Source organism: Rhizobium leguminosarum, from assembly GCF_019798305.1.
Lineage (GTDB): Bacteria > Pseudomonadota > Alphaproteobacteria > Rhizobiales > Rhizobiaceae > Rhizobium > Rhizobium leguminosarum_U.
In genome coordinates, this window is sequence record NZ_JAAXDD010000002.1 from 224,983 (window position 1) to 280,610 (window position 55,628).

At 60.9% G+C, this 55,628-nt stretch carries 54 protein-coding genes and 5 pseudogenes (1 of these 59 running past the window's edge); 18 read left to right on the forward strand and 41 right to left on the reverse strand.

Features of this window, described 5'->3' with window-relative positions; all coding sequences use genetic code 11:
- On the reverse strand, window positions 1-117 hold the 5' end (the start) of the coding sequence (locus HFO99_RS04495; protein WP_222359557.1) for a VOC family protein. The gene continues 270 nt to the left of window position 1, outside the view; the window shows 117 of its 387 coding nt (coding positions 1-117); it begins with the start codon at window positions 115-117; the stop codon falls past the left edge of the window.
- 190 nt (window positions 118-307) lie between these two features.
- Between HFO99_RS04495 and HFO99_RS04500 the strand changes: the two genes are divergently transcribed.
- Both HFO99_RS04500 and dapB read left to right on the forward strand, forming a co-directional pair.
- Window positions 308-523, forward strand: coding sequence for a hypothetical protein (locus tag HFO99_RS04500; RefSeq protein ID WP_222359559.1), 216 nt, complete (start codon window positions 308-310; stop codon window positions 521-523).
- A gap of 87 nt (window positions 524-610) precedes the next feature.
- Complete coding sequence (dapB, locus tag HFO99_RS04505; protein ID WP_222359562.1) at window positions 611-1,435, forward strand: 4-hydroxy-tetrahydrodipicolinate reductase; 825 nt, start codon at window positions 611-613, stop codon at window positions 1,433-1,435.
- A 16-nt stretch (window positions 1,436-1,451) separates the two neighbouring features.
- Here dapB and HFO99_RS04510 read toward each other — a convergent pair whose 3' ends face one another.
- The 3 genes from HFO99_RS04510 to HFO99_RS04520 all read right to left on the reverse strand — a co-directional run bounded on the left by HFO99_RS04510 (window position 1,452) and on the right by HFO99_RS04520 (window position 3,583).
- On the reverse strand, window positions 1,452-2,372 hold the full coding sequence (locus HFO99_RS04510) for an ornithine cyclodeaminase family protein (RefSeq protein ID WP_222359564.1): 921 nt from the start codon (window positions 2,370-2,372) through the stop codon (window positions 1,452-1,454).
- A 96-nt stretch (window positions 2,373-2,468) separates the two neighbouring features.
- On the reverse strand, window positions 2,469-2,975 hold the full coding sequence (locus HFO99_RS04515; RefSeq protein ID WP_222301211.1) for a GNAT family N-acetyltransferase: 507 nt from the start codon (window positions 2,973-2,975) through the stop codon (window positions 2,469-2,471).
- A gap of 134 nt (window positions 2,976-3,109) precedes the next feature.
- A complete protein-coding gene (locus HFO99_RS04520) occupies window positions 3,110-3,583 on the reverse strand; it encodes a hypothetical protein (protein WP_222359567.1) in 474 nt (157 codons plus the stop codon).
- 313 nt (window positions 3,584-3,896) lie between these two features.
- On the opposite strand from HFO99_RS04520, the gene HFO99_RS04525 reads away from it, so the two are divergent.
- Complete coding sequence (locus tag HFO99_RS04525; protein ID WP_222359568.1) at window positions 3,897-5,300, forward strand: pyridoxal phosphate-dependent decarboxylase family protein; 1,404 nt, start codon at window positions 3,897-3,899, stop codon at window positions 5,298-5,300.
- Window positions 5,301-5,377: 77 nt separating this feature from the next.
- Window positions 5,378-5,572 (forward strand): annotated as a pseudogene (locus tag HFO99_RS04530) (phosphotyrosine protein phosphatase); the annotation flags it as partial.
- 306 nt (window positions 5,573-5,878) lie between these two features.
- Here the strand turns inward: HFO99_RS04530 and HFO99_RS04535 are convergent.
- The gene (locus HFO99_RS04535) at window positions 5,879-6,472 is read right to left on the reverse strand and encodes a hypothetical protein (protein WP_222359572.1); all 594 of its coding nucleotides are present in this window, start codon (window positions 6,470-6,472) and stop codon (window positions 5,879-5,881) included.
- Window positions 6,473-6,534: 62 nt separating this feature from the next.
- On the opposite strand from HFO99_RS04535, the pseudogene HFO99_RS04540 reads away from it, so the two are divergent.
- Window positions 6,535-7,239, forward strand: a pseudogene (locus tag HFO99_RS04540) (class I SAM-dependent methyltransferase); the annotation flags it as partial.
- 239 nt (window positions 7,240-7,478) lie between these two features.
- Here the strand turns inward: HFO99_RS04540 and HFO99_RS04545 are convergent.
- The 3 genes and pseudogenes from HFO99_RS04545 to HFO99_RS04555 all read right to left on the reverse strand — a co-directional run bounded on the left by HFO99_RS04545 (window position 7,479) and on the right by HFO99_RS04555 (window position 10,138).
- Complete coding sequence (locus HFO99_RS04545) at window positions 7,479-7,901, reverse strand: TIGR02594 family protein (RefSeq protein WP_017964829.1); 423 nt, start codon at window positions 7,899-7,901, stop codon at window positions 7,479-7,481.
- A gap of 504 nt (window positions 7,902-8,405) precedes the next feature.
- A pseudogene (locus HFO99_RS04550) lies at window positions 8,406-8,915 on the reverse strand (MFS transporter); the annotation flags it as partial.
- 323 nt (window positions 8,916-9,238) lie between these two features.
- Window positions 9,239-10,138 carry a LysR family transcriptional regulator gene (locus HFO99_RS04555; RefSeq protein ID WP_222301204.1) on the reverse strand — a complete coding sequence of 300 codons (900 nt, stop codon included), beginning with the start codon at window positions 10,136-10,138 and terminating at the stop codon, window positions 9,239-9,241.
- 191 nt (window positions 10,139-10,329) lie between these two features.
- On the opposite strand from HFO99_RS04555, the gene HFO99_RS04560 reads away from it, so the two are divergent.
- Complete coding sequence (locus HFO99_RS04560) at window positions 10,330-11,646, forward strand: MFS transporter (protein WP_222359905.1); 1,317 nt, start codon at window positions 10,330-10,332, stop codon at window positions 11,644-11,646.
- A gap of 115 nt (window positions 11,647-11,761) precedes the next feature.
- Here HFO99_RS04560 and tyrS read toward each other — a convergent pair whose 3' ends face one another.
- Window positions 11,762-13,027, reverse strand: a complete 1,266-nt coding sequence (tyrS, locus tag HFO99_RS04565) for a tyrosine--tRNA ligase (protein ID WP_222359574.1) — start codon at window positions 13,025-13,027, stop codon at window positions 11,762-11,764.
- 349 nt (window positions 13,028-13,376) lie between these two features.
- Here tyrS and HFO99_RS04570 point away from each other — a divergent pair, with 349 nt between their 5' ends.
- Window positions 13,377-15,278, forward strand: coding sequence for a potassium transporter Kup (locus tag HFO99_RS04570; protein WP_222359576.1), 1,902 nt, complete (start codon window positions 13,377-13,379; stop codon window positions 15,276-15,278).
- Between the two features lie 84 nt (window positions 15,279-15,362).
- Here the strand turns inward: HFO99_RS04570 and HFO99_RS04575 are convergent, their stop codons facing one another.
- Window positions 15,363-16,946: a Na+/H+ antiporter gene (locus tag HFO99_RS04575; protein ID WP_222359578.1), complete on the reverse strand. Its 1,584-nt coding sequence runs from the start codon at window positions 16,944-16,946 to the stop codon at window positions 15,363-15,365.
- Between the two features lie 336 nt (window positions 16,947-17,282).
- On the opposite strand from HFO99_RS04575, the gene HFO99_RS04580 reads away from it, so the two are divergent.
- The 3 genes from HFO99_RS04580 (at window position 17,283) to HFO99_RS04590 (ending at window position 18,932) form a co-directional block, all read left to right on the forward strand.
- Window positions 17,283-18,059: a protocatechuate 3,4-dioxygenase gene (locus tag HFO99_RS04580; RefSeq protein WP_222359580.1), complete on the forward strand. Its 777-nt coding sequence runs from the start codon at window positions 17,283-17,285 to the stop codon at window positions 18,057-18,059.
- Window positions 18,060-18,217: 158 nt separating this feature from the next.
- Complete coding sequence (locus HFO99_RS04585) at window positions 18,218-18,775, forward strand: hypothetical protein (RefSeq protein ID WP_222359582.1); 558 nt, start codon at window positions 18,218-18,220, stop codon at window positions 18,773-18,775.
- 13 nt (window positions 18,776-18,788) lie between these two features.
- The gene (locus tag HFO99_RS04590; RefSeq protein WP_222359584.1) at window positions 18,789-18,932 is read left to right on the forward strand and encodes a hypothetical protein; all 144 of its coding nucleotides are present in this window, start codon (window positions 18,789-18,791) and stop codon (window positions 18,930-18,932) included.
- 30 nt (window positions 18,933-18,962) lie between these two features.
- On the opposite strand, the gene HFO99_RS04595 is transcribed toward HFO99_RS04590, so the two are convergent.
- From HFO99_RS04595 to HFO99_RS04605, 3 genes are all read right to left on the reverse strand, one after another.
- A complete protein-coding gene (locus HFO99_RS04595) occupies window positions 18,963-19,739 on the reverse strand; it encodes a molybdopterin-binding protein (protein WP_222359585.1) in 777 nt (258 codons plus the stop codon).
- Window positions 19,736-20,578 carry a cytochrome b/b6 domain-containing protein gene (locus HFO99_RS04600; protein ID WP_222359587.1) on the reverse strand — a complete coding sequence of 281 codons (843 nt, stop codon included), beginning with the start codon at window positions 20,576-20,578 and terminating at the stop codon, window positions 19,736-19,738. The genes HFO99_RS04595 and HFO99_RS04600 overlap by 4 nt, the downstream gene beginning before the upstream one ends.
- A gap of 85 nt (window positions 20,579-20,663) precedes the next feature.
- A complete protein-coding gene (locus tag HFO99_RS04605; RefSeq protein WP_222359589.1) occupies window positions 20,664-20,948 on the reverse strand; it encodes a pentapeptide MXKDX repeat protein in 285 nt (94 codons plus the stop codon).
- Window positions 20,949-21,181: 233 nt separating this feature from the next.
- Here HFO99_RS04605 and HFO99_RS04610 point away from each other — a divergent pair, with 233 nt between their 5' ends.
- The 3 genes from HFO99_RS04610 to HFO99_RS04620 all read left to right on the forward strand — a co-directional run bounded on the left by HFO99_RS04610 (window position 21,182) and on the right by HFO99_RS04620 (window position 22,836).
- The gene (locus tag HFO99_RS04610; RefSeq protein WP_222249614.1) at window positions 21,182-21,730 is read left to right on the forward strand and encodes a sigma-70 family RNA polymerase sigma factor; all 549 of its coding nucleotides are present in this window, start codon (window positions 21,182-21,184) and stop codon (window positions 21,728-21,730) included.
- Complete coding sequence (locus HFO99_RS04615; RefSeq protein ID WP_222359591.1) at window positions 21,727-22,371, forward strand: NrsF family protein; 645 nt, start codon at window positions 21,727-21,729, stop codon at window positions 22,369-22,371. The genes HFO99_RS04610 and HFO99_RS04615 overlap by 4 nt, the downstream gene beginning before the upstream one ends.
- A 183-nt stretch (window positions 22,372-22,554) precedes the next feature.
- Entirely contained in the window at window positions 22,555-22,836 is a 282-nt protein-coding gene (locus HFO99_RS04620) for a nodulation protein (protein WP_130785932.1), read from the forward strand.
- Window positions 22,837-22,902: 66 nt separating this feature from the next.
- Here HFO99_RS04620 and HFO99_RS04625 read toward each other — a convergent pair whose 3' ends face one another.
- From HFO99_RS04625 to HFO99_RS04665, 9 genes are all read right to left on the reverse strand, one after another.
- The gene (locus HFO99_RS04625) at window positions 22,903-24,396 is read right to left on the reverse strand and encodes a right-handed parallel beta-helix repeat-containing protein (RefSeq protein ID WP_222359593.1); all 1,494 of its coding nucleotides are present in this window, start codon (window positions 24,394-24,396) and stop codon (window positions 22,903-22,905) included.
- 456 nt (window positions 24,397-24,852) lie between these two features.
- Window positions 24,853-26,340, reverse strand: a complete 1,488-nt coding sequence (locus HFO99_RS04630) for a right-handed parallel beta-helix repeat-containing protein (protein ID WP_222359595.1) — start codon at window positions 26,338-26,340, stop codon at window positions 24,853-24,855.
- Between the two features lie 524 nt (window positions 26,341-26,864).
- Window positions 26,865-27,836 carry a DMT family transporter gene (locus HFO99_RS04635; protein WP_222359597.1) on the reverse strand — a complete coding sequence of 324 codons (972 nt, stop codon included), beginning with the start codon at window positions 27,834-27,836 and terminating at the stop codon, window positions 26,865-26,867.
- A 123-nt stretch (window positions 27,837-27,959) separates the two neighbouring features.
- A complete protein-coding gene (locus HFO99_RS04640; protein WP_222359599.1) occupies window positions 27,960-29,180 on the reverse strand; it encodes an ABC transporter permease in 1,221 nt (406 codons plus the stop codon).
- A gap of 4 nt (window positions 29,181-29,184) precedes the next feature.
- On the reverse strand, window positions 29,185-30,324 hold the full coding sequence (locus HFO99_RS04645; protein WP_222359601.1) for an ABC transporter permease: 1,140 nt from the start codon (window positions 30,322-30,324) through the stop codon (window positions 29,185-29,187).
- Window positions 30,321-31,025: an ABC transporter ATP-binding protein gene (locus HFO99_RS04650; protein WP_222359603.1), complete on the reverse strand. Its 705-nt coding sequence runs from the start codon at window positions 31,023-31,025 to the stop codon at window positions 30,321-30,323. Before HFO99_RS04650 ends, HFO99_RS04645 begins: the two co-directional genes overlap by 4 nt.
- On the reverse strand, window positions 31,022-32,161 hold the full coding sequence (locus HFO99_RS04655) for an efflux RND transporter periplasmic adaptor subunit (protein ID WP_261322994.1): 1,140 nt from the start codon (window positions 32,159-32,161) through the stop codon (window positions 31,022-31,024). Before HFO99_RS04655 ends, HFO99_RS04650 begins: the two co-directional genes overlap by 4 nt.
- Window positions 32,162-32,787: 626 nt before the next feature.
- A complete protein-coding gene (locus HFO99_RS04660) occupies window positions 32,788-33,840 on the reverse strand; it encodes a helix-turn-helix domain-containing protein (protein WP_222331676.1) in 1,053 nt (350 codons plus the stop codon).
- A 260-nt stretch (window positions 33,841-34,100) separates the two neighbouring features.
- The gene (locus HFO99_RS04665) at window positions 34,101-35,081 is read right to left on the reverse strand and encodes an SDR family oxidoreductase (RefSeq protein ID WP_222359605.1); all 981 of its coding nucleotides are present in this window, start codon (window positions 35,079-35,081) and stop codon (window positions 34,101-34,103) included.
- Window positions 35,082-35,346: 265 nt separating this feature from the next.
- Here HFO99_RS04665 and HFO99_RS04670 point away from each other — a divergent pair, with 265 nt between their 5' ends.
- Both HFO99_RS04670 and HFO99_RS04675 read left to right on the forward strand, forming a co-directional pair.
- Window positions 35,347-35,523, forward strand: a complete 177-nt coding sequence (locus tag HFO99_RS04670) for a hypothetical protein (protein ID WP_222331674.1) — start codon at window positions 35,347-35,349, stop codon at window positions 35,521-35,523.
- A gap of 8 nt (window positions 35,524-35,531) precedes the next feature.
- The gene (locus HFO99_RS04675) at window positions 35,532-35,906 is read left to right on the forward strand and encodes a VOC family protein (RefSeq protein WP_222359607.1); all 375 of its coding nucleotides are present in this window, start codon (window positions 35,532-35,534) and stop codon (window positions 35,904-35,906) included.
- 95 nt (window positions 35,907-36,001) lie between these two features.
- Here the strand turns inward: HFO99_RS04675 and HFO99_RS04680 are convergent, their stop codons facing one another.
- From HFO99_RS04680 to HFO99_RS04690, 3 genes are all read right to left on the reverse strand, one after another.
- Window positions 36,002-36,583 (reverse strand): dienelactone hydrolase family protein, encoded by a 582-nt coding sequence (locus tag HFO99_RS04680; RefSeq protein ID WP_222359609.1) that lies wholly within the window; start codon window positions 36,581-36,583, stop codon window positions 36,002-36,004.
- 202 nt (window positions 36,584-36,785) lie between these two features.
- Window positions 36,786-38,306 carry an FAD-dependent monooxygenase gene (locus HFO99_RS04685; protein WP_222359611.1) on the reverse strand — a complete coding sequence of 507 codons (1,521 nt, stop codon included), beginning with the start codon at window positions 38,304-38,306 and terminating at the stop codon, window positions 36,786-36,788.
- Window positions 38,307-38,585: 279 nt separating this feature from the next.
- Window positions 38,586-39,011: a pyridoxamine 5'-phosphate oxidase family protein gene (locus tag HFO99_RS04690; RefSeq protein ID WP_222359613.1), complete on the reverse strand. Its 426-nt coding sequence runs from the start codon at window positions 39,009-39,011 to the stop codon at window positions 38,586-38,588.
- Window positions 39,012-39,307: 296 nt separating this feature from the next.
- Here HFO99_RS04690 and HFO99_RS04695 point away from each other — a divergent pair, with 296 nt between their 5' ends.
- Entirely contained in the window at window positions 39,308-39,943 is a 636-nt protein-coding gene (locus HFO99_RS04695; RefSeq protein WP_222359615.1) for a cysteine hydrolase family protein, read from the forward strand.
- 171 nt (window positions 39,944-40,114) lie between these two features.
- Here the strand turns inward: HFO99_RS04695 and HFO99_RS04700 are convergent, their stop codons facing one another.
- From HFO99_RS04700 to HFO99_RS04710, 3 genes are all read right to left on the reverse strand, one after another.
- Window positions 40,115-42,103, reverse strand: a complete 1,989-nt coding sequence (locus HFO99_RS04700) for a primary-amine oxidase (protein WP_222359617.1) — start codon at window positions 42,101-42,103, stop codon at window positions 40,115-40,117.
- Window positions 42,104-42,179: 76 nt separating this feature from the next.
- Window positions 42,180-42,353: a hypothetical protein gene (locus HFO99_RS04705; protein ID WP_222309878.1), complete on the reverse strand. Its 174-nt coding sequence runs from the start codon at window positions 42,351-42,353 to the stop codon at window positions 42,180-42,182.
- Window positions 42,350-43,801 carry an APC family permease gene (locus HFO99_RS04710; protein ID WP_222359619.1) on the reverse strand — a complete coding sequence of 484 codons (1,452 nt, stop codon included), beginning with the start codon at window positions 43,799-43,801 and terminating at the stop codon, window positions 42,350-42,352. Before HFO99_RS04710 ends, HFO99_RS04705 begins: the two co-directional genes overlap by 4 nt.
- Before the next feature lie 121 nt (window positions 43,802-43,922).
- On the opposite strand from HFO99_RS04710, the gene HFO99_RS04715 reads away from it, so the two are divergent.
- Window positions 43,923-44,954, forward strand: a complete 1,032-nt coding sequence (locus HFO99_RS04715; RefSeq protein WP_222359621.1) for an AraC family transcriptional regulator — start codon at window positions 43,923-43,925, stop codon at window positions 44,952-44,954.
- Window positions 44,955-45,001: 47 nt separating this feature from the next.
- On the opposite strand, the gene HFO99_RS04720 is transcribed toward HFO99_RS04715, so the two are convergent.
- The 8 genes from HFO99_RS04720 to HFO99_RS04755 all read right to left on the reverse strand — a co-directional run bounded on the left by HFO99_RS04720 (window position 45,002) and on the right by HFO99_RS04755 (window position 51,871).
- Window positions 45,002-45,694 (reverse strand): molybdate ABC transporter substrate-binding protein, encoded by a 693-nt coding sequence (locus HFO99_RS04720; protein WP_222359623.1) that lies wholly within the window; start codon window positions 45,692-45,694, stop codon window positions 45,002-45,004.
- Window positions 45,695-45,737: 43 nt separating this feature from the next.
- Window positions 45,738-46,103, reverse strand: a complete 366-nt coding sequence (locus HFO99_RS04725) for a cytochrome C oxidase subunit IV family protein (protein WP_064247401.1) — start codon at window positions 46,101-46,103, stop codon at window positions 45,738-45,740.
- A gap of 7 nt (window positions 46,104-46,110) precedes the next feature.
- On the reverse strand, window positions 46,111-46,830 hold the full coding sequence (locus HFO99_RS04730) for a heme-copper oxidase subunit III family protein (protein WP_222359625.1): 720 nt from the start codon (window positions 46,828-46,830) through the stop codon (window positions 46,111-46,113).
- An 11-nt stretch (window positions 46,831-46,841) separates the two neighbouring features.
- The gene (locus HFO99_RS04735; protein WP_222359627.1) at window positions 46,842-47,555 is read right to left on the reverse strand and encodes a cytochrome c oxidase subunit 3; all 714 of its coding nucleotides are present in this window, start codon (window positions 47,553-47,555) and stop codon (window positions 46,842-46,844) included.
- Window positions 47,552-49,321 carry a cytochrome c oxidase subunit I gene (gene ctaD, locus HFO99_RS04740; RefSeq protein WP_222359629.1) on the reverse strand — a complete coding sequence of 590 codons (1,770 nt, stop codon included), beginning with the start codon at window positions 49,319-49,321 and terminating at the stop codon, window positions 47,552-47,554. The genes HFO99_RS04735 and ctaD overlap by 4 nt, the downstream gene beginning before the upstream one ends.
- Window positions 49,322-49,378: 57 nt before the next feature.
- Complete coding sequence (locus HFO99_RS04745; RefSeq protein WP_222359632.1) at window positions 49,379-50,197, reverse strand: cytochrome c oxidase subunit II; 819 nt, start codon at window positions 50,195-50,197, stop codon at window positions 49,379-49,381.
- A 162-nt stretch (window positions 50,198-50,359) separates the two neighbouring features.
- Window positions 50,360-50,749 carry a cytochrome c family protein gene (locus tag HFO99_RS04750; protein WP_315860468.1) on the reverse strand — a complete coding sequence of 130 codons (390 nt, stop codon included), beginning with the start codon at window positions 50,747-50,749 and terminating at the stop codon, window positions 50,360-50,362.
- Window positions 50,750-50,947: 198 nt separating this feature from the next.
- Window positions 50,948-51,871: an MYG1 family protein gene (locus HFO99_RS04755; protein ID WP_222359636.1), complete on the reverse strand. Its 924-nt coding sequence runs from the start codon at window positions 51,869-51,871 to the stop codon at window positions 50,948-50,950.
- A 225-nt stretch (window positions 51,872-52,096) separates the two neighbouring features.
- Between HFO99_RS04755 and HFO99_RS04760 the strand changes: the two genes are divergently transcribed.
- Window positions 52,097-52,594 (forward strand): HIT family protein, encoded by a 498-nt coding sequence (locus HFO99_RS04760; protein WP_222359638.1) that lies wholly within the window; start codon window positions 52,097-52,099, stop codon window positions 52,592-52,594.
- Here HFO99_RS04760 and HFO99_RS04765 read toward each other — a convergent pair.
- The 5 genes and pseudogenes from HFO99_RS04765 to HFO99_RS04785 all read right to left on the reverse strand — a co-directional run.
- Window positions 52,591-52,906, reverse strand: a pseudogene (locus HFO99_RS04765) (hypothetical protein); the annotation flags it as partial. The gene HFO99_RS04760 and the pseudogene HFO99_RS04765 sit on opposite strands and share 4 nt — an antisense overlap.
- 34 nt (window positions 52,907-52,940) lie before the next feature.
- Window positions 52,941-54,221, reverse strand: a complete 1,281-nt coding sequence (gene blh, locus HFO99_RS04770; protein ID WP_222359640.1) for a bifunctional sulfur transferase/dioxygenase Blh — start codon at window positions 54,219-54,221, stop codon at window positions 52,941-52,943.
- Window positions 54,222-54,401: 180 nt separating this feature from the next.
- A pseudogene (locus tag HFO99_RS04775) lies at window positions 54,402-54,617 on the reverse strand (DsrE family protein); the annotation flags it as partial.
- Window positions 54,593-55,075 (reverse strand): cupin domain-containing protein, encoded by a 483-nt coding sequence (locus tag HFO99_RS04780; protein ID WP_222359642.1) that lies wholly within the window; start codon window positions 55,073-55,075, stop codon window positions 54,593-54,595. The gene HFO99_RS04780 and the pseudogene HFO99_RS04775, both read right to left, overlap by 25 nt.
- Window positions 55,076-55,116: 41 nt before the next feature.
- Window positions 55,117-55,497 carry a VOC family protein gene (locus tag HFO99_RS04785; protein WP_222359644.1) on the reverse strand — a complete coding sequence of 127 codons (381 nt, stop codon included), beginning with the start codon at window positions 55,495-55,497 and terminating at the stop codon, window positions 55,117-55,119.
- Between the last annotated feature and the right edge of the window lie 131 nt (window positions 55,498-55,628).

Genomic DNA, 55,628 nt, shown 5'->3' on the forward strand with positions numbered 1-55,628 from the left:
GACGAAGCGCGCATAGCGAGGACGAGCGTCGACGACCGGAGTGAGACCGAGAGCGCAGTAGAAGTTCCAGCCCGCATCGAGGTCAGGCATCGTGACAGTTACTTGATTCAGGCGCATGAACTACCTCCTCGGCTGAGTTCGCCCAAAACTATCCGGCGGCCTGGCACCGCGACATTCATAAAAACAAAGGCCTGAAGCCATCGTATGAATCAAATCCTAAGCGAGCAGTTAGTGTCATCGACACAAAACTCGTGTCAGACTGTACAAGCCGCGCGCATGCTGGCGCGCCGATCGAAAGGCCGAAGCCATGCACAAATTCACCGTATCAATCACCCGAGAGATCGAGGCCGATACCGCCGAGGAGGCCGCCTTGCTCATGTACCAAGAACTATCAACGGGACCGATCCCTGACCGCTACTCGGTCGTCAACGAGACGAGCGCTGCCACGGAGGTGAAGCTGGACCGGGAAAAGGCCGACGAATTCGCCACCATCGATCACACCGCCGACCCCGGCAACTGGTAAGCGCCAGACGACCAGAGGGACCACAGGAAATACGGTTTTGCGCCGGGAGCGGAATGAGGTAGTTGCAGCTCGCCTTCTCCGGCGCGAATGCTGGATGCAAATAACCATTCAGCCGGAAACATCGCCAGCGAAGGAAACTCCGTGACCTCACCAATCAAAATAGCCATCGCCGGCGCGAATGGCCGCATGGGTCGCGCCATCCTGCCGCTGCTGGCGGGCGATTCGGGTTTTGCCTTTGTCGGCGGCATCGGCCGTGAGGGCTCCGCAGGCGCCGGGCTGATCGACCGTTCGGCTGCAATCGGAGCAGCCGACGTGATCCTGGATTTCACGACGGGACGTGCAGCCGCCGAACTTGCCGGCCTGTGCGCTTCGGCCGGCGGACCTGCCCTGGTGATCGGGGCGACGGGTTTCGAGCCGGATGAACTCGAACGGATCACAGAGGCCGCCCGCACGATTCCGATCCTGCGCTCCGGCAATTTCTCCATCGGCGTCAACATCCTGGTCGGCCTCGTCGCCCAGGCGGCGCGCGCCCTTCCCGCGCGTGGCTGGGATATCGAAATCCTCGAAGCCCATCACAACAGGAAGATCGACGCGCCGTCCGGCACGGCGCTGATGCTTGGCGAAGCCGCCGCCAAGGGCCGTGGAGTTTCCCTTGCATCCGTCGAGCGGCGCGGGCGTGACGGCATCACCGGTGAGCGCCCAACGGGCGAAATCGGCTTCGCCGTGTTGCGCGCCGGCGGGCTGGTCGGAGAACACAGCGTCCTGTTTGCCGCCGCCGAGGAGGTCGTGACGCTCTCCCATTCGGCTCTCGATCGCGGCATGTTCGCCCGCGGCGCGCTTGCCGCCGCCCGCTGGATCGCAGGGCGCGCGCCCGGCGAATACGCCATGGGGGATGTGCTGGGTCTGGCGTGAATAAAGGGAAACAGGATCACAGCATATCGAGGATTGCCGAGGCGACGACGACTTCGGTTCCAGCCAGGCCGACGGAGCAAAACAAGGTCGTATCGCCAGGCGATCCTCGCCCCGCCGCTTTCCCGGCCATGATATCGGCAAGGTCGGCCATGCGGTGCTCATTGCCGGAGCCGGCCAGGAAAAAGGGCGAAGCATAGGCGCGCGTCTGTTCGGGAGAGTCCGTTGCGATCACGGCTGCGACATCGGCGACATCCAGGCCGAGTTCGTATCCCTCACGCGTTTTCGGGCCGACGGTGCTGACGTGCACGCCGGGCTTCAAATCCCGCGCATGAATGACGGGCGTTCGGCTCGTCGTCGCGCAGATGACGATGTCGGCGTCATCGACGGCTTCAGAGGCGCTGCCGGCAGGCTCCACTTCAATACCCAAGGTGTGCTGCATCTCAGTTGCAAAGGCGGCGCGATTCCTCTCGTCTCGGCTATAGACGCGGGCGCGGTTCAGTTTTCGAACGGCGGCCGCTGCGGCAAGCTGAATTCGTGCTTGCGCTCCGCTTCCGAGGATCCCGACGATGCTGGCGTCAGGCGCGCTGAGATGCCGGATTGCGAGACCGCCGATCGCACCGGTTCTGAGGTTGCCAAGACGCTCTCCAACAACGATGCCTTTAAGCTTGGCGTCGTCCGCCGACCATACCGCGACAATCTGCGAATGCTCCGCCCCGTCGAATGTTTCATAGACCCGGAAGCCCGCGAGCGGTTTGTCGCCGAGGATGCCGCCGACGGTGAAGACGAGATCACCTCGATCGGGAAACGAGACATGGTGCCGGGGCGGAGAGATCAGTCGATCGCCGGCTCTCGCGAGAAAAGCGGTCTCGAGCGCATCGATCGCGACCGCCATCAGCGTGCTGCCGACCAGATCCTCGTCTTTCAGAATTTTTGTCACGGCCAAACCTCCAGCCCATGCCGGCATGCTGCAACCCCAACCCCGCTTGAGGTCAATAGGTCAGACGAACGGATATGGGTTGATATTCGGTGGGAGTTAGCCGACCAGACGGCGAGCCATCATGACGTCGTCGATCTCCCTGCCCTCTTCCAGAACCCCGCCGGGAATCCGGCCGATCTCTGAGAAGCCTTGCCGCTGATAGAAGCGTATTGCCGCCGGGTTCTCCGCGCTGACGAAAAGTTCGAGCTGCAGGATGCCGATACCGCGCGCATGGTCGGCCACCGCGCTGAGCAGCTTGCCCGCAACGCCCGTTCCGCGCAGGCTCCTTCTGACGTAAACCATGATGATCGTCGCGCGATGGGCCATCTTGCTCGACCGCTGCCGAAGCAGGCCCGTTATGCCAACGGGTTCGCCATCCTGAAAGGCGATGAAAACCGGCTCGTTCAGGCGATTGCGCCACTCCTCGAGAGAAAGAGCCGCCCAGTCTTCGTAGCGGCTTGCAAAGAGGGAAGGTTCGGTGCGAAGCGCTTCCAGGCGGATGCGTCGGAAAGCCTCCACTTCGTCTGCCTGGATATGTCTGATCGTCGCGCCGCTTCCATCCATCGGGACCTCCTGCAAAATGACAGGTACTCTCAATACAGATGGCCCCAGCCGTCAACCGGTGTCAGCAAGCCTCGTACTTCGGCCTATGCTTAGAGTTATGAGATCGAATAGAAATCCATCATCTCAAGCGCCGATTACTGCGCCGGACTACCCAGCCGGCCGCCCTTCCGGACGACCGGTTCATCGCTCGGGCCGACCACCGATTGATCGGTCGGCCTCGCAGCCGGTTCGCCGGTTGGCCCGACCATCGGTTCACGGGCTGGCCCGTCGACCGGTTGGCCAGTGGATCGGACGACCAAGGGATCGACTGGTTGGACGGCGGATTGATCGGCTGTTGGCCCGGGCACCGGCTCGCCGGTTGCCCCCGGCACCGGCTTGCCGGTTGCTGCGTTCAACGGCTCACCGGTTGGTCCGGCCGCTGATTGCTCGGTTTGCCCGGCAACTGGCTCATCAGTTGGTCCGGCCACCGATTGATCGGTCGGCTTGTCGATCTTGAACCGCACAACTTCGCCGATGGTGAAGACAAGAACTATCCCGACCAACGTGCATGTCAGCGCGTAGAGAAGGAAATATTTCAGTGCATATCCCTCGCTGATTGGCAGCACCAACTTGACAATGGTGCAAATGATATTTCCTCATTATTGAACGATACTTGCGACGAAGGCAATCATTTTCAACAAGAGCCCCGGATTTTGAAAAATGGACAGCACCGAATAAGGTAATTATTGTATATAGTTAGGAAGCCTCTCCCCGATGCTCAAATTGTCTTGAGGGTCTCGGCAAGGACGAGGTAGAGCCGCCGGACCCGGCCCGGATCTCCCGGGGAAAGACAGCGTCACCGATATGGGCTAGATTGCATGCCGCCAGCAGCCTGCTTTTTGAGGGCGGCCCTTCAGGATCGGCGGCGGCAGGGGGATTCGCATGTCGGCAATCGCATCTCTGTTTCAGGAGGCCGCCCGCCTTGCCGCCGCGTTCCGGCAGGCAGCACCCGCCCGCCATATGCCCACCCACGACTACGCAGCCTCGCTTGCCTGTTTCGACGAGCCGCTGCCGGCGGCCGGTTCCGATATGCTTGATGTCATCAGGCGCCTCTCGGATGGCGCAGAACCCGGGCTACATGCAACCACAGGGCCGCGCTTTTTCGGTTGGGTCATCGGCGGCTCCCATCCGGTCGGTGTCGCCGCCGATTTCCTCACCAGCGCCTGGGGCCAGAATGCCGGAAACCATGTCGTCGCACCGGCCGCGTCCGCCGTCGAGACCGTCGCGGCGAGATGGCTCCTCGATCTCCTGAAGCTGCCCGCCGAAAGCTCGGTCGGCTTCGTCACCGGTGCGACGGTGGCCAACTTCACCTGCCTTGCCGCCGCACGCGGCGAGGTGCTGCGCCAGGCGAGCTGGGATGCCGATGCAAAGGGCCTGTTCGGTGCGCCCGAGATTACCGTGCTGATCGGCGACGACGCCCACACCACCGTCTTCTCCGCGCTTCAGTTCCTTGGCCTCGGGCATGATCGCGTGCTGCGCCTGCCCACCGACGCAATGGGACGGATAGACCCGGCCACGCTGGTCGGCACGCTCGATACTGTCTCTGGACCGGTCATCGCTGTTCTCCAGGCGGGGCAGATCAATACCGGCGCCTTCGACGATTTTGCCGCCATCATCCCGCTGTTGAAGGCGAAAGGCGCCTGGGTGCATATCGATGGCGCCTTTGGCCTCTGGGCGCAGGCGTCAGCGAAGACCAGCCACCTCAGCCGCGGCATCGAAGCGGCCGACAGCTGGGCGACTGACGGCCACAAGTGGCTGCAGACGCCCTATGATTGCGGCTATGCGATCGTCCGCGACGAGCTCGCCCATCGCCGCGCCATGACGATCGCCGCGAGCTATCTGCCGCTCGCCGGCCAAGGCGAACGCGATCCCTCCCACTACGTGCCCGAGCTTTCGAGAAGGTCGCGCGGCTTTGCCACTTGGGCGATGCTGAAACATCTCGGCCGCGACGGCATCGCCACCCTCATCGACCAGTGCTGCACCTCAGCGCGGCTGATGGCCGATCTCCTGTCGCGGCAACCGGGCATCGCCATACTGAACGAAGTGGCGCTGAACCAACTCGTCATCCGCTTCGGAGCGGACCTCGCCTCCGACGAAGGCGACGCGTTGACCCGAAAGACGATCGGAAAGATCCAGGCGGACGGCATCATCTTCGCCGGCGGTGCCAAATGGCGCGGCCGCGACGTCCTGCGCCTCTCCGTCACCAATTTCCAAACGACGTCAGATGAGGCACAACTCGCTGCCCAGAGCATCATCACCGCGTTCAAGAGTGTCAGCCGAGGGTGACGCATAAACTCCCTTGGTTCGCTCGGACACGAAATTGTGCTATCGCCGGCCTCACTCGCTCCAAGAGAGATCGAAACGTGAAAAACGTCCTGTTCGTCTGCAGTCAGAACAAGCTTCGCAGCCCGACGGCCGAACAGGTCTTCGCGAACTGGCCTGATATCGAGGTCTCCTCGGCAGGCACGAACAAGGATGCCGAAAACTCGCTGTCGACAGAACTGTTCGAATGGGCCGATATCGTCTTCGTCATGGAGAAGGCACACCGTGCGAAAATCTAGGGCCTACTTTTTCGATCAGCGACCGATATCGTTCGATCTGGTAAGTCCACCCGATCCGAACAAAGAACCAAAGTCTGGCGTCATCTGGTCCTTCAGATCGGACGTTGACCACTCAATCGCCCAGGGGCGCCGGCGTCGGCAGGGGGCTCCAGTGAGGGGATTTCTCGCACCGCCGCCACGACGGGCGAATATGCCGTGAGAAGGGCAATGGCAAACATCGTGCCCCTATATAACATAAGCGCTGCCTGCGAACGTGGTGCCAACTGCCTCCATCAAACAGCCCGCCCCTTTATCATCCATTTCTCATGCCTCGCGATTAGAGAGAACGTGGCTTCTGATCATGTGAATCGAGATATTCAGCAATTTCACCCCGACGCGCCCCCGACCTTTGCCCTGACCAAATACACTTGCAAGTAAATGATCATAGGCTTCCAGTAGAGAGAGCCACAATTCGTCACCACCTACCTCTTGCTTCAGCTCTGCACCTTTCTGAAGTGCCTCCCAATACTCCATGACAAGATGAACGATCTTAGGATCACGCTCTGCCAGTTCAACCAATTGCCGTAACATCGCGGCAGTTCCCTGTTCAAAGCGCGTTTCACCGGACGCTTTGTCGCGATACGGGAGATCGACCACAAGTTCGTCGTCGGGCGCAACCTCATAATGGGCCAATTTTTCTGGCGCGCATTCGGGCGGCACATATATTGCCAAGCCGTTGTCTTGATTGCCGTTGAGCTTGAGAAACGTGTCGCGCATAAAACTTGGCAGTTTCTCCACTTCTTCGGGCGCGATTTCTTGCAGCCGGGCGAACCAGACTCGGAAGTCTCGACTGTGCCATAACGCTTTCAACTCGCTCTGTTGTTCATCTGAAAGAGCAGTCACAATCTTTCCCTCCATTTCTCCACGTGGCTCAAACTTGCATTACACCGTGCCTGGGAAAAGAGCTATGTCGAGGCGCATATCGCGACGCGCTGAACACGCCGGCCTTTCTTGAGATGCTGCCGCCGGTGGCAGGCCTTGCCGGGCTTGATCTCGGCTGCGGCGAAGGTTCCAACACCCGCGCCGTCGCCCGCCTCGGCGCCCGCATGAGGGGGCTCGACATCGCCCCGACCTTCATTCGCTATGCCCGCGAGACCGAGACGCAAGCGCCGCTCGGCATCAATTACGTGCTCGGCGACGGCCAGAGCATCGATTTCCCGGAAGCGAGCTTCGACTTCGTCACCGCCTTCATGTCGATGATGGACATGGCCGACCAGCGCCAGGTGCTGAAGGGCATCCACCGCGTCCTGAAGCCGGGCGGCTTCCTGCAGTTTTCGATGCTGCATCCCTGTTTCGTGCCGCCGACGCGCCGCAATATTCGCAGTGAGGCCGGCGAGCCTGTCGCGGTTGAGATCGCCGATTATTTAGACGAGCGCGACGGCCGGATTGATCGCTGGATTTTCTCCTCCATACCGCCAGCGGAACGGGCGACGCTGACGCCGTTCGCCATTCCGCGTTTTCACCGGACGCCATCGACCTGGGTGTCGATGATCGTCGAAGCGGGACTGACGATCGAAGCTTTCGGCGAGCCCATGGCGTCAGTCGAGGTGGCGCTCGCCGAGCCAGTGGTTGCCGATACCCGCATCGCGCCGATCTTCCTCCACGTCAGGGCCTGCAGGACCTGAAAGCCCACTTGCCGGCAGCAGCCGTCGAGGTTGGAACGATTTTCAAGAAGCCAAACTTTTTCTGGGAAAGCCCGAAACATCAGCGGCAAAAATTGCATGCCTGTTTACAGAAAATAACCTCCTTAAAAACCTCTCTGTTAACAACAAAACATTGAATTCAATGGTCTTCTTCAGCCAAGAGGTTTTCAAGGAGTGATACTTCGCCTTTTTCGGAAGCGATGCCTGTCCTTAGGCCGGCATCATCGTCGCACCGCGACGACCGAACTGGCGCGGTATCTGGACAGCTGGACCCGGTTGGATTGGTTGCCACCGAAAAGGTAGACGTACTGCCGGCCCGGGTCGATGTGGTCGAACAGGCTCACATGAAAGCGCCTGCCGGTGCGGATCACCACGACATCCCCTCGCCTGGCGGAGCGGACGCCGACCGGTTGGCCGAAACTCCTCCAGGACGCCGCCATGTTGGGGTTGGGCGGCGGCTGTCGCGAAGATCGCTTGGCGACAAAGGCTAGAAATGCGCCGCACCACGATACCCGGCGCGGATTGATGCCGAGGAAGGAGATGGAGCGTTCATGCATGCTTTTGTATCGGGACGCCGTGCCGAGCATGTCCGCCTCACAGGGCACGGCAAGCGCCGTGAGGACGATGACGAGAATAACCTTCATAGTTACCCACCATTGTTTGTATAATGTTGAAGATCCGAAATGTGGCGAAGAATAAAACAGGCGGGGCAACGTAGATGCGAATTATGGCGTGATTTAGAAACAACTAATACTGGCATTTTGGCGGCAGAAATTTGTCCGAAGCGAGGCGCGGAACTCCGTAGGCGAGCTTCACTTTGCGGCAGAAGGCGACGATCGAAAAACCCGCAAACATATGTTTTACAAGCACGAAAGGTGGAATTTCACCATCCGAACCAGTTTCATTCTGCGGAGATCGACGCGCCCGCAAGTGCTTGAACGACAAGACCATTCGTCCAGAGTTGACGGCTGCGCGTGAGCTTGGCTCGTCACCTATACGAGCTATATTTCCGGAGGTCGTTTGTAATACTTCGACCCGACGGGCAATACCTTGCGCTCGCTCCATTCCCCAGCGAGGGCCGGTGGTCGCGCCTGCCGGTTTCGAACATGCACGACCTTGGGATCCCGACGGGCGGCGCAGCGTCTCAACCCTACGGTTGCACTCGACACGAGGACGATGAATCTATGCAGTTCGATGGAGACTGCAGCCTGCCGCATGCCGGCGGCAACAAGGGCGGTGATGCAGAAGCCGAGGCTCCACATGCCGTGAGCCCGGCTCATGATGCGGTACCCAAGCAGCGCCTCATGGCGATCGGTTTCGATATTGGCGTTGATCTCGAATGCTCCGGTAAAAACGCCGGCAATGAAGAACAATGGCACCGCCAGAAGAGCTGATTGCATCCAGGGGATCAGCGCGAAAAACAGCGACGCACCGAAAACGGTGACGAAGGCGGTGGTGCGCGCACCGAGCCTCTCGATGAACCTCACCGAGAAAGTCAACCCGCAGAGAACCCCGGAGGACAGGACGGCGAGCAGAAGGCCAAGCTCCCCTTCGGTCAGGCTGAACTTGAGCTGAAGGTCGGGCAGCCGCGAAACAAACGCCCCCAGGGAAAGGGCCACGGCAAACTGAATGAAGAAAATGCGATGGTGCGGCTTCATCTCGGGGACTCTGCTCCCATTGGGGCGGGATTGAAGCCCAGACATCCGACGGTATAGCTGGACAGTCCGACGAAATGGCGACTGGCGCGGACACCCGCGATCTCAGGATTATCGACCACCGTTGCTGACAGCCTCTGTTAGCATTCGTGCAGCCGCCGGTAATTTCACCGTGGTTGGCAGCCGCTCACAATTGATGTCCGCTTATTGGCGCCATCAGCGATCATCATTCGGCGCTGCCGAGCAGCAATTCTCGCTCCCAGAACAAGATCGCTGATCACATCTGCGGAATGGGAACGAAGCGCTTGCTTTGGCGGGCCACGCACTCAGTTCATTGAGTGGAAGGTCTCAAAAATCAGCGCCCTCAGCCAGCGATGCACGGGATCTGCGTCCATGCGGGGGTGCCACGCCTGCACGATGTTGAAACCCGACACGGGAACGGGCAGGTCAAAGGTTTCGATATGGCTTATCGCGGCGGACTTGCAATATGACTTCGGAATCGAGCCGATCAAATCGGATGCCGCAGCAACTGCTATCACCGCCGGAAAGCTTGGCACGATCAGTCTGACATCACGGACATGGCCCAATTCGGCGAGCGCCCTGTCGATCGGACCGGCAAAATCCGCTTGTGTCGAGAAGAGCACATGGCCCCAGGCAGCATAACGCTCCGCCGTTATCCGATCTGCATCGAAGATCGGGTGCCCTAGCCTTGCGAGACCGACATACCGATCCTCGAAAAGGGTTTGGCAACGCAGTTCCCCGCTGTCTCGCGGGAGGACACCGATGTCCAAATCTATGGCTGCGTCCCTCAAAGCCTGAACATCCTTGTCCGATCTTGGGGCAAAGCGAAGCCTTATCCCCGGCGCAGCGTTCGTCACAGCGGCGCTCAGACCCGCGGCGTAGAGAAGCACGAATGCCTCATTGGCACGGATGGTGAAATGGCGGCGCACCTCCCGGATCTCCACGGTCGACGGCGGACTAAGCACGGCTTGCACAGCTTCTTTCAACAAATGTACCTCGGCGCCAATCGCCAGGGCATGGGGCGTCGCAACCATGCCGCGCCCGGCCGGCACAAGGATCGGATCACCTAGCGCAGTCCTCAACCGTGACAGCGTCCGGCTCATGGCGGACGTGCTGAGACCAAGCCGACGAGCGGCGGCCGATACGCTCTGCTCGCGCAGCAACGCATCCAGTGCCACCAAGAGGTTGAGATCGAGATCAGACATGGCTGAATTCTATTTCAGGTATGGCGCAATACGCAACGGTCAATTGATTTCGTTGCGTCTGGCGCGGGCAATCAGCAAAGCCTAAGTAGTCGACCATCCACCAACCACGAGGAGTTCTCATGTCCCTCACCTACGCCACACCAGTTTCTCAAGATGGCCTGACGTCGCCTCGACGGTACCTGGCCATTGCCATGCTGCTTCTTACGCTTGTTCTTGTCGTTTTAGACGGAGCCATTGCCAATGTCGCTCTACCTTCGATCGCGGTCTCGCTGCACGCGGAGGCGGGTGGCACCGTATGGGTCGTCTCGGCCTATCAGCTGGCCGTGCTCGTCGCGATTCTTCCATGTGGTGCGCTGGGTGAAATCTACGGCGCGCGGCGGGTCTTCCTGATCGGCGTCGCGCTGTTCACCGCGGCTTCCGCGGCCTGCGCCTTTGCGGGCGACCTTCCCTTACTGATCCTTGCTCGTTTCGCGCAGGGCTTGGGAGGTGGCGCGATCATGGCGCTTGCCATGATGAACCTGCGCTCGGCCGTGCCGCAGCACATGCTCGGTCCGATCATCGGCATCAATGCCATGGTCATCGCCATTTCTTCCGCTGCCGGCCCCGGCATTGCCGGCGCCATTCTTTCTGTCACCACCTGGCCCTGGCTGTTTGCAGTCAATATACCACTCGGCGCCATCGTTCTGCTCGGCGGCGGTCAGCTCGGGCAAATTCAGGCCGCGAAGCGAAAGCTGAACGCGAAGGCGATGCTGGCCAACACGCTGATGTTCATCCTATTCTTCTGCGGCGCCGACCGGATAGCGATCGCGCCGATAAGCGGTGCCGTCCTCATTACCGCCTCGCTAGCCTGCCTTTTCGTCCTGCTGCGCCTTGAACGGGACAGTGACGCACCAATCGTTCCCACGGACCTGCTGGCGGAACCGGCATTCCGCGTGGCGGTCATCGCCTCGGTATCCTGCTTCTGCGGCCAGATGCTGAGCTACATCGCGCTGCCCTTTTACCTTCAACACACGCTGCACATGACGCCTGTTCTGGCCGGTCTATACATGATGCCCTGGCCTGCGGCGACCGCGATCATCGCGCCCATTTCCGGACGTTTGGCAAACCGCGTCAAGACGGCATGGCTTTGCGCGATCGGCGGCGCGCTGCTCGCCTTGGGCCTCCTGATGGTCGGAATCACCCCGCCCGACCCGAGAGGTATCGCGTTTCTCGTCGGCACTGTGATCGCCGGCGTCGGTTTCGGACTGTTCCAAACGCCGAACAACCGAATTCTCCTTCTGTCGGCGCCGAAAGCCAGAAGCGGCGCCGCCGGCGCCATGCAAGGCACCGCGCGGCTTCTCGGCCAAACCCTGGGTGGGATCTGCATGTCGATCATCTTCGCAACATTGCCGTTGTCGAGCGCGCTCGAATTTGCGATCGTCGCTGCAGGCGGCTGCGCGGCAATAGCGAGCCTGGTCAGCCTGAGCCGGGCTCGCTACGAAGTGGCAAGACAGCCTGGGGCGACTTGAACAGGCGCTTCGTGGTCGTCCGGTGAAAGAGGGCGCTGCCGCACCCTCTGCCACACCAAACTTGTATCAATGGGGAGCGCGGCAGGTGTTCGAATTCCCCAATGAACAGACCACGCTAAACCGGCTGAAGGAGGACGTGTCGCTTCTTGCCGACCGAGAGCCGGATCACTCCGTCCTGGACGTCGGTGTCGCCAAGCCGCATTGTCTCGTCGTTCACGTTGCCGCCGTTCACCCGCACACCGCCGCCGACGATCAATCGACGTGCTTCGCTTTTCGACTTGGCGAGCCCGGCAACGACCATAGCGTCGACCAACGGAAAATCACCGCCAAGGCTATCCGGGAGATTGATCGTCGGAAGACCCGTCGGCACCTCGCCTGCTTCGAAAGTGCGCCGGGAAGTTTCGGAAGCTTGCGCTGCCGCATCTGCCCCATGACACAGGCTCGTGATTTGGTCGGCAAGGATCTTTTTCGCTTCGTTGATCTCGGAATCCCGGAGCACTTCGAGGCGTGCAATTTCACTTAAGGGCAATTCGGTGAACAGCCTAAGAAAACGACCCACGTCGGCATCCCCCGCATTTCTCCAGAATTGCCAGAACTCATAAGGCGACAAGCGATCGGCGTTCAGCCAAACCGCGCCCGAAACGCTCTTGCCCATCTTCGCACCCGACGACGTCGTCAGCAGCGGGGCAGTCAATCCAAACAGCGCTCGCCCGCCAATCCGCCGTCCAAATTCGACGCCGCTGACGATATTGCCCCACTGGTCGGAGCCACCCAGTTGAAGCAGGCAGCCGCGGCTCTCTGCGAGAACATGGAAGTCGTAAGCCTGCATGACCATGTAGTTGAATTCCAGCAATGACAGCGATTGGTCTCGTTCCAACCGTTGGCGCACGCTCTCCGCTGTGAGCATCCGGTTGACTGAAAAATGCGGCCCGGTATCGCGCAGGAAATCGAGATAATTGAGCCCGCCCAACCAGTCGGCATTATTGACCATGACAGCATCGGTCGGGCCGTCCCCGAAAGCGAGGAAGCGCTCGAAGACCTTCCGGATGCCGATCAAGTTTTTCATGATCTCCTCTTGGCTGAGAAAAGGACGCGACGTGTCGCGGAAACTCGGATCGCCCAAGCGGCTTGTCGCACCGCCGAGCAAAGCGATGGGTTTGTTACCGGTCTTCTGGAACCACCGCAGCATCATGATCGGAATGAGATGGCCGACATGCAAGCTGTCGGCGGTGAGATCAAAGCCGTTATAGGCCGTGCCGGCTCCTGAACAAAGCCAGCTGTCGAGCGCTTCCAAGTCGGTGCATTGATGCAGGAAGCCGCGCTCGCTCAGAATACGAAGAAAGTCGGATCTGGGTCCGGTGGGCTGAGAGGACAGTGTCACGAGGGTCTCCATTTGAGCCGATGAGGCCGGAGACCTTCTGTTGACACACGTGCCGCCGACCGTACGGCGTCTCGAGTGTCAGGAATATGACCTTGCGCCGCTCTATGGGAGCAGCGTGTAATAGAAGCTCGAAAGGTTCAGGACGCAGGTCATGCATCCTTATTACCATGCAACAGCGCGATCACAAGGGGATGTGAATTGACGACGTTGAACGGATCACAAGGCCACCCTCCCCATCCCGCATCCGCCTCCGCTCCACATAAAAAATTCGCACCCGCATCAATTTGCTTGCCGTTCTGCAATGCGGCATATGTTTGTGCTCATAGGCAAATGGCATGAGCGGGGAAGCATGACGTCGACGCATATGGATAAGACGGGAGATGGCGCCGGCCGGAAGGGCTTTGTCGGATTGGTCATCGGCGCGGTCGGCGTCGTCTATGGCGATATCGGCACCAGCCCGCTCTATGCCTTCCGCGAGGCGCTGAGGCCCTTTGCCGCCGATGGCATACACGAAACCGAGGTCATCGGTCTCATTTCGCTGATGGTCTGGACGCTGACCATCATCGTGACCTTCAAATATGTGCTCTTCCTTCTCAGGGCGGACAATGACGGCGAAGGCGGCGCGCTGTCGCTCCTCGCCCTCCTGATGAAGAAGATGGGGCGAAACGTGCCGGTGCTCTTCTTCGCCGGCCTGATCGGCGCCGCCCTCTTCATCGGCGATGCGATGATCACGCCTGCCTTGTCGGTCATGTCGGCGCTCGAAGGCCTGAAATTGATCACGCCCGCCTTTGCCGAATACGTCCCGCTTGCGTCGGCGGCGATCATGATCGTTCTCTTTGCCGTCCAGTCGAGGGGAACGGCCGCCGTTTCCAAGCTTTTCGGGCCGATCACGGTGTTGTGGTTTCTGGCCATGGCGGCGGGCGGCCTGATCCATATCGGCGACGATTGGGGGATCCTGGCGGCACTCAATCCGGCCAACGCATTCCTGTTCCTCACCCATGCCGGCAGCGTCGGCCTCATCGTGCTTGGCGCCGTTTTTCTGACGGTGACGGGTGCCGAGGCGCTCTACGCCGATCTCGGGCATTTCGGACGCCGCCCAATCCAGATGGCGTGGTTCGTGCTCGTCTTTCCCGCATTGTTGCTGAACTACCTCGGGCAAGGCGCGCTGGTTCTCGCCCATCCCGAAACGGCCGGCAACCCGTTCTTTCTGATGTATCCCGACTGGGCCTTGCCGCCGATGGTCCTCCTGGCGACGATGGCAACGATCATCGCCAGCCAGGCGGTGATAACAGGCGCATTTTCGCTGTCCCGCTCGGCGGTTCACCTCGGCTTCCTGCCGAGGCTCAGGATCAAGTTCACGTCGGAGACCAACACCGGCCAGATCTACGTGCCGGCCGTCAATCTTCTCTTGCTGGTCGGCGTGCTGATGCTGATCTTTTCCTTCGGCGACTCCGAGTCGCTGGCGACGGCCTATGGCATTTCCGTGACGGGAACCATGGTCATCTCGACGATGCTGGTCTTCCAGTTCCTTCGGGTCGTCTGGGGCTACTCCCTCGTGCACGCCGCCGCCTGGCTGCTGCCGCTCTTCACCATCGAAGTCATGTTCCTGGCGGCCAATCTCTTGAAGATCTACGATGGCGGCTGGGTTCCGGTCGCCCTTGCGCTGGCGATCATGATCCTGATGTGGACATGGACCCGAGGCCAGGCCTATCTGAAGAGACTGCGGGCCAACAACGAGATCCCGCTCGATTCCTTCATCAGGTCGATCGAGCGAAAGTCGGACCATTCCCCCGTCACCGTTCCTGGAACGGCAGTCTTCCTGACCAGCGTTCCGGACCGGACGCCGAACGTGCTGCTCCACAATCTCAAGCACAACCACGTGCTCCACGAACAGAATGTTATCCTGACCGTCTGGACCGAGGACGAACCCTATGTTTCCGACAGCCGCCGCATCAAGATCAGCCAGCTCTCACCGCGCTTCGTGCGCCTCGACATCACCTTTGGCTTCATGGACGACCCCGATGTCACCAGGGCATTGGCTCTCTGCCGCGAGGGCGGCTTCAAGTTCGAGATCATGAGGACCTCCTTCTATCTCGGCCGCCGGAACCTCGTCAGGACGCCGAACACCGGGCTGCCCGGCTGGCAAGAGCGCATATTCATGGCGCTGGAAGGCTTGGCGATCGATCCCTCCGACTATTTCAACCTGCCGTCCAACCGCGTCGTCGAACTCGGCGAACAGATCGCAATATAGCGCAGGACCTTCAGGCCGTGGCTTACATCAGCCTCGATATCGCAATGCGTTGAAGATGATGTCAAAGGCGCGAGGCGCTGAACCTCATGCCTTGGCCGAGATCGCGCTCAGCTCCTCGAGATCGAGATCCCGTTCCAGCTCCAGCAGTGTCTCGTCGTCGATCTCGCCGGCGCGATGGAGGCGTATGAGTTCCCGACGCCCGATGGCAACCGCTTCGAGAATGACGTCGAAATGCGCATGGAGCACCGGTATGTATTGCTCGGTTTTCTCGGCGTAGTCGATGATCGACGTGGCGCGGCGCTGGTAGCGCTCCAGCAATTGCGGGTGGATGAGTTTTCCTTCCACGTCATAGGCCAGGCTCTGGACGATGCCGAACTGCGCCTGCGCCATGGCGGCTTCGGCCTGGCTCATCGTCAGGCGCGCATGTTCCGACTCCGGCTCCACCAGCCGCGCCCAGGCAATCACCCGCCCCAATGTCGTGCCCTGAATGAGCACCGTCCCGAGAATGACCGCGAAGGAGGTAGCGAGGATGAAGTCGCGGCCCGGGAACCCCTCGGGCAAGCTCAGCGCCAAAGCGAGCGTCACCACGCCGCGCACGCCCGCCCAACTGAGCACGGCAGCGCCACCGACGCCGAGCGGTTGGGCCTGTGCGAAGCCCTGGGAAGCACAGACCCTGACGACGAAATCCCAGGCAAAGACCCAGGCAAAACGCGCCAGAACGAGTGCGACGAGGATCGCCAGCATCGGTAGCCCCATCGTCGCGATTACGGTGGTAAAGCCGCCGCCGCGTTCGACGACATCGCGGAGCGACAGCCCGATCAGGATGAAAACCGCCGCTTCCATCAGGAAGATCATCACCGTCCAGAAAGAAGTGCCGCGCACGCGCATTGCGGCTGACAGCACGGTGTGCTGGTGCCAGCTCATGATAAGACCCGCGGTCACGGTGGCGATGACGCCGGAAACATGCAACTGCTCTCCGGCGAGATAGGCAATCCAGCAAAGCAGCACCGAGGCCGCGATGACGAGATATTCGTCGTCGAGGCGCCGGACGAGCTTGAACCACGCCGTTCCCACCACGATGCCGATGACGGCGCCGCCGAGCGCCAGCACGAGGAAACTGCCGCCCGCCTCCGCCGCGCTGAAGGCGCCCGTTACGGCAGCGGCAACGGCAAAACGGAAGAGCACCAGGCCGCTCGCATCGTTGAGCAGGCTCTCGCCTTCCAGCAGAATCTGAAGCCGCCGCGGCAGCCTGACGCGCTGCAGCACGGCACGCGCTGCAACCGCATCCGGCGGCGCAATGATCGCGCCGAGTGCGGCGCAAGCTGCCCAGGGAATCGATGGAAAGATGAGATGGGCGACGACGGCGACGACCGCGCAGGTGAAGAACACCGCGCCGACGGCAAGCGAGGCGATGCCGATCACGTGCCGGCGCAACCGCGCCACCGCAATGGACCAGGCGCCGTCCATCAACAGCGGCGGCAGGAAGATGACGAGCACCAGTTCCGGATCGACTGATATCGCCGGCAACCCCGGTACAAAGGCCAGCAAGGCGCCCCCGGTCAGCAGCGCGACGGACGGCGGCAGTCCGAGCCGGTGGGCGGCATAGTGCAGCGCAATGATCGCCAGAAACATCGCGATGACGAGCTCGAATAAGTGGGTTGGTTCCATGTGCCTCTGCCCCGGATCAGCAACGAATTTCGGATACCTTCTGCATAATTCAAATCTGGAGTCGTTTCAAAGAATGTACAACAATTCAAAGCGTTACCCTGCATTTTTGCGACGAACCCCAGTGGATAGCTTAGAGCAACCCATCCGTGTGCTAGCATCGGCAGAATACGCTTTCTCGTCAATGCGCGGGACAGAATCGCCGCCTCTGGACAGCAGCCTACTGTCTCGGCAGACATCTGACGCCGATGATCGCGTTGCCATCGATCATTGCCTGGATTTAATTGGAGTTTCCCGCGCATCCTCCTTAAATCCTGCCTCTTCAGGAAAGGAAAATAGGTGAAAAGGCGAACCCTTGTGCTTGGAGGTACGGCTATTGTCGCATCATTCGTGGCTGCGGCGGCAATCTGGCCACGGCGGCCTATCACTGTTGCCGCCAGGACATTCGACTGGAGGGGAACCGATTTCGTAAGCGGCGGCACAAAGTCGATCGCCCTGGAAAAGCTGCCCGAGCCGCTCTTCCGCAGCCGTCCGAACTGCATCGTCACCGTCGCCCAGACCCTTGGCCCTTGCCATGTCAACAATATTCCCACCCGTCAGGACGTCTCGGAAGGAAAGACCGGGCTGCCTTTGCGGCTCGCGGTTCGTATTGTCCATGCCGCCGATTGCCGGCCGATCGAAAATGCCGATATCGAAATCTGGCATACCGATCACCGCGGCATCTATTCCGGCCGCGAGGCTGCGGAGATGTGTACGCTTGGCGATGCCGAGGCGATTAGCGGGCTCGCCTTTCGCGGCCGCCAGCTGACGGATGGAAACGGGCAGGCAAGCTTCCTGACGGCCTATCCCGGATGGTACCAGGGCCGTACGCCGCACGTTCATTGCCGCATCCCTGTCGACGGCAAGGAGCTTCTCGTAAGCCAGATCTATTTCGACGATGCGCTGAGCGACATCATTTATGGCGAGCATCCTGACTATCTCGGGCGCCCTGCCCGCGATACGCGCAATGACGAGGACGGCATCATGCCCGAAGACGCCGCCGATCACATCTTCGATTTCGAAAAGCTCGATGGCGGCGTGCTGTCCGCCAGCATCACGATCGGTCTCTCTGCCTGAGCGCAGGTAACGTGGGGAATGCATGGCCGGAGCTGTAGATCGCCATCCGCGAAGGCCCGTATTGCAACTTCGCTAAGACAAGATACAAAATCTTCGAGTCAATCGGGGTGTCGATGCTTCCCGGTTCAGACCAGGGTATTGAGCGATGGAGGATGAGGATGCGAGGCTTTGGGATTGTTGCGCTCTTCAATCTCGGAGCCATGCTGGCAGCCGGGCCGACCAGTGCCTGTATTGATATTGCCCCCATGGACCTACACGATGTTTCATATGCAGACGTCGTGGTCGTTGGTCGCGTGACGAAATACACGTTGGTTCTCGACCCCGAGGCGAGGAAACGACATCAGGAATTCCTCGCCCACAGTAGTGGCAAAGTCCGGGAACTTCTCGGGAAGGCGAACAGTTTTATGACTGACTATGCGCGCTTGGAGATCGTGGTCGAGGAAGTTCTGCGTGGCACGGCGCCTCATACCCTCACCGTGACTTGGGATAACACCGCATTCAGCGAGGCTATGCCGCCTACCTCCTACCTTATAGCCTTGCGCAGTTCAGGCTCACCGCTACCGCCACTTCGAGGTCCCACCGCCACTATTCTTCCGGACCCCGATCCGGCTTCCCTGTCTGTCCTGCGGGCGCCGTGTTCCGCTGCGTTCTTTTTCGAAAGCACCAGCGGCGAGGCAGATATTGTTCGGCAAATATTGAACTCAGGGTCCAAATGAATCTTTTGAGGCGATGACGACCTTGCTGGAACCCGGGATCGCCCTAGGTGGCGCCAACGTCAACGCCGCCGTCGTGCGCCGGCTGCCGCCCGCCTGCACCTCGGCGGCCATTTCGAGCACTGGCGGTGCGAGGCAGACGCTTTCGCTCTCGACCTGATAGAACTGGGACGGGCACTATGACCGCCGCCTATATGCCCGCATACCATTCATAACCGCGATCCTCCCAGAAGCCGCCATTGCCGCCGTAGAGCTGGCCGAGATCGGCGACGGCTTCGATGCCGGCCAGGTATTTTGCCTGCTTGTAGCCGAGCTGGCGCTCGACCCGTAGCCTGAGCGGCGCGCCGTGGGCGACTTCGAGATCGCGGCCGTTCATGGTGTGGGCAAGGATCGTCTGAGGGTGGAACGCATCGACAAGATCGATGCTTTCGTAATACCAGCCGCTGCCGTCGAGCGTCTTTTCGTATTCGTCGGCGCAGTGGAAGACGATGTAGCGGGCTTCGGGTTTGAGACCCGCCGCTTGCAGCAGCGCACTGAGCGGCACGCCGGTCCACTTGCCGATCGCGCTCCAGCCCTCGACGCAGTCATGCCTGGTAATCTGCGTGCGGGCCGGCAGGGCTTTCAGATCCGCCAGCGACAGCTGCATCGGCCTGTCGACCAGCCCGCCGACCTCGAGCTTCCAGCTCGAAAACCGCTGGTTCATCCAGTCGATATAGCGTGCATTGTCGGGCATGCTCGTGCCGTTGGCGCGGAAGGTCGGCGAGATATCGGCTTCGGTGAACTCCCGGGCGAGCGCGTCGTCGCCGAGCAGGAAGCGCTGCGTCTTCATGCTGAAGCCTTCGGCGATCTTCAGCACCGATTTCGTCCGATCGCTTTCAACGAGCGCGTCGCAGCCGGCAAGCCCCAGCGCCGATGCTGTCATGGTCGCGCCGATCAGGAAGCGACGCCTGGTAATGATACGGCTCATGACTTTCCTCCCTGCCCGATGTCGTAATAACCGGTGACCATTGAGCGCAGATTGTTGAACACGCCCGAGACCAGTACCATCGCCACATGCACGGCGACGAAGGCGACCAGCGAGAAGGCGGTCAGGAAATGCAGCGTGCGGGCCGATTGTCGGCCGCCGAACAGATCGAGCAGCCATGGGGCGACCGCATTGAAGCCCGGCGACATGGTAAGTCCCGTCCCGATCATCAGCGGCAGCAGCAGGAAGATCACGGCGACATAGGCGAGTTTCTGCAGCGTATTGTAGTGGCGGGCCTCGGCCCCCTTGGGAAAGCGCAGCCGGGCGTGACTGACGATCTCGTGACCGAGATGCGACGGCTTCAGCTCTTCGGCCGCCGGCAGCAGATCGCGGCGGAAATGCCGGCTGACGAAACCATAGATGAGATAAATGAAGCCGTTGATGACGAACAGCCAGGCAAAGAAGAAATGCAAGCGCCGGCCCGATGCCAGATCCTGATAGCTCGGCAAGGTCAGCCAGTTCGGAAAACCCCGCACTGCAGCCTCGCCGTCGACATTCGAAACCCCGAGAACGCCCGTCGTGTCGAAACTCAATCCGCCGATGCGCGTCACGCCCTTCAGCGCATCACCTTCCTGTTCCGCCTCCATCGAAATGAAGGACGGATCGTCGTTGGCGCCATACTGGCCCCAATAGAGCGCCGGATGTGCGTTGAATATCTGCAGGCCGCTGTACAACAGCACCGTCATGCACAGCACGTTTACCCAGTGCGACAGACGCACCAGTAAGCCATGGCGGTAGAAGAGCGTTCGCCCACTCGCCATGCCGGCATCGGTCGTGGCCATCGTAGTTCCTCCGGATCGACATGAAAGGTCTTCGCGAGAAAAGACGCGGCCGCCGACGATAAAGTTTCAGCGGCCGCGGCTAAACTTACTTCATCGCGTCGCAGGCCTTCATCATCGTGTCCTTCTTCATCGTGTCCTTCTCCATGCCGGCATTGTGCATGCAGTCGGCCTTGGTGCTGCCGGTCGCCATTGCGTCCTTCGACATTGCGTCCTTCGACATTGCATCCTTGGACATGGCGTCCTTCGACATCGCGTCGGTCTTCATGCTGTCGTTCTTCATGGCATCGCTGCTCTGGGCGCTGGCGGCGCCGGCAAGCGACAGACTGATGACGAAGCTGCAGGCGGCAAGGCTGGAAAGGATCTTGGTCATGAGGGTCTCCTCGGATCGATTGATATGCCCGCCGGCACCCGCCGACGGCTCACAGACCTGAATTCGATCTCCTTGCGAAGACGGTTACAGCCTCACGCTTATGTGATAGCGCTACAGCGCCGCGCGTCTTTTGGAGACGCGCAAAGGACGCTGTACACTTTGAATTGCCGCCGGAACATTTTTGAACCGCGTGTAACCAAAGCTTCATCCACCCGAATGATATTGCAGACGACATGACGAGCACCCATTCGGAACAAGCACTGAAGATGCTGATGCTTCTTTCTCTCGATGGGGACGAGGCAGCCTATCGACGTCTGCTCGTGACGTTGCGGACGCTGCTCGTCGGTTATTACGGCGGGCGGATCGGCACGACCGCGAAATCCGACACGGAGGATCTCGTGCAGGAGACGTTGCTGGCGCTGCATTCGCGCCGGGCGACATATGACAGGGAGCGGCCGTTCACCGCGTGGTTCTTCTCGATTGCCCGCTACAAGCTGATCGACCACCACCGAAAGCATGGCGGCCGGTACAAGGCGGAAATGGAGCTGGACGAGGAGATCGAAGACGACTTCAGGGAGGATGCGATTGCAGCGCGCATGGATGTCGAACGGCTGTTGAACGGCCTGCCGCAGCACCAGCAGGAGCTGATCCGGCAGATCAAGCTCGAGGGGCAGTCGGTGGCCGATACGGCAAGCCGCACCGGACAGTCGGAATCGGCGGTCAAGGTCGGCGTTCACAGGGGCATCAAGGCGCTGGCGGCAAGATTGCGAGGTGGAATGTGAGAGAGACTGAGGATGTGATCGACAGCCTTGTCCGGGATCTGAAGCCGGTGCCGAGACATGCGCTCGAACGGCGCTTCGCGCTCGCCATCCTGCCGGCCTTAGCAGTCTCGCTGCTGCTGATGCTTATGGTCGTCGGCCTTCGCACCGATATGGCGCAGGCTCTGATGCTGCCGGTCTTCTGGATCAAGTCCGCTTACAATGCCCTGCTCGCAATTGCCGCCTTCGCAGCCGTTTACCGCCTGTCCCGGCCGGATGGCTCGGAAGGCCGCTTTTTCGGAATTGCCACGGCCATCATACTCACTCTCGCCGTCATGGCGGTCATCCAGCTCGCTTTATCCCCGGCCGCAAGTTACCCCGTGCTGGTGCTCGGCTCCTCCGCCCTGCATTGCCCGCTGCTGATCTTTGCCTTTGCCATGCCGGTCCTAATTGCAAATACCTGGGTTCTCCGTGGCGGGGCGCCGAGCAACCTCGGCATCACAGGCTTCATCGCCGGCATTGCCGCCGGCGCATCCGGCGCCTGGGTCTATTCCTGGTTCTGCACGGAAAACGGCCTGCCCTTCGTCACCCTCTGGTATTCGCTCGGCATCCTCTGGACCGGTGCAATCGGCGCCCTCCTCGGGCCTCGCCTCCTGCGCTGGTAGCACCGGCTGTCGGATTGCTGTGCCGATTGTCCCGCGATGCCGAGCTCGGTCGAAGACGCGCAGCACTGAGACGCTAATCCTTCATCCGGCATGAAACCAGATGCAACATTCCTGCGTACTACTCAGGGGATGGGTGTTGCGTACCCCCTGAATGGGAAAACACAGGCAGCGAGGAATGACGGTATGGTCAGGAAAGAAGGCGTAGCCCATATCACCCGACAAGCCGCGGAACAGGGGCTGGCCAGGCTGATGATGAGGCTGCCTGCGACGCGGGCAACGATCAGAACAGCCGCGGCGAGCCAGCCCCATTTTTACGAATTATGCGGCGCCTACGGCGAAGCCTGCGCCGTCCTCGATCGCATGCGCCGGGATAGATCGGCCGATCCCGCAATTATCACCGAATACGAGATCATCTGCGCGGAAATCGAAGTCGACGTCATCAGGATCCTGCTCGGCGATCAATGAGACTTCGCAAGTGCCGGGCGGACTGCCGCGGCGATGATGCAACGCCATTTGCTGCCGGCATCCCTATCAGCTCGGCAAGTCATTCACATGGATGGAGACGCTCAAAGTATCCGTGTCAAAATGCAGCGAAGTCCCATCGGAGATCTTGTAGTGGAAGGTGTCGCTCACGTCTCCGCTGAGCCCGGCGAGTTTCGCCGCATCGGCCGTATAGGTGTAATCGCCGTCACTGTCGATATGGATGGTGCCGTATCGGCCGGTCAGCGTCACGCCGTCCTTGTCGACGAATTCGCCCTCGAAGCGGCGAAGCAGTAGGGTGCCATTGGCAGAGCTGTCGTTTTCGAGGAGATTGCCGTAATGGGCGGCGTCCAGATCGGAGGCGATTTTCAGACTGTCATGGTTTGCGACAAGCGCAGGCGCCGTGTCCGTGTGCGTCACATCGCCGACCGCGAGACTATCGCTGCTCGCAAGCATCGTCGCCTGGGCCTCGTCGAGCGTCGTATTGTTGCTGACGGGAAAGGTGTTCGCGGCGATGATGGTGGGGGAGATGCTGTAGGGCGTGACATCGCTGGCGATGACATTGTCGTGGAACGAGCCAGATGCCGGCCTGTCGACCTTCAGCGCCGCTGAGGACAGGTCATCGAAAACGTTGCCGTAGATATTGATATCTTCGCGAACGTAACTGGTCGTGCCGGCGGCACTGATCGCCACGCCCCATACGCCGTCATGGATGTAATTGCCCGAGATATCGTAGTCCCGCGTGTCGCCCTGGTCCCCGAGACCGATGGCATAGGACCAGCTGTAGCCGCCATAACCTGAAATATCGTTGTCGTGGATAGCGACGTTGGTTCCGGCTTGTGCGCCGATCCCGAAGCCGCCACCGATAATCGCGTTGTCCTCGACCAGGACATTGACAGGCCGAACGAGCGCGATGACGCCTTTCGGCGTCGCTGCACCCGTCTGGTCGAGGTAATTGCCGCTGATCACGATGTTGCTGCTATCGTTCATCTGCACGGCATCTGCGGCGGTGCCGTGGGCGTTGGTGACGGTGTTGTTGAGAAAATTGACGCCGTTGATCTTCTCGATCCAGACGCCGTCGCCGTTCACGTCGTTGATCGTGCTGTTTTCGATGGTGATGTTCGAACCGGTCCTGAACGTGACGGAACCTGACTTGCCCGCCAAACCGGTATGATCGACCTCGACGTTGCGCACGGTCCAGTTCGAAACATAGCCGCCATAGATGGCCGCGCCGCCGGTATCCGAGATCTTGATGTTCTCGATGACGATATTCGATGCATAAAGGCTGTGAATACCATCGCCGGGGCTATGAATGACCGGTGCATCGCCGACCCCGTAGCTGCCGATGGTGATCGGGGCACTCACTGTGCCGGAATATTTCAGATCGAGCTGGTCGTTGAACACGCTTCCGGCGGCGAGCAGCACGCTGTCGCCTGGCTGCAGCTTCAAGTTTTCCACCGCCCAGAACGACGAAAACGGCGTATCCTCGCTCATTCCGCTGTTGCCGTTGGAGCCTATCGCCGGATTCACATAATAGATTGTCATATCGCCTTATTCTCGAATTGCCGCGCAGCCGTCTGGATCGGCTGCGACGCGTGGATCGGATGCGGTCGGGGCTAAAGGCCGTGGCCTTCGAATTGCCTTCACGACGGTCGGCAGACCCTGTCGGCCTGCCTTGGTCCCGAGAACGCCTGGCGGAGGCGGTATCCTGAAAATGACAACTTATACGAAAATAATCTACTAAATAACGACCAAAAGGTGAATGAATGGTAATCGGCCGCCTCGGCGACCTATGGTCGCAGGAGGTGAGACGTCCTGTTTCAGGTCAGTCGCAAGCCGGAAAGGTTGGGGCCTTATTGCAGCCCCTTACCCTCGCCCGGCGGCAGCCGGATGAGGAACGCTGCGGAGCCACGTGGAGGCGAGAGCAACGCTTCCCCGGGGGAGCCACGCCTCCCCGGAAGGAACGCCTCCCGGCGTAGCGCCGCTCCCGGCACCCTCACCTCAGCTTAGCAAGCCATCCAAATGGATGAAGACGGTCAGCGTATCCCCGTCGCTATGATGCGAGCTTCCATCGTTGATCCCGTAGCTGAAGGACTCGCTCACATGTCCGCTATGGTCAGGGAGCTTCGTTTCATCGAGCGTGTAGGCATAGTTGCCTTCCCGGTCCACGTGGATGTCGCCGTATTCCCCGGTCAGCGTCAGGCCGTGCTTGCCGACGGCTTCGTCCCCGAAGCGGCGAAGCGCCAGGGTGTCATTGTCCGAGCTGTCGTTTTCGAGGAGATTGCCATGATGGGCAGCGCCCGTATCGGTCAGGATCTTCAAATTGTCATGAACAGCGTCAACTGCCGGATCGACGGCCGCCTCCGTCGCCGCGGCAGTCTTGGCAACCGGGCTCGCCAGCGCCGTCTCGACATTGGTGACCGTATGGTTGTTGCTGACGGAGAAGGTGTGCGCGTCGACGATATCAGGCGATATGCTGGTGGCCTTGATGCCGCTCTCGATGGTATTGTTGGAAAAGGAGCCGGTTGCCGGCCTGTCGACCTTCAACGCCGCCTGTGAGAGGTCGTCGAAGACATTGTCGTGGACCTTGATATTCGTGCGGTCATAGCTCGGGCTGCCGGCAGCGGAGATGACCACGCCCCAGGCGCCGTCATGGATGTGGTTGCCCGCAATATCGTAGTCTCTCGTATCGCCCGTGTCGCCGAGACCCACGGCAAAGGACCAGCTGTAGCCGTGAAAACCCGATATGTCGTTGTCGCGGATGGCAACATTCTTACCGGCCTGCGCGCTGATGCCGAAGCCACCGCCGGTGAGCGTATTATCCTCGACCACGGCATTCACCGGCCTGACGAGAGCGATGACGCCCTTCGGGCTATCGGCATGCGTCTGGTCGACATGATTGCCCTTGATCAGAATGTTGCTGCTGTCGTTCATCTGCACGGCATCGGCCGTCGCCCCATGGGCATTGGTCACGGTATTGTTGAGAAGCTTGATGCCTGTCACCTTTTCGATCCAGAAGCCGTCGCCTCTGACGTCCGAAATCTTGCTGTCTTCGATCGTGACGTTCTTGCTGCTCCGGAAGGTGACGGCGCCTGCGTTTTCGGACAATCCCGTCTTGGCGATCTCGATGTCGCGGACCGTCCAGTTCGTGACACTGCCGCCATAGATGCCCGCACCTGCGGTATTCGATATCTTCAGGTTCTCGATGACGATGTTCGAGGCATAGAGACTGTGGATGCCGTCGCCGCTGCTGTGGATGACGGGCGCAGCGCCCGTCCCGTAACTGCCGATCTTGATCGGCGCACTCTCGCTGCCGGAATATTTGATATCGAACTGCTCGTTGAACACGCTCCCCTTGGCAAGAAGCACGCTGTCGCCGGGTTTCAGTTTCAAGGATTCCACTTTGGACAAAGTCGCAAAAGCCGAGTTCTGGCCCGTTCCACCGTTGCGGTCGGAGCCAGTCGCTGAGTTCACATAGTAGACTGTCATATCGCCATGTTGCCCTATTCGTCGGATCGCTAATGTCGCCGCCGGGATCGCCCAGGATCGGCCGATCGCAGGCGGCGGGGGCAACCGGCCACGGCAAAAAGGCGATAAGATGTTGTCAATGGGGCAATGCGCGCCTCGCGGACCTTATTCCACAGGCAATGGCCTGGTGTGACGAAAGTTACAACTTGGGCCGAGAAATCGGCGGCTTCAAGGTGAATAATCGCGGCGTGTTTGCGCGAGGCGCACGTCGCCTTCGGTCTGTACGCCATGTGATTCTTGCCTTCGCTTGCGCTCAAGACGTGAGGAGCGCCAGCGACGAACGCCTTGAGCGTAAGCGAAAGGCGCACTCCAAGGTGAACCTTACCCCCCTCGCCCTCAAAGCCGAGGTCAGCGGCAACCATGTCGCAGCGATGGGGAGACCTCAGGACCTACAGCGCCGCGCGTCTTTTCAGACGCGCAAAGGACGCTGTAGCACTTTGAATTGCTGCATAATTTTATCCTTAGATCGATCCCGATTTAAGGAATTATGCAGTAGCCGCTTCGGCCTTGATCTTCGGCTTCAGCAGGATGATGAGAAGCAAGCCGGCGATGATGAGTACCGCGCCTTCGAGGTGATAGCGTTGCAACTGCTCGCCAAGGATCGGATAGGCGAGCACGGCGATGAAGATGGTCTGAATGTAGAGGAGGACACCGGCCCGAGCCGCTCCCAGGGCCTCGATACTACGATTGAAGAGGTAGTACATGACCGCCCCGCCGGGGATCGCGACATAGGCGAGCGCGATGAGCCCGCTGCCGTTGAGCGTCGAGCGCTCGTCTGAGAATAGCTCGAACAGGTAGAAGGGCAGCGCCGTCAGCACCGCCGCGCCGAGCAGCAGCACCAGGAGCGCAAGGCGATTCATATCGAATTTCGCGCGGCGGAGCAGGACGGTATAGAGGCTGAAACAGAACGCGCCAGCGACGATCCACAGTTCACCCGGGTTGAAGTCGAGCCGCATCAGCGCGGCCGGACTGCCCTTGATGATGATGACCAAGATCCCGAGAAAGGCCAAGATCGATCCGATTACCTGCCAGCGTCCCATCGGCTCGGCTAGCATCAAACGGGCAAGGATCATGGTGATGATCGGGATCAGGGCGATGATGATGCCGGCAGTGGTGGCATCGGCATGTTCGAGACCGACAAAAATCATGCCCTGGCAGATCGCCAGTCCCACACCGCCAATCGCAAGCAGTTCGAGGGCGCGAGCCCGCACCAGCGCGACCATGTCGCCGAAATGCCGGCGCACGATCGGCATCAGGATCGCGAAGGCGATCAGCACGCGCCAGAAGCAGAGCGCCCAGGGCGGCATCTCAGTAGAAACCCATTTCGCCGCGATATAGACGCCGGCCGACAGCAGCCAGCAGAGAACGCCCACGGAATAGGCGGCGGCAAGCGAATTGCCTGCCGCCTGTTCCGTCCCGACCGTGTCGCGATGGACCGCCAAGACATTCATTGCCATGGCTCAGTTATGCCACAGTTTCCGTGGGCCGCACAGATGAGGCGGCGCGGATGTCTCCTTGGGGCCGATCAGGACGGTCGCCGTGATGATGTGACCCGCCCGGAAGATTTAGACAGCCAGCCTCTACCCTCTCGCCCGCAAAGCCGAGGTCAGCGGCAGCCGTGTCGCCGCAAGTGCCGGCAACGCGCCACCGATTATGCCGATCGCAAGTCCCAGCAGGCCCGCGGTGAGCGCGACGTCGGTGGTGACGTCGAGCTGGAAGGCCATCTTGGTGTTGTTGACGCCCATAGTGCTGGCCTGCCAGCCGTTGAAGGCGAGCCATGAGGCGAGGATGCCGAGGGCGGCGCCTGATATCGAGAGAGCCACGGCCTCGACCCAGGTGGCAGTGAAGGCCGGCAGGCGGCCGAAGCCGAGCAGGCGGAGCGTGGCGATCTCTATCGCGCGGTCGGAGACCGAGCTCATCATCGTATTCAAAGCGCCGGCGGTTGCCCCGACCGCCATCAACAGCGCCAGCGGCCAGCCGAACAGGCGGACGAGGCTCGCGGTACGCTCAGATTGCGCGGCATAGAGATCGGCCTCGGAGAGGGCGGTGAGCGGCGCACCGGGAAATGCGGAGAGATGCTCCTGCAACGCAGGCAACCCGCCTGCTCCATCGAGACGCACGCGCAGGCTCTGCACCTGTCCCTGCCGGTCGAAGGCCGATTGCACCGCCTCCAGATCCGCCCAGATCTCGGATTCGAAGGCGCTGCCGCCGGAGGTGAAATGCCCGACGACTGTCCAGTCCACCGCACCGAGCCGCACCTTGTCGCCGACGGCGAAGCCGGAGAATTCATCGGCGATGCGGGCGCCGACGACGATATCGCGGGCGCCTGGTGAAAACAGCCGCCCTTGGGAGAGCACCGCGCGGTCGCGTAAAGCAGAGCCGGCCAGATCCATGCCCCGCAGCGACAGCGTCTGCTCTGCGCCGTCGCTGGCCCTCACGACATCGACGGGAACGACGATCTCGCGCGACAGCGCCAATCCGCCGGCGGGCGCCATGCCGCCCGCTGCATTCCGCGCCACGCCGATCCCGCCGGTTGCGGCGGTCAGGCTGCGGATCGCTTCGGCCGGCACATCCGAGCCGATCTCCTGGTTGGTGCCGCCGCCGAGGATGACGGCGATGCCAGGCGACCCCGTGTCTTGAAGGGCTGCCTCAAAGCCCCTGGCCATGGCGAGAAAACCCGCAAGCACCGCCACCACCAGGGCCACCGACAACACCATCGACAGCGAGATCCACACCCGCCGCGGCAGGCTGCCGAGATTGACTCTGATCATCAGAAAGATCTGCTTGAGCGCTGATGACATTGGACTATCTCGATCTGAAGGCGTTGACGATGGGCAGGCGCGTGGCATTGGCGGCAGGCAGCAATCCAGTCAGGAGGCCGAGACCGGCGATGATGGCGACGGATTTCAGCAGCACGGACGAAGTGAAGGCGAGGCCGAATTCCGGCCCGGCAAACAGCGTCGCGAGCTTGGCGAGAACGAGCCCGCCCGCCCCGCCGACGGCGAAGACGAACAGTGCCTCGCCGAGGATCAACGCAATGATCCGCCCCCTGGAAAAGCCGAGCACCTTCATGACGCCGATCTCGAAGCTGCGCTCCCTCACGGCAAAGAGCATGGTGTTGACCACGATTATCAGGATCGTCACGAAGGCGGCGCCAACGACGAGGCTGACGATCAGGCCGATATCGGCGAACTGCCGCAAGAAAGCCTCGAGGAACAGCTTTTCCGATTGAGTGCGCGTCGGTGCCGCCGAATTGGCAAACAGCGCGTCGATCCTTGTCGCCAGCACGCCGGATGAAACGCCCGGTCGCGGTCGCACCACGAAGCCACCGACTGTATCCTTGCCGCGGGCGCGCGCCGCATTGACGGCATCATAGCGGGCGATCATGAAATAGGTGTCGGTGCTGGCGTCGGCCCCTTCGAAGATGCCGGCGATCTCAAAACTCCAGTTGCGGCTGCCGTCTTCCCTTGTCAGGTGGCTGGTGACCCCGATGCGCTGGCCGACCGACCAGCCTTGCGCCTCCGCCAGCGCCCGGCCGACCAGCACCCGGTCACGACCCTCTTCCAGCGCTGATATCAGCTGCGACGTCAGCCCGAGCTCGTCGCCATTGGCCGCGGCGATCAATCGTGGATCGACCGCGCTCGTCATCACGACATTCTTCTCGACATCGACGAAGCCCCGCATGCGCGTCATGTAGGCGACGGCGGCGACATCGCTATCGGCGGCGATCCTGTTGAGATAGGCAAGCGGCAGCGGCTGCGCCCGCCCCGATCTATTGAAGACGCCGAGCAGCGTATCGCTCGCCCCGGCCGCCCCTTGCGAGCCGCTGAGGAAGCTCGCCGTCAGCCCATAGATCAGGAAGGCGACGCCGACCGAGAACATCAGAAGCGTGGCCCTGAGCGGCTTGCGCCAGGCATTGCGGCGCATCAGCTGGAAGAAGGTCATTGGGCCAACCTTTCCTGCTCGACGAATTCGCCCTTGTTGAGATGCAGCGTGCGCCGGGCGAAGGAAGCCGCCTCGGGATCATGCGTCACCATAATGATGGTCTTCCGCAGTTCTTGATTAAGAAAGCCGAGCATCTCGAGGATATCGTTTGCAGACTTCCGGTCGAGATCGCCGGTCGGTTCGTCGCAGAGCAAGAGGTCGGGATCGCCGACGATGGCGCGGGCGACGCCGACGCGCTGCTGCTGCCCGCCGGACATGCTGGATGGAAACTGCCGCTGCCGCCCGGAGAGTCCGACCAGATCCATGACTGTCTCGACTCGCGCCCGCCGCTCCTTCCGCTTGAGCGGCTTCAACAGCAGCGGCAGCTCGATATTCTCGCCCGCATTCAGCATCGGCAGCAAATTGTAGAACTGGAAGATAATGCCCATGCTGTGTGCCCGCCAGGCGGCTCTGGCGCCTTCGCCCATCTGCTCGAGATGGCTGCGGCCGATCCTGATCTCCCCTGCGTCGGGACTATCGATGCCGCCGAGCATGTTGAGCAGTGTCGATTTCCCAGAGCCAGACGGGCCCATGACGGCGACGAAATCGCCGCGTCCTATCGAAAGGTCGAGCGCGGAAAAGATCGGGATCGTCTCCGCGCCCATCCTGAATGCCTTCCTGACGCCACGAAGCGCGATATAGGGTTCCTGAGTGTCGGTCATCGCTCTGCTCCTTGCTGATTGTCTGTGGTATCCGCGGCCTTACCCACCACAAGGCGGATGCGCGCGGCCATGGCGGGGCGCATGTCTGGCGGCGGCGCGGAGAGTGACAGGCGAAGCGTCACCGTCCCCTTCTCGCGCGAAATCATCGGAGCGATCTTCGCTACTTCCACCGCAAAGGGCCGGTCGGGAAAGCCGTCGAGCACCGCCTCGCCACGCAAGCCTGGCCGCATCAACGCGATATTCGCCTCGGCCACATCGGCATCGATGACCATGTTTGCCATGTCGGCAATCGCAAGCAGGCTTTCATTCTCCCGCACGCTGTCCTCGCGCGACAGCACGGTGTCGCCGACATGCGCGGTAAGCCGCGTGACGGTGCCTGATATCGGCGCCCGGACGGTCAGCGCCTCCACCTGCTCGCGCGCCCTGTCGATATCGAGATCGGCCTTGGCCACGTCCTGCCGTGCCTGCAGGGCGGTATTTTCGGCAGTGTCGAACGCCGTCTTCGCCTCCTCCAGCGTCTGCGCCGACATCGCATCGCGCCCGGCAAGCCGCCCGATCCGCGTGAGCGAAGACCGCGCCTGCGCCAATTCAATAGTCTTCGCCGTCAGCGCCAGCTCCGCCGATTGCCCGGCGATCTCGGCGCCTTGAAGCGCAAAGCGGGCGCCGGCATCATCGAGCCGCACCAGCACTTGGCCCGCTACGACTCTGTCCCCCGCATCGACTTCGACGGCAATGATCCGGCCCTCATATTTGGAGAAGACGGTCGCTATTTCGGGTGCCACGACGTAGCCGGAGCCGGTGACTTCCCGGGGCGGCAATGCCCTGTCCGCTGGGTTATTGGAGGGCAGAGCCCGGATCGGACCGGCGGCGGGCACGTCGGTTCCATCGATGGATATTGCGGCCTCGTCCTTGCCTATGAAACCCGCAAGCACAGTCTCGATGCGCTCCAGCGTATCGGGCCAATAGAAAAGAACCACCGCCAGCGATGCGGTCGCGGCAAGGGCCAGCTTTGCTCCGGGGATCACACGCCGCCGGACACGGGGCTGCGGCGGTTCTGTCTTGAGGGGCGCAGGCTCGATCGAAAGTGATCTCAGCTTGGCGGCAAGGTCTCGATCATGTTCTGATATCGTGTTCATGCCGCCAGAATAACCAACGGCAGCAAAACCGCGACCTCGAACGCGTTTCTGACAGTCCTCGATCGCGATTGTGTACGTGGTGGCGGCAATTGTCGGAGGCTGAGGCTTGCTCGCTTCTTCTCCGGGAGTCCGTGGGACGGGTCGAGCCTCCCCGTCGGTGGAGGGTCGGATGAACGGGCCACACGGCACGCCCCTCATTGCCCTTCGCTTACGCTCCGAGCATTCGCAGTTCCACTGCTCACCCCTTCATTCGCCTGCCAGCGCCTCTCCCCGCTGGGAGAAGATATGTGTGGCAGCGACCTCCATCCATCCCCCGGCGCAGGGCCGGCTCGGCACGTCGTTCATAATTGCGGAATTGTACGGCAATGACCATCCACACGAATGGGATTTAGACATTCGATAACGTCAGTACCTACGAGCCAAAGATACAAATATGTATGGCGCTTATTCATCGATCGCGAATTTGGCACCCGCAATGTTCATGCTAGGAAATCCCGCATCAGGTCGCCGGCAGCGCGGCGACAATTTTCATGAAGGAACAGGACCGATGAACCAGGCAGCGAACATCATTTGGGCGTTATAGGCAAGCGAACCTGACGAGGACCAAAGCCCGTCGGGCCTGCTCCTCACCGCTCTGCCTTCTTCTCCCGCCAGGCAACCGGCGTCATATCCGTGACGCGACGGAATTCGCGGTTGAAGTTGGACTTGGTCTGGAAGCCGACCTCGAACATCACCTCGGTCACCGATTTCTGGGTCACGGCAAGCAGCCGGCAGGCCTCGCCGATCCTGTAGTCATTGACATATTGCGAGACGTTCTTGTCCATCGCCCGGTTGATCGCCGCCGAGATCTGGCGGGCGGGAATGCCCGCCTTGCGGGCCAGCCGGTCGAGATTGAGATTGGCGTCGCGATAGAGTTTCCTCGCGTCCATCAGTGCATCGACGGTGGCGATCGTCTCCTTATCCTCGGCCGTTTCGGACTTCAGCGCAGCCTCCGCCGTCTCGGCGGGCGCCTGGCTTCGGCTGGCGGCGGCTGCCGCGATGCCAAGGATGACGAGGACGGCGAGATTGCTGAGGCTGATCAGCGTCAGCGCATGCTCGCCATGTGCCCATGTGAAATCGAAAAAGACGAAGATATCGACCGAGGCCGACAGGCACAGCGCCGCCGCCGCGAAGATGATGGCCCGATAGGCCGGCACTGCTCCCTCGAAGGGCGCAAGCCGAAGCGCATCCGCGCCCGGCCGCATCAGAAGCAGGATCGCCAGGGCATAACCGACGAAAACAAGCACCAGCGCGAGATCGATCACATCCCGCCAGACCACCATCAACAAGAGGATGACGGCAGCGGGCACGGCATGCAGCGTAATCCGTGCCGGCAGCGGCCGCCGGCTCGTCCTCACCAGACTGGAAACCCCGGCATAGGCAAGCGGCGGCACCATCGCCGCGGTGACCGGCGCGATCACGCTCACCGCCTGCACCCCGTAGCCCCAGCGCAGGCCGGAGAGGACGGATTGCAGCACGGCAAGCAGGATCAGTGCCAGAAACGGCCGGTTGGGCTGCGCCTCCTCGTCGCGCCTGAGAACGGTGACGAAGAGGATGAGCAGCAGAAGAGCAACGACGAAGGGAAGCGGAATGAACAGCATGGCCTGATAGGATCGGAGTGGAAAACAGTTGGCCATCATTGCCGAGATCCTCACCCGGCGCGACCTCCATCATGTTTTAGGACGCTTAGGCAGGGATATTTTTGTGAACGGCATGCCGTGCCACCCTCACCGGCCCTCGGGTCGCCAGCCAAGTCTCAATCCGCCGATCAGGTCGGTATGATTGTTTTCCAGCCAATCCGACAGACTGTCGAGATCGGCAACATCGCAAGTCCGGATGATCAGCGCGGGCACGACCCTCTGCGCCGGATCTTTCGGAAAGTTGCTCTACGAGGACCTGCCTAGCCGAGAGCGCTTTGCGCAGCGCAAATCCGATCGACCAAAGCATCGAGATCGCCCCTTGGCGGGCGATTCTTGGCCAGGCGCTGCTTGAGATGCATGATCGGCTCCGCCAGAATTTCATCAAGGCTTTCGGCGCAGGTGAAGTCGCCTGCCAGGCTTTTGACCTTTGAATTGTCAAAGATCGCCGACCATGCCTTGTCACCGAGCAACGGACCAACCCATTCCGGATTGTACTTAATCAAGGTGTCTGTCGGTACGTGGACGATCCTGGCCTCGACGCCTAACAATCTGGCGATCGTCTTTTGAATATCATTCCAGATATGAGCGCGGTCGGAGGTGATGTGGAAGATCTCGTTCAACGCCGCCGGCTTACCGAAAAGCCCGACAAAGGGCACTGCGAGATCAACCGAGCGTGTCAGCGTCCAGGGCGTATGGCCATCGCCCGCCACGATGGTGGGCTCGCCATCCAGCATGCGTCTCGCCATGACATCGCTGTCGCCCATCATGATCGGCAGGCCGGTGCGAACGGTGTGACTGGGACGGACGATGGTCCAGGCGAGATTCTCGGAATTCTTGAGCAGCGTCTCGCAGGCAATCTTGTCCTGGCTATAGCGCCAGTAGGGGTTGATCGCCGGTGTCTGCTCGGTAATCACATAATGGCGCGGCGGCTTTTCATAAACCGAAGCCGAAGAGATGAAGATGTACTGGCCGCAGTGCCCAGAAAACACATCGATGTCACGCGCGACTTGATCGGGCGTAAAGGCGATGAACTGGCACACGACGTCATAATTGGTCTTGGCCAAGTCCGCATAGGTGGGCGCCGCGAGATCGCCGACGATCGAAGTAACCCCCGCAGGCAACGGGTCGCCTCTCAAACTGCGGTTATAGACGCTGACATCGTGGCCCTGAACCACGGCGCGCTCGACGCATGGATATGAAATCTGCCCGGTACCGCCAACGAAAAGGATTTTCAAAGCCATGTGAAGGACCTCGGTGTCGGATGTAGCGGGGATATGCGGTCAGTCTTCATAGCGCGAAAGAAATCGGTCGTCTCCTGCAAAACACGTGCACCGGCTCACGTCGTTTGGGTCGACCTGCCCCGTAAACCAACGTGGTGGCATTCCGGATAAACCGATCGGACGACCTGAGGTTCGGCCGCACCAGCCATTGCCGATACCGCAAAGATCTCTATCTCAAGCCAATAATGCCCCTTCTGTTTGAGATCAGCACAAGACGGAGGCTTTCTTGAAGGATTATCTGCCCTATGCAGCCGGGGTGCTGGCAGGATTATTGGTCGCCTTCCTCATGTCTGGCCTGTTGGCGCTGACGGAGACACCGCAGCTCATGCTTTTCGCATTGCTGCCAGCCATCGGTGGCACTCTCGTTGAACGCGTTTGCCGTCGCCGGCCCAACAATTCTTGAAGGGTTCCATGGCAAGGCTGAAAGAAATCGTCATTGATTGCGACATTCCCTCGCGCGTCGCCCGGTTCTGGGCGGAGGCGCTCGATGGCTACGACGTGATGTCATATGACGACGAAGAACTGGCCCGCCTTGCCGTTCTCGGATTGACACCCGAGACTGATCCGACAGTGATGGTCGAAGGTCCCGGAACCCGCCTTTGCTTCCAACTTCGCCAGGGGGAACGTCCCGCCCGCAACCGACTGCATCTCGATATTGCCACCCCCGATCGGGCCAGGGAGGTAGAACGACTTTTATCCCTCGGAGCGAGCTTCGTCCGGGAAGCGGATGGCTACACGGTCTTGAATGATCCCGAAGGCAACAATTTCTGCGTGGCGTCGGAATAGTCAGCTCCGCGCCGAAGCCGCGCTGCAGGGTGAACGGCATCTATCTCAGGACGGTTATACCAGCGCCAAACCGGATCTCCCGCGGAATGTCTGGATCAGACGCGATTCAGGAATTCGAGCACGCGGAGGGTGAGCAGCGCGGTCGCATCCGCGTCATAGGACGGCAGCGAGCTGTCGGCGAAGTAGTGCTGATCGCCTGGGTACAGGAAAAGCTCCGCGTCCTCGACCTTCTCCACGATCTCGCGGGCGGCGTCGATGTCGCCCTCGCCGACGAAAATCGGGTCGTTGTCCATGCCGTGAATCTGCACCGCGACACCGCCCGGCCAGGGTCCGAAGGCCCACTCGCCGCTGATCGGCAGGCAGGAATAGAAGAGCAGAGCCCCGCGCGCGCCGGGCCGTGTCTGCGCCAGGTTCTGCGCCGGCAGCACACCGAAGGAGAACCCGGCATAGACGAGCCCGGCAGGCAATTCGTCGGCGAGGCGCACGCCGCGCTCCCGCATGGCGTCGAATCCGATCTCGCCGATATAAGCGATCCCCGCTTCGATGCTTGGGAAGGTGCGCCCGTCAAACAGATCGGGCGTGTGCACGATGTGACCGGCTGCCCTGATATCGTCGGCAAACGAGCGCACGCCCGGAGTCAGCCCCTGTGCGTGATGGAACAACAGGATCTCAGCCATAAGGAGCCTCCGGGCGGGACGGTCGGGCGCATCGCCACTCTACAGCGTCGCCGCCTTGTCGGGAAGAGTGCGGATACGTTGCGAAGCAACGTCTGCAACCCCGCCGAAAACCGATAGCGGGAAACCTCCGTGACGCTCTACCGGACTGATAAGGCTGAAGAAGCTTTCCGAGCCCTGTACATCGATTGCTCCATTCATAGTTTCAGGCTTTGCCGAACCACCGCGATGCAGCCTGCGCGGCTTCCTCATTGTCAAGCACAGCCTCACCAGCCCACGCCACGAAGCCGTCGGGGCGCACGAGCAGCGCGCTCAGCCCTAGCCGATCCCCGGCGTCGACGGCGACATAGGTGATCCCATTCCAGCGGCTTGCCAGCGCTTGCAGCGGTGCACCGGCGTCAAAGTCCAAAAGCAGGCCTTTACCCTGCCTGAGGCGATCGCCGAGCTTCGTCCCGTCGGCCAGCTCGAAATCAGGAGCGCTGCGGCCGACCAGCGGGTGGCTGCTGCCAAGATCGTAGCGGAGAGAAACACCCCAGACGCGCTCGGCAAAATATGTCGCGCCGTCGCGCGTGTCGATCAGGTCGCGGATGATGGCTTCGAGCGCGCGCGAACTCCGGCTCGGCCGCATCAGTGCGACCTGGGCGCGCGACCAGTCGAGAATCTCAGCTCCCACCGGATGCCGTTCGCAGATATAGCTATCGAGCAGACCGTCCGGCGCATCGCCGCGGATCGTCGCCGCAAGCTTCCATCCAAGATTCATCGCGTCGCCAAGCCCGAGGTTCAGGCCCTGGCCGCCCAAGGGGGAATGGATGTGCGCGGCGTCACCCGCAAGCAGCACCCTGCCCTTGCGGTAAGCCGTCGCCTGATAGGCGCGATCGGTCCAGGTGGTGGCGAGCTCAAGTCCCGTCACGGTGACATCGGTGCCTGAAACATGCCGCAGCACCGACTGCATATGCCCGAGCGTTATCGGTTGCGTCCGGTGGAACGCGCCGCCGTCGAAATCGACCATCGCGATCGTGCCGGCCTTTTGGTAGGTATACATCCCCGTCGGCGTGTAGTGGCGGCCCGGGGCGAGCTTCTCCGGATCGGCCATCTCGAGTTGAACGGAATAGCCGGTGAATTCGGGATCGGTGCCTGCGAATTCAAAGCCGCCTGCCCTGCGCACCATGCTGCGCCCGCCGTCACAACCGACGAGCCACCGTCCGCGAAAGCTCTCGCCACCGGCGCGAACGGTCACCCCTTCATCCGACTGGTCGAAACCGTCGACGCGGAGCCCGCGCCGGATCTCCACACCCATCGCGCTTGCGCGCGCGGCCAGGATGGATTCAAGGTACTCCATCTCGACCACCATGCTGGTGCAGGCCGGACCTGGCAGACGATAGGGCCATTTCGAGGTGTCGATGGTGTCGTGGAAGAACTGAATGCCGGCGAAATGGCCGCCCGGGCGGCGTGACTGTTGCATCCAATGCGCTGAAGTCGATTGATCTTTTTCGCGTTGCGGCGCTGTGACGTCATCCAGCAACCCGCGACGGTAGAAGGCTTCGATGGTCGGCGCGGAAAGGCCGCGCATGCCGAACGGCAGCCGCTTCAACGGCGAATGCGGGTCCTCGGCCTGCTCCAGCACCAACACCGAGAGGCCGGCCAACCGCAGCTCGCAAGCCAGAAACAGACCGACCGGGCCTGCGCCAGCAATCACAACATCGTGAATCATAAGAAAATCGGGCATGAACTGCTCCTTTATGGTCGTTCGACCGGAGCAGTTCGTCGTTTCGAGAACCACACGGACGAACAGTGGGACGCTTGAGTAGCGTCCGTGTTCGTCGTGGAGAACTCATGCACGAGGCAAGGAACAGAGCTTTCGTTTCCGAAAGGACTTGGGCCAACCACACCAAGTCATGCCTTTTCCGACATCGGCAACATAGCCGCCGGGCGATCGATCGGCAACAGAAGATATGCCTTTCTGAGGAAGGTTGGGGTAGAGCGTCAGTGCACGCCCGCGCGGCACCTAAAAGCGGAGCTCTAAACGTTCGACAGGGTCTTTGGTGAAATCGGAATATCGTATCCAGCGAGGAACGACCTTAAACAACACAGCACCCTTCTCGACAAACTCTCTCTCGACCGGAACGCTTTCAAGATGGGCTTTCTGGTATTCCTGCACGTCGGAGGCGGAAACCTTCACGGCATCGCCCTCATATTGCACCGTGATGTTCTTGTCCCAGCCAACGACAAGTGCGACGCTTCCTCTATCCGACAGGTTTTCGAACTTGCGCGTCTGTTCGAAGGTATCGAACACAATTTCGAGGTTGTCACGCACCGAAAAGTCAATGACCGCAGCTTCAGGCTTGCCGTCCGCATGCGATGTCGCGATCACCGCCAGGGTGTGCCGGCGCAAGAATTCCAAGATCACTTTCTTGCCCTGAGCGTTATCCATGGCTGAAATCCCCGAGGTGACGTAGAGGGGTATCGAGAGCATGCGAACTCGAAGCATGCTCATATATCTGAAGCCTGACACAGCGCCGGAGCGAGTCAAGATGTGACATCGGCTTCCCCTTCAGCCTGGACGGTCGCGTATTCGCAGCCGCTCAGAGCGAACGAGAAGCCGGCATAGACTATGCCCGGCAGGCAGTTCGTCGCCGACAACATCCACCTCGCCCCGGAAACTGTCACCTTCTGCTTGCCGGACTCATTTCATCTCCTCTACATAAGCAGGAAAAGAGGAGGCCGAGCATGCATTCCATCAAACACCCCGGCAAGACGATCGGCGATTTCTGCCGGCCGGATCAAATGGCTCTCGTCGTCTATGACATGCAGATCGGCATCATGCGGCAAATGCCTGACGGCGCCGGCATTACCACCCTCGTCCTGTCGGTTCTAACCGCCGCGCGGGCATCGAACTTTCCCGTCATCTTCATGCGGCACATGTCGATGCCGCTCGCTCTAATGGGCGCCTTCCAGCGCCGTCAGGCCATGGCCTGGCAAAGGATCGACGATCCGGCCGCCATCAAGCCCTGGTTTCTCAGAGGAAGCGAAGGTTTCGAGATCGTGCCCGAACTTCAGCCGCGCTACGACGAGGCGGTGATCGACAAGATCACCTTTTCGGCTTTCGAAAGCACGCCTTTGTCGATCATTCTGCGTGATCTGGGTCTGACCAGCTTCGCCATTTGCGGCGTTGCCACCGAAATCGGCATCGAGCCGACGGTTCGCCACGGTGCCGACCTCGGGCTCGTGCCGCTCGTCATCAGCGACGCCTGCGGCGCCGGGCATGCCGAGGCCGCCGAGCGCTCATTCGCCAACATGGCCTTCATGGGAGATGCGCTGATCTGCCAGTCGGCCGATTTCATCGCGGCGGCCCGGCAGAGCTGATGCTCTCCCGACTTGCCGTGTGAAACATCGGCCCCTGTCGTGATGAAACAACAAGACCCCAGCCATACGGAGCCTCCGGGGTGGGACAGTCGGGCACACATTCTGCAGCTCTACAGCGCCCTCGCCTCACGGGAAGACGTCAGCCGCGGGCCAGGCCGTGGAGCATTGCAGCTAAATGTGGCAGCAGGAACCGTTTCCGGTGTTATCAGGCGACACCTGCAGGCGATTGTCGACGCTCTGGCTGTTTTCTTCCGGCGGCAGGTCCATGGCGATGTTGGAAGCGAAGAAGCCGTTCGGTTTCAGCGTGAAGCCGGCATATTCCACGGGCATGATCGGAAAATCCTCGGGCTTGCAGACATGGGTATGGCCGAAGGAATGCCAGAGCACGACATCGGCATTCTCGATTTCGCGGTTCTGCTTGACATAACCCGGCAGGCCGTCGCCGCCGGCATGCACGTTCGGATAATCGCCGCTCGCATATTTTTCCCTGGCATCGAAGGCCGTGACCCAGATGTGTTTCTTGGCGAAGCCGCCGCGCTGGGCAACGGTCGAATCCGGCTGGGCAAGCATAACCGGCGACGGCATGACGACAATCTTGTAGCCCGGCGCCTTGCCGACGCTGTTCTTTATGTTGGGGTTGGAGACTTTCCAGTAACGGCCGGTCTCGCCATTGGCGAGTGCCGGCGAATCAAGTTCGCGCTTCAGCACGCGGCTCCTGGTATCGAAGACATTGCCATAGGTATTATCTTCACCCCAGGGACGCGGCACGAACTCATGTTCGGTCACCGTATTGTCGCCGCCGTCGACATCCATGTGCAGGCGCGCATTGAAGAAATGCTGGTGGGTCGGACCGCCGAGATTGTCATCGACCATACCGCCCCATGGATAGATTTCGCCGCTGGCGACCGCCGCCGTCTGGATGATGCCGGTGAGCTTGGCTTCGAGCTGGATCGTGCCGTCCTGGTAGAGATACCAGTAAAAGCCGTAATCATAATTGCCGACGGTTGCGAAGAAGGAGATGACGAGGCGGCGCGAACGGCGCACTTCGAAAACACCGTTGCGGAATTCGTAATGCTTCCAGAGGATGCCGTAATCCTCCTCATGCATGCAGATGGCATTCTTCATGATGAAAGGCTGGCCGAAATCGTCCGCCGCCGGCACGTCGAAATAGTGAATATGGCCCAGGCAGTCACAGCCGAGTTCGAGGCAATTGGCCAGGCGTCCGAGACCATATTCGCCGGCATCGAAGGCGCTCTTCCAATAGTGGTTCGCTGTCGGATCGGCATAGGGCACGACCATTTCGGTGACACTGGCGCGAAAGACGACGGGCCGCAGCCTGCCCTGATCCCTGATGCCGAGTTCATGCAGAACGAGGCCCTCGCGCGGGGTGAAACCGACACGGAAACTCCAGTTCTGCCATTCGACTTTCCAGCCGTCGACAGTAAAGCTCGGTCCTTGCGGCTGAACGATATGCAACGGCGTGAGATCGGGCCGCGGTTCAGGGAAGGTTTCGCGGCCATAATTGCGCTTCTTCCTCGGAACCGGAATGACCTTCTCATCGTCGACGAGGTCGACCACCCGGTTGGTGATCAGATCAACCACCGCCACCACGCCCTCGATCGGATGCGCGTAGCCGTTGTCACGGATATCCTCGCGCCAATAGGATACGGCGCGGACGATGCGCTTTCCCTTCTCGAATTCGCGGCCAAAATAGCCCGAGGAAAAGGGATCGATCTGGATGAGCGGAATATCCTCGTCGGTAATGCCGCGCTTCTTGACGGCAGCGATCCAGCGCGGATCGGATTTGACGGTGCCTTCAACAGTTTCGAACTCGCACAGCATGACGGGCGGCTGGCCATAAGGCAATTCATCAAGAGGCAGCCGGATATAGGAGGACACCGTGCCGGTAGTCAGGTCTACGATGCCCTCGAAGGTTTCGCCATTGCTGATATCCATCGCCAGGATGAAGGCGAGGCGCGGCAGCCTGTCGCCCAAGCGATGGGCGGCAAGATCCACCTTGGTCGGCTCCTCCAGCCGGGTTATCGGAAAGCGGACGGTGGGTGCGAGTGTCTGCGTATCCTTGAGTATGGCAACGGCAGAAGCGATCTCGGCGAGGCTCAGAGGATCGAGCGGATGGGTGACTGTGACAACGGCGTCCATGGATATACCTCTTTGGTTTTGGGCCTCTTGGTTTCGGAAGAGACGACGCACCATGGCGCGTCGCAAGCTGCGGTGATCAGGATCGACCGGAGCAGATCTGCGTCTCGATCATCATCGTGCCTCGATGAATGCAGAACCCTGAGCAGAAGGCGTGCGCCTCAACGGCAACCAGCAACGTCGCGCCGGCAAGGATCGCGACCGCGAGAACGAGAAGGCGATCGACGGGTGCAAGTTCGACAACGGCACTCATTCGAAGACCTTTCCAAGGGAGGCGTAGAGAGCGGGCTTGGATCTCTTGACCTGGACCGCAAACAGCGCGCCAAGAATGCCCACCAGCACCATGGCATAGGGGAAAGCCTTGACGATCGGGCTTTCGCTGCCGGAAAGGAGTGAAAGATTGGAACTGACCAGCACCAGCGAACCAACGAGGCCAAGCAGCGCCAGCGCCGGAGCGATCATCGTGGTCGCGGCGCTATATCTGTTCGGCGTTTTGCGGAAGAACATGACAATCGCGACGGAGACCAGCACCTGCACCAGCAGGATACCGATACCTGCAAGCGCTGCCATCCACGAGAACACGACGGTGTAAGGATCGGCACCAAAAATCACGAACAGGCCAAGAATGACGGCCGCCATCAGACTTTGCAGCAGACCTGCAGCATAGGGTGAGCCATGCTTGGCGTGAACCTTGCCGAGCACCTGTGCGGCCAGGCCTTCACGGCCCAGGGCGAAGAAATAGCGGTTGAGCGTATTGTGGAAGGACAGGATGCAGGCAAACAGGCTGGTGATCAGCAACACGTTCATCACCTGGCTCGACCATGCGCCGAGCACGGAATTGGCGGCGGCGAAGTAGAAGCTGTCAAGACTGGCAGCAGCAGTGGCCTGCACCTTGCTTGGACCGTAGAATTGCACGATTGCCCAGGTGGAGAAGGCATAGAAGAGTGTGATGAGCAGCACCGCGACATAGGTAGCACGGGGAATGGTCTTTTCCGGATTTTCGGCTTCCTCGCCGAAAATGGCCGTCGCTTCGAAGCCGATGAACGAACCGATGACGAAGACCAGCGCCGCACCAAGGCCGGGCGCGAAGACCGACGATGGCATGAAGGAGGAGAAGCTGATGCCTTCCGGTCCGCCGCCTGAAAAGACGATGGCAAGATCCAGAACCAGCAATATGGCGATTTCAGCGATCAAGCAGACGCCGAGGATCGCGCCTGAGAAGGCGATGTTGCGCTGACCGCATATCAGCACGACGACGAGTGCTGCGAAGGCCCAGGCCCACCAGGGCAGGACCAGCCCAAGCGGCGCTATGGCATTGGCCATGAAGAAACCGAACAGGCCATAGATGGCGATCTGAACCGCGCTGTAGGTGACCAGCGCCATGAAGGCGCCACCCACGCCGGCCGGCTTGCCGATGCCATGGGTGATATAGGTGTAGAAAGCGCCTGCCCCGCCCACATGCCGGCTCATGGCGGTGAAGCCGACCGAGAAGAGCAGGTAGAGCAGGCCGGCAAGCACGAAAGCGCCGGGGACGCCTGCACCATTGCCAAAAGCAAAGGCGGCCGGCGAAGCGCCGACGACGGCCGTGAGCGGCGCGGCCGCGGCAACGACGAAGAACACGATGTGGGCGAGGCCGACCGAGTTCCTGGCCAGACGACGCTCCGGCGATAATGGTGCGGGCATGCTTGCTTCCAGTGTCATGGAGAACCCCTCTTTGCTCGTTTGTTGCCAAGAAGGTAAGCGCGGCGATCTGGCCCCGAAATTGCAGTTTATGCCAATGAATCGATAATTCGCGCCACGACGGTCACCGGAGACGCTGAAAATGCCAGTTGCATCGCATTTGATCAGCCGCATGCCCGCAGTTGCTTCAATTCGAGCCTCCGTCTTGATCCCGCTGGTGCAACAAATCGATAAAAGATCGGGGAAAACCGACCTTCTTCTCGCTTCGCACGGCATTCTGCGCTCGCAATTGCAAGATCCCTACGCTGTCCTGCCTATGGCGCGTTATGTCGCGCTGTTCGAGGAGGCCGCGACGATAACCTGCGAACCGGCACTGGGAGCTCGCATGGGCACCGGCTTCAAGCCCGCCGACATCGGCCCCATCGGCATGCTCTTTGCGCTCTCGCCGACCATTCGCAGTGCTTTCGAACGGCTGTCGAAATATGTGAACGCGGTCCAGGGCGCGACCAGTTCCGGCGTGTTCGAGGCAAATGGCGATTTTGTCTGGAGCTACCGGATCGTCGATCCAGCGATGTGGCCGCGCCGGCAGGACAGCGAATTCACGATCGCCGCCTCCTGTCAGCTCGTCCGCTCGTGTTTCCGTCGTGGCTGGCGGCCGACCGAAATCCAGCTCGAGCATCACGCCCCGCGCGACGCCAGCGTGCTGGAACGCATCTGTGGCGCGCCCATCCTGTTCGGCCAATCCGGCAACCGGATCGTCATGAACAGGGCGGAGGCTGATCGTGTGCACCGTGCGGAAGACAAAAGCCTGGTCGAGATCCTCGAGCGACATATCGGCGATCTGGTCAACGAGCCAGCGGCCGGCGATATCGTCACGGAAAAGGTCCGGGCTCTGATCAGCATCTATCTCGGCCGCAAGCCGATCACGGTCGCAACCCTTGCCGCCGAACTGAAGATGTCGCCGCGAAGCCTGCAGCGCCGGCTGTCGGAGGAAGGCGTATCGCTTCGCGATCTCGTTCGCCAGCACCGTCAGACACTCGCCGCCCACTATCTCGGCGACCGACATGCCGCACCGATGTCCGAAGTTGCGCGTGTCCTGGGTTATGCAGACAACACAGTGCTCTGGCGTGCGCTGCGATCCTGGGAAAAGAAGGGGAACGACCCGAGGCGTTGAAAATCAGACGATAACCGTGAGCCGATCACTGCTTATCAAGCAGGCTTTCAGCGGCGCTCGACGCCCTTTGCCGCCAGGATGTCGTCGATGGCGGTCGACGTCAGGAATTCCGACAGCTGCCTGGCGGCGTCTGCGTCGGTTGAATCGGCGCTGATGCCGATGGCGAAGTCGATGTAACTTTGGAGTTCTGCCGGAAATCGACCGACAAGCAGGACCTCGCGAGCAGCGGCGAGAATCGACGTCACCGGAACAACGCCCAGCTCGGCCTCGCCACGGCCGACGGCCGTCGCTGTCTGCCCTCCTGATATGGCCACCAGCTTGGGCTTGACCTCATCGGCAATTCCCAGGCGTTCCAGCAAACCGGAGAAGTAGCCGCCGCTGCTTCCTTCACTGGCGTAGGCGATTGATTTGGCGCTCTTCAACGCATGTTTGAATGCTTCCACCGACCCAATGTCGAGCGGTCGACTGCCTGCCTTGGCCGCCACCCCCATTGCGATCCGGCCGAACGCGACCTCGCTCCCCGCCTTGATTTTTCCCAAGGCGGTCAGATCCTCAACCAGGTTCGGATTGGTGATGACGAGGTCAAAGACTTCCCCAGCTTCAATCTGCTTCTTGACGACAGGGTTGAGCTCCCACTTGACCGCAACCGTGAATCCTGTGGCGGTTTCGAACCGGGATATGAGAGCAAGAACGGCAGGTCGGACCGCAACAGCGCCAAAAAGCCGGATTTCCCGAGTCATGACCGAAATCTGCCCCTGATCTATCGATCTTGTCCAACAGACCCTACGGCCCCGTCCCAAAGAACGCCACCCGCGTGAAAATCGTATAGTCCGCTTCCGATACCATCAGCGCCACGAAAACCAGCACCAGCAGCGGCGGCAGCAGGATGGCGTAGACGAGCGCCAGCCGTTCCCAGGCCATGTGCATGAAGACGGCGACGATCAGCCCGGCCTTCAGCATCATGAACAGCAGGATCAGCGTCCACCTCAAGTAGCTCTGGACGCCGAGATAATCGACCATGTAGGACGCCGCGCTGAGCACGAAGAGCAGGCCCCAGACGAGGAAATAGAGCCGGAGCGGATGCTGCTGTCCGGTGTGTGCCTGTACATGCGCCGTTTGGACTTGTGCATGCGCCGTTGTCTCGCTCATGACGACCTCACCACAGATAAAAAAAAGCGAAGATGAAGACCCAGACCAGGTCGACGAAGTGCCAGTAGAGGCCCATGATCTCGACGGCCTCGTAGCGGCCTTTCCGGCTGGTGAAGAAGCCGCGCCGTTCCACGTCGAAATCGCCCCGCCAGACCTTGCGGGCGACGATGATGAGGAAGATGACGCCGATCGTGACATGGGTGCCGTGAAAGCCGGTGATCATGAAAAAGGTCGATCCGAACTGTGCCGCCCCCCACGGGTTTTCCCAGGGGCGCACGCCTTCGGTGATCAGCTTCGTCCATTCGAAGGCCTGCATGCCGACGAAGCATGCGCCGAGAAGCGCCGTCAGCAGCATCAGGATCGCCGTCGTGCGGCGGTCGCGGCGATAGCCGAAATTGACCGCCATCGCCATGGTGCCGCTGCTCGAGATCAGCACGAAGGTCATGATCGCAATCAGGATCAGCGGCACGTCCTGCCCGCCGATATGCAGCGCGAAGACCTCGCTCGGATTGGGCCATGGGACGGGCGTCGACATGCGGGCGGTCATATAGGCGATCAGGAAACAGCCGAACACGAAAGTGTCGCTGAGCAGAAAGATCCACATCATCGCCTTGCCCCAGGAGGCGGTCTTGAAGGCGCGCTGATCCGAGCTGAAATCGGCGGCGACACCGCGCAGACCGGCCGGCCGGAGGCCTGGCTCGCCGTGTGTCTCGATAGTTTGTACCATCTGCGAAGCTCCTAATTCAGAAGGGTGCGGCAGAGATCGATGAAATCATTCGCCCAGCCGGCAAAGAGCGCGAACAGCAACAGCCAGACGGCGAGCATGAAATGCGAATAGATGGCGGAGAGATCGACGCTGAGGCGCAGCCTGTCCGGCGCGACATCCGTTGAAAATGCCCTGCCCGTCGTGTGCGCGAGCACGGCAAGCCCGCCGAGGATATGCAGGCCGTGCAGGCCGGTCAGCATATAGAAGAAGCTGTTGGCGGGGTTATCGGCCAGCACGTAGCCGGCCGCTGTCAACTCCCGCCATGCCTGGATCTGGCCGACGAGAAAGAAGACAGCAAGGGCCAGTCCTGCAACAAGCGCCGGCCGCAGGCTTTCCATGCGGCCATGCCCCGCTTCTCGTCTCGCCCATTGCAGCGCCGCACTGCTCAAGGCCAGTGCTGCGGTATTAACCCAGAGCAGCCGCGGAACTGGCATGCCCCACCAGTCGGCCGATGCCATGCGCATGAAATAGGCGCTGACGGCGAGGCTGAAGACGGCGCCGACGACACTGAGAAACACGAAGAGGCCGATCTTCACCGGCGGCAATTGTCGCTGCTCAGTGCCGTCATGCTCCGGCAGCTGTACAGAGCCGGTTTCGAGCCAGGGCTTCGAGGTCAACCGCTGCCCGGAAAGCCACCAGATGATGATGGCGGCGATGGCTGCCAGGAAGACCAGGATGACGTTCATGCCGGAACCTCCCGGGTGACGCCATCGCTTGCCGGCACATTCTGCGGAATGAAATCCTCAGCCGCCCCCGGTACGCTGTAGTCATAGGCCCAGCGGTAGACGACGGGCAGGTCCTTGCCCCAGTTGCCGTGCGCGGGCGGCGTCTGCGGCGTCTGCCATTCGAGCGTCGTTGCCCTCCATGGATTGCCGCCGGACTCCCTGCCCCGGAAAAGGCTCCAGACCAGATTGAACAGGAACACCATCTGCCCGGCCCCGACGACGAGCGCCATGACGGTGATGAAGATATTCAAAGTATGGGCCGAAGGCGGAACGAAGGCCGTCTCTCCCATCTCGAAGTAGCGGCGCGGCACCCCGAGCAGGCCGAGATAATGCATTGGGAAGAAGATTGCATAGGTGCCGAGGAAGGTGATCCAGAAGTGGATCTGGCCGAGCACCTCGTCCAGCATGCGTCCCGTCACCTTCGGATACCAGTGATAGATCGCCCCGAAGATGACGAGGATCGGCGCCACCCCCATGACCATGTGGAAATGCGCGACGACGAACATCGTATCCGACAGTGGCACGTCGACGACGACGTTGCCGAGGAAGAGGCCGGTCAGGCCGCCATTGACGAAGGTGACGATGAAGGCGAGCGCAAAGAGCATGGGCAGCGTCAGGTGGATGTCGCCGCGCCACAGCGTCAGCACCCAGTTATAGACCTTGATGGCCGTCGGTACCGCGATGATCAGCGTCGTGGTGGCGAAGAAGAAGCCGAAGGCCGGGTTCATGCCGCTGACATACATGTGGTGCGCCCAGACGACGAAGCTCAGCGCACCGATGATGACGATCGCCCAGACCATCATGCGGTAGCCGAAGATGTTCTTGCGCGCATGCGTGCTGATCAGGTCCGAAACGATGCCGAAGGCAGGAAGTGCTACAATATAGACCTCGGGATGGCCGAAGAACCAGAACAGGTGCTGGAAGAGGATCGGGCTGCCGCCGCCATGCTGCAGCTGCGTGCCCATCTCGACGATGGCGGGCATGAAGAAGCTGGTGCCGAGCACGCGGTCGAACAGCATCATGACGCAGGCGACAAAGAGTGCCGGAAAGGCAAGCAGCGCCATCACGGTGGCGGTGAAGATGCCCCAGACGGTGAGCGGCATGCGCATCAGCGTCATGCCGCGCGCCCGCCCCTGCAGCACCGTCACCACATAGTTCAGCCCGCCCATGGTGAAGCCGATGATGAAGACGATCAGCGAGGAGAGCATCAAGAGGATGCCCCAGTCCTTGCCGCCGGGCGTGCCTGACAGAACCGATTGCGGCGGATAAAGCGTCCAGCCGGCCCCTGTCGGGCCGCCGGGGGCGAAGAAGCCGGCAACGAGGATCAGCACCGCAAGCAGATAGATCCAGTAGCTCAGCATGTTGGCGTAGGGGAACACCATGTCGCGGGCGCCGACCATCAGCGGAATGAGGTAATTGCCGAAGCCGCCGAGGAAGAGCGCGGTCAGGAGATAGATCACCATGATCATGCCGTGCATGGTGATGAACTGGTAATAGTGATCGGCATCGATGAAGGAGAGAGCGCCGGGAAAGGCGAGCTGAATCCGCATCAGCCAGGAAAGCACCAGCGCCACCAAGCCGATCGAGATGGCGGTAATCGAATATTGCACGGCGATGATTTTCGCATCCTGGCTGAACACATATTTCGTCCACCAGCTATGTGGATGATAGAGCTCGACATCCTCGACTTCAGCGGATGGGATGCTGCCGGATGGAATCTCGACCATGATCTCTCTTCCCTTCCCGCCGGTTCCTTTAACCGGCACGCGGCCGTCCTGGCCGGTTCAGTTTGCCGGCGGCGGCTCTCCCGATGACGCCGTCAACTGGGTGAATGTCTGCTGCTGCCCGAGCCAGGTCTGGTAGTCCGCATCCTCGTCGACGACGACGGTGCCGCGCATTTGAGGATGGCCGACGCCGCAGAGTTCGGCGCAGAGAATCTCGAAGGTCCCTGTCCGCGTCGGCGTGAACCAGAAATAGGTGATCATGCCGGGGATCATGTCCATCTTGGCGCGGAACTCCGGCACGTAGAAATCATGGAGCACATCGACCGAACGCAGCAAGATGTGCACCGGCTTACCGATCGGCAGATGCAGCTCGCCGCCCTCGATGATGACGTCGTCAAGGCCGCTTGCATCATTCTTGTCGAGACCGAGCGGATTTTCGGGGGTGACGTCGCGCGTCTCGGCCCGGCCGAGCTTTCCGTTGGCTCCGGGCAGCCGGAAGCTCCACTGCCATTGTTGGCTGACGACCTCGACCGATGCGGCATCGGCAGGCACCGTGATGAACTGGTTCCACACGATCAGGCCGGGCGCCAGCATCGCCGCAACGCCGACCGCCGTTCCCCCTCCCAGCAGCAGTTCCAGCCTGCGGTTCTCGGGTTCATAATGCGCCCGGTTGCCTGGCTTGTGCCGGAAGCGGAAGACGCAATAGGCCATGAACGAAACCACCGCCACGAAGACGATGCCGGTGATCCAGAAGGTGATGACGAGGGTGCTGTCGATATAGGTCCAGTTGGACGCGATCGGCGTCCACCACCACGGGCTCAGCACATGGAACAGCACGGAGCCGACGACAATCAGGACGAGGATCAGCACGACAGCCATGTCCGCTCCTCCTCGAGCAGTGACCCGTGAAACCGCATTCCGTAAAAAGTTCGTCTTTATTATCGCACAGATAGAAAATATCGGCAATTACGGCAATTTAGGCACGCGCCACCGGCCGCGACCCGTCATTTGGAGTAAAGCCCCCAGTTGGAATATCGCCTGTCATTTTGAGTATTGCTTCAGATAGGCGATGAGATCGGTGATCTCCTGATCGTCCTTCAGGCCGACGAAGGCCATCTTGGTGCCCTTCACCTTCGCTTTAGGATTGTGCAGATACTCGCGTAGCGTCGCCTCGTCCCAGACGAGACCGCCGTCTCCGGCCGCCTTCATTGCGGCCGAATAAGCGAAGTTCGGATGCGTTCCGGCCTTCCGGCCGAACAGCCCGTTCAGCGACGGGCCAACCTTGTTCGTATCGGAATCAGCGATATGACAGGTCGCGCATTTCTTGAAAACGGCAGCACCCGCCGTCACGTCGCCCTCCTGTGCCCCGGCGCTACCAGGGAAAAGGGCAATAACGGATGCGGCGATCAGCAGAACAACACGGTAATCCACGGCAAACCTCATCCTCCCAAAGGTCGCCAGCCACTCGCACCCTTTACAATCATTCGCGTGCGGGTAGTGGTTCTATCCTTAAAGCTTAGTCCTTCGCGGGTGCAAGTCAATCCGTTCCGGTGGGCCACATGGACGCAATCTGATGTCGGCGGATCCGGCGCAGATGATGCAGGCCCCGCGCCACCTCAATTGCCGCGACTATGCCCTGATCGAAAGCGTCTCCTTTACCGCCAACTCGGCCATGGAAAGCGCGGCTTCGCGGGTTCTGGCGGCGGCAATGAAGCGGCCGTTGTGGCAGAAGCTCGCGCCCTCTATGCCGCAAACCGCCTCCAGTGCGCCATTGGTGAGCCCGGCCCAGGTCGCCGGAAGGTCGGCCCGGAGTTCGAAGCCCTCGTCGCCGCGGCGAATGCCGGTCACGCACCAGTCCTTTTCGCGCGGATGAACGACGAACAGCAGGTGATCGGCGCCCGCCTTGACGATGGCGGGACGGAAGGGCATCCCCCTCGGCAATTCCAGAACACGCCCCTCTCCCGCCGCCTCGATTGCCCGATGCACGATCGCCTCGGCCCGCAATTTTGCGGCACTCTGGGCGATCCTGGCCTCGACGAAACTGCGGGCAATGGCAAGGGCCGCGTGGAAGGCGCGATCGTCGGCCTCAGGGGCCGTCTCGTCGAAAACCGGTTTCAGGGTCTCCAGCAGCGCCGGCAGCGTCAGCGCGGCCAGCGGCCCCGACGGGCTAAACGCGCCATTGTCGGTCAGATCGATCGGCAGCACGAAGCTGGCGTCGAAAGAGCCATGCATCGCTTCCACATGTGCTTCGGGAAGGCTGGAGGCTGCCAGATAATCACGGCCATAATGCTTCCAGATCAGGCCGAACGAGCTGTAGGGCTGGCCATCGTCGCGTAGCGGCGCGGCGCGCTGGTGGTGATCGAATATCCCGGCAGCAGGATCATAGGTTCCGCCGACATCATAAATGATCCGGTCTTCGCCCGGCGTGATCCACTCCGGCGCCCGGCTGCGGACTATACGCGCCTGCGGGAAAAGGCGGGTCAAGATGACGCTCGACAGCAATTCGTCGGCATGAAAGCCACCGGAATGGGTGACGAGGAAATCGGGGATCATGAAAGCTATGCGCCTTGTCGTTCGCGGACGATCCGCTTGCAGGTCGGCTTGAGATAACCGTTGCCGGCTGCCATCTCAACCCATACCTTAAATCGGTGTCGATTTAAGAATAAAATGATACAGCAATCCAATGTGTTACAGCGTCCTTTCGCACATCGCCAAAATACCAGACTCTAGCTGAATTCATCGAAGCCCCTGAAGGGTGCTCAGGATAAGAGGCAGTCCGTGGAAATCCCTCAGCACTTTCACGTTGTCGAGACGGCAGGATGGCTTGTGAACCACCGCATGAACTCCGCCCTTCCCGGTTACCTCATGATCAGTTCCAAGACCGATACCAACGATCTGTCGGATTTGCCTGAAGATGCGTTGGCCGAATTCGGCCCATTACTCGCAAGGGCTCAGAGTACGCTGAAACGGCAATTGAATGCGCAGCGCGTCTATATCGGCCGGTATGGACATGCGCCCGGTTATCCGATCCATTTCCATGTGATCACGATATATGACTGGGTGGAGGAGTTGTTCTGGAAGGACGCGCGATATCGTCTGCTGGAGAATTTCGCAGAGGGACCGGAGGAAACCGCAACGGATGGCGCAGAACTGACGCTGTTTGTCTGGCGGGAGTTCTGTGAACGCGCAGAGCCGCCACCAGTCAGAGGACCATCGGTCTCAGAGGCTATTAAGTTGCTGCGCGAGGCAATGCGGTTTCCGGCACCTCAAGCCTAAGACAACACCGGTCCCGGCTGTCTTGCGACGAGCGCACGGCCGGCTGCCGCGCCGGCATGCAGCAGATGAGCCCAATCGCCGCGAGAGAATTGATCAATCAGCCACGACCGCTGCCGAAAACGCGCCCTTACCTGATGGAAGCACCGCCGTTGCGGCAAACAGCACGCCTTCATAGGCAACGAACCCGGCCATGAAGGCGCCGACCATCGTGACGGTAAGATCGGTCGAGAGACGAAGTACTAGGAGCGCTGCGGCCAGACATGCAAATGCCGCGATACCGATTGCCAGACCCCAGGCATAGCTAGCGAGGGTCATGACGGCGGCCATTTCCTCGCCGCCACGCCCCTCACAACGCATCCAGCGGTATCTTCAGATACCGCCTGCCATTCCCCTCCGGCTCCGGCAATCTCCCGCCTTGGATATTCACCTGCAGCGCGTGCAGCATCAGCTTCGGCTTGGGCAGCGTGCGGTCGCGCGCCTGGCGCAGCGTCACGAAGCCGGGCTCGTCAACACCCGCGATATGAAGATTGGCGCGCTTCTGCGCCGCCACCGTGCTTTCCCACCGCGGGTGCCGGCCGCCGGGCTGATAGTCGTGGCCGGAAAAGAGACGGGTCTCCTCGGGCAGCGACAGGATGGACTGGATCGAGTGCCAGAGGGCGGCAGCACTGCCGCCCGGGAAATCCGTGCGCGCCGTGCCGGAATCCGGCGTGAACACCGTGTCGTGCACGAAGGCGGCGTCACCGATCAGATAGGTGATTGAGGCGAGTGTGTGCCCGGGCGAAAACATCACGCGGGCTTTAAGCGCACCGATCTCGAACGTGTCGCCATCGGCAAACAGCCGGTCCCATTGCGAGCCGTCGGTTTCAAGCGCCGGCCAGTTGTAGATCTCCTTCCAGAGCTTCTGCACATCGGTGACATGTGCGCCGATCGCCGTCGGCGCGCCGGTCTTCTCATGCAGATAATGCGCTGCGGAGAAATGATCGGCATGCGGATGCGTGTCGAGGATCCACGCGACCGTCAGCCCTTCGCTTTCGATATGAGCAAGGATGGCGTCGGCATTCACCGTCCCCGTCGCTCCCGACATCTCGTCGAAATCGAGCACCGGGTCGATGATGGCACAGTGTTTCGTCGCCGGGTCGGAAACGACATATTGCACACTGCAGGTGCGGGGCTCGAAGAAAGCCTTCACATGAGCCGCCTGCCCTGACCGCTTTTCCAGCCAGCGGCGCGCGCCGGTAAGATCGAAGCCGAGGTTTTGACCGAAGGCCTCGATATCCCCGCGCCTCATCCGCCCGTCCAGCACCTCGCCCAGCGCATAGAGCGTCAGCGCCCGCGTGCCGCTCTTGCAATGGGCGACGACCGGTCCCTTCGCCTGCGTCACGGCCGCCTGGAAGGCGCGGATATCGGCCTCGGTGATCTCGGTCCCCTTCACCGGCACGAAGCTGTAGGCGAGGCCGGCGGCAGCGGCGGACACCTTTTCCGCCGTATTGCCCGGCTGCCCCGGCTCCTCGCCATCCGGTCGGGCATTGATGACGGCGGCAAAGCCATCAGCCGCGAAGGCGGCAAAACCTGCAGCGTCGGGCTGCCCCGCCACCGATATCAGCTCATTGACCCTCACGGATGTCATCGAAGCCCCCGCGCTGCCCGCATCAGGCATTATCGCATGTATATCGATACAATCTCACAAGTATCTTGCCGAGCGCAAGAATAGGCGCTTTGCGCTTCCCTCGCGCTTGTCGTCCGCCCGGAAAACTGACGATGCCGGCGAGAGACGCCGCCCAAACTCCCGCCCGGCTCAGCTCCCCGATCAGAACGACAGCGTTGCAGCACCTTCCTTGATCTCGGCATGCATGGCACCGACGATGACGACGCCGTCGAGCAAGTCTTCCTTCTTGTAACCGCGGGAGGTCACGCAGGGCGGGCAGGCCCAGATCGTGCCACCGCGCTGCTGAAAATTCTCGATCAGGCTCGACAGCGGATCGAGCGGCGGCACATGCGTCATGCGCTGGCCGCTCCTGTCAATCCGAGCGCCAGCGTGATGTCGTTGATGATCCCCAGTCGCGCTTCGATCACCGCGATTTTCTCAGGCGTATCGGCACCAAAAGCCTCGATATCGATGAACAATTGCTCGCAGCCGCCGGGCGTGACCGTGCCGAACATCTGGCCGGGTTCGTCGCCTATGTTTCGCCAGCTGTGTTGTACATGCGGCGGCAGAACGACGACGGTTCCCACAGGCGCGTCGAACGCTTCGTCGCCGCATTGGAATCGATAGAGACCGCGAACGACCCGAAAGACTTCCATCTCCCGGGTATGCGTGTGCGGGGCCGGACCATGACCCGGCGGCGTGAAGGTTTCCCACATCCCGAACGCGCCGCCGGTCTCGGCGGCCGTGGCATGGATGACGATCATCGCGCCAAAGGGCGTCCTCGCCACGCGCTCCTGGCCAGGCAAAGAGACAACGGCGTTCCTGAAGCTCGACATATCCCTCCCCTCGATTGCAATCTTTGGGCGGAGCCTGCGCCTCACCCCTGCGGCGCCGGCTCATTGAGCATCGCTTCGATATTGTATCCGTCGGGATCGAGAACGAAGCAGGCATAATAGTTCTCTTCATATTCCGGCCGCGGGCCGGGCGCGCCATTATCCCTCGCGCCGGCTTCGAGCGCGGCGCGATAAAACGCCTCGATCTCCGCCCTGCTTCGGACCCGGAAGGCAACGTGCACACGCGTCAGGGGCGGCTTGTCGTCGGTGTGCTGGATCTCGAACAGGCTGCCGCCAACATCGAAGGCCCAGAACACGTTATCCTTCCCGAAAGAGAGGCGATAACCCAGAGGCTCGAAAGCGCGTTCGTAGAACAATTTGCTCTTCTCAAGGTCACTCGCTGCAATGGTGATATGATCGATCATGCCGTGCCGTCCCTATCGTTCCAGCGTCCGGTCATAATTGATGTTCCTTCCGTATTTTTCCAGCGGCCAGACCGATCGGCGTTGCCGGACAGCAAAAAGCCCCGCCAATGATTGACGGGGCTGTGCTTGCT

What these genes read in the sequence shown, in the direction of transcription:
- HFO99_RS04500 (WP_222359559.1), top strand. Translation starts at nt 308, where the DNA reads ATGCACAAATTCACCGTATCAATCACCCGAGAGATCGAGGCCGATACC.
- dapB (WP_222359562.1), top strand. Translation starts at nt 611, where the DNA reads ATGCTGGATGCAAATAACCATTCAGCCGGAAACATCGCCAGCGAAGGA.
- HFO99_RS04515 (WP_222301211.1), bottom strand. Translation starts at nt 2,975, where the DNA reads ATGGATGGAAGCGGCGCGACGATCAGACATATCCAGGCAGACGAAGTG.
- HFO99_RS04525 (WP_222359568.1), top strand. Translation starts at nt 3,897, where the DNA reads ATGTCGGCAATCGCATCTCTGTTTCAGGAGGCCGCCCGCCTTGCCGCC.
- HFO99_RS04535 (WP_222359572.1), bottom strand. Translation starts at nt 6,472, where the DNA reads ATGGAGGGAAAGATTGTGACTGCTCTTTCAGATGAACAACAGAGCGAG.
- HFO99_RS04545 (WP_017964829.1), bottom strand. Translation starts at nt 7,901, where the DNA reads ATGAAGGTTATTCTCGTCATCGTCCTCACGGCGCTTGCCGTGCCCTGT.
- HFO99_RS04555 (WP_222301204.1), bottom strand. Translation starts at nt 10,138, where the DNA reads ATGTCTGATCTCGATCTCAACCTCTTGGTGGCACTGGATGCGTTGCTG.
- HFO99_RS04560 (WP_222359905.1), top strand. Translation starts at nt 10,330, where the DNA reads ATGCTGCTTCTTACGCTTGTTCTTGTCGTTTTAGACGGAGCCATTGCC.
- HFO99_RS04570 (WP_222359576.1), top strand. Translation starts at nt 13,377, where the DNA reads ATGACGTCGACGCATATGGATAAGACGGGAGATGGCGCCGGCCGGAAG.
- HFO99_RS04575 (WP_222359578.1), bottom strand. Translation starts at nt 16,946, where the DNA reads ATGGAACCAACCCACTTATTCGAGCTCGTCATCGCGATGTTTCTGGCG.
- HFO99_RS04585 (WP_222359582.1), top strand. Translation starts at nt 18,218, where the DNA reads ATGCGAGGCTTTGGGATTGTTGCGCTCTTCAATCTCGGAGCCATGCTG.
- HFO99_RS04590 (WP_222359584.1), top strand. Translation starts at nt 18,789, where the DNA reads ATGACGACCTTGCTGGAACCCGGGATCGCCCTAGGTGGCGCCAACGTC.
- HFO99_RS04595 (WP_222359585.1), bottom strand. Translation starts at nt 19,739, where the DNA reads ATGAGCCGTATCATTACCAGGCGTCGCTTCCTGATCGGCGCGACCATG.
- HFO99_RS04600 (WP_222359587.1), bottom strand. Translation starts at nt 20,578, where the DNA reads ATGGCCACGACCGATGCCGGCATGGCGAGTGGGCGAACGCTCTTCTAC.
- HFO99_RS04605 (WP_222359589.1), bottom strand. Translation starts at nt 20,948, where the DNA reads ATGACCAAGATCCTTTCCAGCCTTGCCGCCTGCAGCTTCGTCATCAGT.
- HFO99_RS04610 (WP_222249614.1), top strand. Translation starts at nt 21,182, where the DNA reads ATGACGAGCACCCATTCGGAACAAGCACTGAAGATGCTGATGCTTCTT.
- HFO99_RS04620 (WP_130785932.1), top strand. Translation starts at nt 22,555, where the DNA reads ATGGTCAGGAAAGAAGGCGTAGCCCATATCACCCGACAAGCCGCGGAA.
- HFO99_RS04625 (WP_222359593.1), bottom strand. Translation starts at nt 24,396, where the DNA reads ATGACAATCTATTATGTGAATCCGGCGATAGGCTCCAACGGCAACAGC.
- HFO99_RS04630 (WP_222359595.1), bottom strand. Translation starts at nt 26,340, where the DNA reads ATGACAGTCTACTATGTGAACTCAGCGACTGGCTCCGACCGCAACGGT.
- HFO99_RS04635 (WP_222359597.1), bottom strand. Translation starts at nt 27,836, where the DNA reads ATGGCAATGAATGTCTTGGCGGTCCATCGCGACACGGTCGGGACGGAA.
- HFO99_RS04640 (WP_222359599.1), bottom strand. Translation starts at nt 29,180, where the DNA reads ATGTCATCAGCGCTCAAGCAGATCTTTCTGATGATCAGAGTCAATCTC.
- HFO99_RS04645 (WP_222359601.1), bottom strand. Translation starts at nt 30,324, where the DNA reads ATGACCTTCTTCCAGCTGATGCGCCGCAATGCCTGGCGCAAGCCGCTC.
- HFO99_RS04650 (WP_222359603.1), bottom strand. Translation starts at nt 31,025, where the DNA reads ATGACCGACACTCAGGAACCCTATATCGCGCTTCGTGGCGTCAGGAAG.
- HFO99_RS04655 (WP_261322994.1), bottom strand. Translation starts at nt 32,161, where the DNA reads ATGAACACGATATCAGAACATGATCGAGACCTTGCCGCCAAGCTGAGA.
- HFO99_RS04660 (WP_222331676.1), bottom strand. Translation starts at nt 33,840, where the DNA reads ATGATGGCCAACTGTTTTCCACTCCGATCCTATCAGGCCATGCTGTTC.
- HFO99_RS04665 (WP_222359605.1), bottom strand. Translation starts at nt 35,081, where the DNA reads ATGGCTTTGAAAATCCTTTTCGTTGGCGGTACCGGGCAGATTTCATAT.
- HFO99_RS04675 (WP_222359607.1), top strand. Translation starts at nt 35,532, where the DNA reads ATGGCAAGGCTGAAAGAAATCGTCATTGATTGCGACATTCCCTCGCGC.
- HFO99_RS04680 (WP_222359609.1), bottom strand. Translation starts at nt 36,583, where the DNA reads ATGGCTGAGATCCTGTTGTTCCATCACGCACAGGGGCTGACTCCGGGC.
- HFO99_RS04685 (WP_222359611.1), bottom strand. Translation starts at nt 38,306, where the DNA reads ATGCCCGATTTTCTTATGATTCACGATGTTGTGATTGCTGGCGCAGGC.
- HFO99_RS04690 (WP_222359613.1), bottom strand. Translation starts at nt 39,011, where the DNA reads ATGGATAACGCTCAGGGCAAGAAAGTGATCTTGGAATTCTTGCGCCGG.
- HFO99_RS04695 (WP_222359615.1), top strand. Translation starts at nt 39,308, where the DNA reads ATGCATTCCATCAAACACCCCGGCAAGACGATCGGCGATTTCTGCCGG.
- HFO99_RS04700 (WP_222359617.1), bottom strand. Translation starts at nt 42,103, where the DNA reads ATGGACGCCGTTGTCACAGTCACCCATCCGCTCGATCCTCTGAGCCTC.
- HFO99_RS04705 (WP_222309878.1), bottom strand. Translation starts at nt 42,353, where the DNA reads ATGAGTGCCGTTGTCGAACTTGCACCCGTCGATCGCCTTCTCGTTCTC.
- HFO99_RS04710 (WP_222359619.1), bottom strand. Translation starts at nt 43,801, where the DNA reads ATGACACTGGAAGCAAGCATGCCCGCACCATTATCGCCGGAGCGTCGT.
- HFO99_RS04715 (WP_222359621.1), top strand. Translation starts at nt 43,923, where the DNA reads ATGCCAGTTGCATCGCATTTGATCAGCCGCATGCCCGCAGTTGCTTCA.
- HFO99_RS04720 (WP_222359623.1), bottom strand. Translation starts at nt 45,694, where the DNA reads ATGACTCGGGAAATCCGGCTTTTTGGCGCTGTTGCGGTCCGACCTGCC.
- HFO99_RS04725 (WP_064247401.1), bottom strand. Translation starts at nt 46,103, where the DNA reads ATGAGCGAGACAACGGCGCATGCACAAGTCCAAACGGCGCATGTACAG.
- HFO99_RS04730 (WP_222359625.1), bottom strand. Translation starts at nt 46,830, where the DNA reads ATGGTACAAACTATCGAGACACACGGCGAGCCAGGCCTCCGGCCGGCC.
- HFO99_RS04735 (WP_222359627.1), bottom strand. Translation starts at nt 47,555, where the DNA reads ATGAACGTCATCCTGGTCTTCCTGGCAGCCATCGCCGCCATCATCATC.
- ctaD (WP_222359629.1), bottom strand. Translation starts at nt 49,321, where the DNA reads ATGGTCGAGATTCCATCCGGCAGCATCCCATCCGCTGAAGTCGAGGAT.
- HFO99_RS04745 (WP_222359632.1), bottom strand. Translation starts at nt 50,197, where the DNA reads ATGGCTGTCGTGCTGATCCTCGTCCTGATTGTCGTCGGCTCCGTGCTG.
- HFO99_RS04755 (WP_222359636.1), bottom strand. Translation starts at nt 51,871, where the DNA reads ATGATCCCCGATTTCCTCGTCACCCATTCCGGTGGCTTTCATGCCGAC.
- blh (WP_222359640.1), bottom strand. Translation starts at nt 54,221, where the DNA reads ATGACATCCGTGAGGGTCAATGAGCTGATATCGGTGGCGGGGCAGCCC.
- HFO99_RS04780 (WP_222359642.1), bottom strand. Translation starts at nt 55,075, where the DNA reads ATGTCGAGCTTCAGGAACGCCGTTGTCTCTTTGCCTGGCCAGGAGCGC.
- HFO99_RS04785 (WP_222359644.1), bottom strand. Translation starts at nt 55,497, where the DNA reads ATGATCGATCATATCACCATTGCAGCGAGTGACCTTGAGAAGAGCAAA.